Here is a 57,671-nt window from a genome sequence, read left to right as displayed (position 1 = left end):
GTTGAGGATCTTGCCGCGTAGCGGAAGAATGGCCTGGAATTCCTTGTCGCGCGCCTGCTTGGCGCTACCGCCCGCCGAGTCGCCTTCCACCAGGAACAGCTCGGTGCGGCTAAGGTCGGTGGCGGTGCAGTCGGCGAGCTTGCCGGGCAGGGCGGGGCCCTGGGTAATCTTCTTGCGCACCACCTGCTTGGCGGCCTTCAGGCGCGCACTGGCGCGCTCGATCGCGAGCTGGGCGATGCGCTCGCCCAGGTCCACGTGCTGGTTGAGCCACAGGCTGAAGGCATCGTGGATGACGCCTTCGACCATGCCAGCCGCATTGCGGGAGGACAGGCGCTCCTTGGTCTGGCCGGCGAACTGTGGATCTTGCAGCTTGGCCGACAGTACGAAGGCGAGGCGCTCCCACACGTCTTCCGGCGCGAGCTTCACGCCGCGCGGCAGCAGGTTGCGGATGTCGCAGAACTCGCGAATGGCATTGGTGAGGCCCGAGCGCAGGCCGTTCACGTGCGTACCGCCCTGGGCGGTGGGAATGAGGTTGACGTAGCTTTCCTGCACCAGCTCGCCTTCGGGCAGCCAGGCGAGGGCCACGTCGAGACCATCGGCCTCGCGCTGTACGTGGTGCACGAACAGCTCGGCCGGGATGGCCTCGGCGTTGGACAGCTCGTCGCGCAGGTAGTCGCGCAGGCCGTCCTCGTAATACCACTCGTTGACGTCGCCCGTGGCTTCGTCCACCAGCTTCACGTTGAGACCAGCGCAGAGCACGGCCTTGGCGCGCAGCAGATGACGCAGCTTGCCGAGCGAGATCTTCGGCGAGTCGAAATACTTCGGGTCGGCCCAGAAGCGTACGGTGGTGCCGGTCTTTTTCTTCGGCACCGTGCCAATGATCTCGAGCTCACTGGCGCGGTCGCCGTTCTCGAAGGCCATGCGGTATTCGTTGCCGTCGCGGCGGATGGTGACTTCCACACGGTTGGACAGCGCGTTCACCACGGAGACGCCCACGCCGTGCAAGCCGCCGGAGAAGTTGTAGTTCTTGCCGGAGAACTTACCGCCCGCGTGCAGACGCGTGAGGATCAGCTCAACGCCCGGCACGCCTTCTTCCGGGTGGATGTCCACCGGCATGCCGCGGCCGTCGTCGCTTACCTCGACCGAGCCGTCGGTGTGGACGATCACCTCGATGGATTTGGCGTGGCCAGCGAGGGCCTCGTCCACCGAGTTGTCGACCACTTCCTGCACCAAGTGGTTCGGGCGGGAGGTGTCCGTATACATGCCGGGGCGGCGCTTGACCGGGTCAAGGCCAGAGAGGACTTCAATGTCGGCGGCGTTGTAGCGACTGCTCATGCGGGAAAGTGGACAGCGTGGTTAATCGCGGGAGGATGAGTGGCGGGCGCGGGGAGGTCAAGCATTGACACGATCTTGCGGCGCTTTCGGGGCATTGCAGGGTCCGCCGGATGTCCCCGCTATGGCGAGCTGCAAGGCCGTTGGACCACTTATATACATATAGTCAGGGTAGTTAGCGGCCGCCCGTCGTGCCGGAGGCGATCAGTCAGGATAGGTCTTGCCGATCCGATGCCGGGGCGTGAGATAGATCCCGGCGGTGTAGGAGCGCGGCTCGCCATGTGCGCTGAGCTGGCCCCAGGGCAGCTCCCAGGTACCACCGAATGCTGGCGCATGAGCGAACGTGGCGTGATCGGCGGCCCGGCCCAGTGCGGCTTGCGCCATGCGTACCAACAGCTGGACCTCCTGCTTGAGCAGGGCCTCGCTGACCCGGTTCCAGTCGAACGGGCTCAGGGGGCCGTTGGCGAGGTGCATGGACATGCCGGCCCCACGGCCCCGGTAGAACGTCAGAGCTACATGCCATCGGTGCGTTTCGATGGTTTCTTGCCAGCCTTGGAGTGTGAGCAGGTCTGGCACGTGCGGGTTGGGGTGGCTGGTGAGCCGGGCGTAGGCCCGTGTCTGCTCAAAGGCGGCCAGTTCGCCATCGACGGCCAGCGTTTCGCCGTCACCGAAGTCCAGGATGCCGCTGGGCAGGTCAAGCATGCTGGCGTCCGCCCGTCAGAGTGGTGCGCAGTGCCGCTCGAGCCATGCCAGGTCAGCGTCCTCCAGTAGCGGCGACAGCGCGGCGCGGACGGTGGCGTGGTAATCGTCCAGCCAGGCGCGCTCTTCGGGGTTGAGCAGGCTTGGTTCCAGCGCGCGGCGGTCGAACGGGCACAGGGTTAGCGTTTCGAACCCATAGAACTCGCCGAACTCGGTCTTCTCAGCCTCGACCACAACGGCCAGGTTCTCGTGGCGAATACCGTGTCGACCCGGCTTGTAGAGGCCCGGCTCGATCGAAGTGATCATGCCCGGGTCCAGTGGCACCAGTGTGGCGCCGGAGGCGGGCGGGCGGATGCCGTGCGGCCCTTCATGGACATTGAGGAAGTAGCCCACGCCGTGCCCGGTGCCATGGCCATAGTCCATGCCACTGGCCCAGAGCGGTGCGCGCGCCAGCGCGTCGAGCTGCGGGCCGCTCGCCCCTTTCGGAAAGCGGGCGCGACTGAGGGCGATCATGCCCTTCAACACGAGCGTCCCGTCGCGCCGTTGCTCGGCCGTGGTTTCGCCCAGGGCAAGCACACGCGTGATATCGGTGGTGCCACCCAGGTACTGGCCACCGGAATCGACCAGTAGCAGGCCTTGGGCCTTGAGCGTGCTATGCGCCTCCGGCATGGCCCGGTAATGCGGTAGTGCGCCGTTGGCCATATAGCCGGCGATGGTCGAGAAACTCTCGCCAACGAAGTTCGGCTGGGCTGAGCGCTCTTCGCGCAGGAGTGTGTCCACGTCCAGCTCGGTTTGCGTCATGCCGGCGGTGACGCGTTCCTCCAGTCGGCGGAACGCGCGTGCGAGTGCTGCGCCGTCCCGGCGCATCACGTCGCGAATATGTTCCAGCTCGGCTTCCGTCTTGCGCGCCTTGAGTAGTGTCGAAGGGTTGGCCGCTTCGACCAGTCCCGTGGTGCTGGGAATGGCGGCGGCTACGGCGACCACGACGCGATTGCCGTCGAGCAGCAGGCGATCCTGTGCACCGAGCTCGGAAAGCGCGTCTGTCACTGTGCCGTAATCGGCGATGCGAATCTGATCAGTGCCGAGCGCGCTTACGAGCGCGTCGGTGAGCTTGCCGCGATCAACAAACAGCGTGGCGTGACCTTCTGCCTGCACCAGCAGATGTGCGAGGAACACCGGATTGCACTCAACGTCGCTGCCGCGCAGGTTGGTCAGCCACGCGATGTCATCCAGGCTGGACACCAAATGATGCGTCGCGCCCAGTTTGCGCATGGCAGTGCGCAAGCGCCCAAATTTGTCGCTGCGCTGCTGGGTCGCATAACGGATGGCGTGCTCAACCACGGGAGCGGAGGGCAGGGAGGGACGATCCGGCCAGATTAGTCCGGGCAAGTCCAGGTCGGTGCGCAGGCGGGCGCCGATGTGCTCCAGGCGTCGCTCGAGCTGTCGTGCGCCGGCCAGCGGAAAACTGTCGCCGGCCACGGCCAGGGTTTGTCCCTCGGACAGATGGTCCAGCAGCCACTCGATGTGCTCGGGCGCGTGGGCTACGCGCTGCTTCATCAGATCAACGCCGCTACCGGCCAGTTCCGTCGCTGCCTGCGCGAAATAGCGGCTGTCGGTCCACAGTCCGGCATGGTTGGCGGTGACGACGAGCGTGCCGGCCGAGCCACTAAAGCCAGAAAGCCATGCGCGAGCCTGCCAATGGGCGGGCAGGTACTCGGACAGATGTGGATCAGCGCTGGGGACGAGGCAGGCGGCAACGTCGTGCTGCTGCATGGCTTGCCGCAAGGCGACCAGTTTCGCGGGCGTGGTGTGGTCCATCGACGCATGGTAGCAGGGGCGTCGATCCGTCGATTTTCGGGGTTCTGCTACGAAAGTCGGCGTGCGAATGCGGGTGCGCGCACTTGCTTTTTTTAGTCAAGTGGCCGCAGGCGTCTGCGCAAAAAATTACATGTGCGGCATTGTGTCTCAAAGAAGTACCAACGCGAACCTAACATGGCTACCATGCCGCGTCCCCACGCTGCACCCCAGGTAGTCAGTGAACATGCAAGCCCTTTTTTCGCGCCTGCGTTACGCAGGCGTTGGCGTCGCTGTGTTGCTCAGCGGCTGCAACTTGGAAGTCCTCACGCCCAAGGGCGATGTGGGTGCCCATGAGAAGTCCCTCATCCTGATCGCGCTGGGCCTGATGGCCGTGGTGGCGATTCCGGTGATTGCGATGACGCTGTGGTTCCCCTGGCGCTACCGCTCCTCGAACAAGAAAGCTACCTACGCGCCGAACTGGTCGCACTCGAACAAGATCGAGGTGGTGGTGTGGACCATCCCGGCCATCATCGTGGCGATTCTTGCGGTGATCACCTGGACGAGCTCGCATGCGCTTGATCCGTACAAGCCGCTGGAATCGGAAGCCAAGCCGATCACCGTGCAGGTGGTCTCGATGGACTGGAAGTGGTTGTTCGTTTACCCGGAATACGGCGTGGCCTCGGTGAACGAGCTGGCCTTCCCGACCGATCGCCCGGTGAACTTCCAGCTCACCTCCGATTCGGTGATGAACGCCTTCTTCATTCCGCAGCTGGGTAGTCAGATCTACGCCATGGCGGGTATGGAAACCAAGCTGCACCTGATCGCGCGTGAGCCGGGCACCTATGCAGGCCTTTCGACCAACTTCAGTGGCGAAGGCTTCTCGGACATGCACTTCAAGGCCATCGCGACCTCCGAAGACGGCTTCAACGAGTGGATCGCCAAGGCCAAGGCCTCGCAGGCGAATCTTGATGACGCGGGCTACAAGGCGCTGGCGCAGCCCAGCGAGAAGGCTCCGGTCACGTATTACGGCAACGTCACACCCAACCTGTTTGTGGGCGTGATCAACCAGCACATGGGCGGGATGTCGCATGACGCCGCCAAGCACGGCGAGATGCAGATGGAAGGCATGCATCACGACGCGCCGCAGGAAGGCATGCAGATGGACATGCACAACCACGAGGGCGGGGACGCAGTGTCCTCGAACATCACCCCGGCCAAGGCAGAGAAGTAAGCCATGTTTGGAAAGCTCACCCTTGACGCGGTCCCGTATCACGAGCCCATCGTGATGGGCACGCTCGTTGCCGTCATTCTTGGCGGTCTGGCGATGCTCGCCATCATCACCAAGTTCCGTCTATGGGGTTACCTGTGGAAGGAATGGTTCACGTCCGTGGACCACAAGAAAATCGGCATCATGTACATCATCGTGGCGCTGGTCATGCTGCTGCGTGGCTTCTCCGATGCCATCATGATGCGCATGCAGCAGGCCATGGCCGCTGGTGAATCGGCCGGCTATCTGCCGCCGCACCACTTCGATCAGGTGTTCACCGCGCACGGTGTCATCATGATCTTCTTCGTGGCCATGCCGTTCATCACGGGTCTGATGAACATGGTGGTGCCGCTGCAGATCGGCGCGCGCGACGTGGCCTATCCGTTCCTGAACTCGCTCAGCTTCTGGCTGTTCATGTCGGGCGTGGTGCTGGTGATGGTGTCGCTGTTTGTGGGCGACTTTGCCGCCACCGGCTGGCTCGCTTATCCGCCGCTCTCGGGCATCAAGTACAGCCCAACAGTAGGCGTGGATTACTACATCTGGTCACTGCAGCTGTCCGGCCTGGGCACCACGCTGAGCGGTATCAACTTCATCGTCACCATCATGAAGATGCGTGCCCCTGGCATGACGCTGATGAAGATGCCGGTGTTCACGTGGACCGCTCTGGTCACCAACATCCTGATCGTGGCTGCGTTCCCGATCCTGACGGTCACGCTGGCGCTGCTTACGGCTGATCGCTACCTCGACATGCACTTCTTCACGAACGAGCTTGGCGGCAACGCCATGATGTACGTGAACATGATCTGGATCTGGGGTCACCCGGAGGTCTACATCCTGATCCTGCCGTGCTTCGGTGCGTACTCGGAGATCGTCGCGACGTTCTCCAAGAAGCCGTTGTTTGGCTACAAGTCGATGGTCTATGCGACTTCGTGCATCGGCGTGCTCTCGTTCGTTGTGTGGTTGCACCACTTTTTCACCATGGGTTCGGGTGCCAGCGTCAATGCCTTCTTCGGCATCACGACGATGATCATCTCGGTGCCCACGGGTGCAAAGCTGTTCAACTGGCTGTTCACCATGTATCGCGGCCGCGTGGAATACAACGTGCCGATGCTGTGGACGGTGGGCTTCATGGTCACCTTCGTGATCGGCGGCGTCACCGGCGTGCTGATGGCTGTGCCGGGCGCAGACTTTGTGCTGCACAACAGCGTGTTCCTGATCGCGCACTTCCACAACGTGATCATCGGCGGCGTGGTGTTCGGCGTGTTCGCGGCCATCAACTACTGGTTCCCGAAGGCCTTCGGCTTCCGCCTCAATGAGTTCTGGGGCAAGGCGTCCTTCTGGTGCTGGCTGGTCGGCTTCTGGATGGCCTTTGCACCGCTGTACGTGCTCGGCCTGAAGGGCATGACGCGTCGCATGAACCATTACGCCAACCCGGATTGGCAGCCGTTCCTGATCGTCGCCGCCCTCGGCGCCGCGGTCATTGCGGTGGGCATCCTCTGCACCCTTGTGCAGTTCTATGTCTCCATCCGCGACCGCAAGAGCCTCACCGATCCCAGCGGCGACCCGTGGGGTGGCCGCACCCTGGAGTGGGCCATCAGCTCGCCCGCGCCTTTCTACAACTTCGCCATCGTTCCCCAGGTCAAAGAGCTCGACCAATTCTGGGAAGACAAACAAAACGGAGTCGCCTACGTGCAGCCTGCCAAGTACGAAGACATTCACATGCCCCGTAACACCGGCGTCGGTGTGGTCATGGGCGCGTTCGGTACGGTCCTGGGCTTTGCCCTGGTGTGGCACATCTGGTGGCTGGCGGCCGTGGGCCTGCTGGGCATGATCGGTGCCTTCATCGTCCGCGCTTACGACCGTGACATCGATTACTGGGTGCCGGCGGCCGAGGTCGAGAAGATCGAGCGTTCGCGTCATGCGCAGCTCAAACAGTTCCAGACCACGCAGGTGGCTCCGGTGGCCGCGCCGCAGCGTCAGAAGGTGGCGTAACCCATGAGCAGTCCTGCAGTAAGCGCCACGCATGGCGCGCTCGACGGCGTCTCCCATGGTGGAGACGCCCATCACCACGACGATGGATCCAAGACCCTGCTGGGGTTCTGGATCTATCTGATGAGCGACTGCCTGATCTTCTCAGGCCTGTTCGCGACCTTCGCTGTGCTTGGCAACAGCACGGCTGGCGGCCCGACCGCCAAGGAACTGTTCGAGCTGCCGTACGTGCTCGGCGAGACGATGCTGCTGCTCTTCTCGTCGGTCACCTTCGGCATGGCTATGCTCAACATGCATGCCGGCAAGAAGGGCGGCGTGGTGGCTTGGCTGGCGGTGACGTTCCTGTTCGGTGCCGGCTTCATCGGCATGGAAGTTTACGAGTTCGCCAAGCTCATCCATGAAGGCGCGGGCCCGAGCCACAGCGCGTTCCTGTCCAGCTACTTCACGCTAGTGGGCACGCACGGTCTGCACGTCACCTGCGGCCTGATTTGGCTGGTGGTGATGATGGATCAGATCCGTCGCTTCGGCCTGACCGATGCCACCCAGCGTCGCCTGTCGTGCCTGAGCCTGTTCTGGCACTTCCTGGACATCGTCTGGATCTGCGTCTTCACCTTTGTGTACCTGCGGGGGGCCATCTGATGTCCGGCAACCACCATTCCCACGACGCCCACCGCGGCGCCGAGCATGCCGATCACGGCAGCACCAAGTCCTATGTCGTCGGCTTCGTGCTGTCGGTGGTACTGACGCTGGCGTCATTCGGCGTGGTCATGAGCGGCAAGGTTCCGCACGACCTGATGATGCCGGGCATCATCGTGTTCGGCGTGGCCCAGCTCATCGTCCAGCTGAAGTATTTCCTGCATATGGGTCTGTCGCCGTCCCAGCGCAGCAATTTCGCCATCATGCTGTTCACTCTGCTGATCCTGGCCATCGTGGTGGTCGGTTCGCTGTGGGTGATGCACAACATGAATGCGAACATGATGCATCCGACGTCCCAGATGATGCCGGTCGAATAAGCCGGCTCGCCAGGGTTCGCGACGGGGCGCCTTCGGGCGCCCTTGTCGTTTCTGGGGTTGGGTGGGCGGCTTCAATTTTTCGATCCGTCATTCCGGCCTGCGCCGGAATGACGAGCAAAAGCAGCGCCGATGTCGCCCCAGGGTGCCGCCAGCGCCCCTAACTTGAACGCGCCAGTCATTTACACCCCCGCAAACCCTCGCGGCCAGCCCGTTCTTCCTCTAAAATACATATTTCCAGCACGGCTGCATCCCATGACCCCCCTGATTTTCGTCACCGGCGGTGTGGTGTCCTCTCTCGGCAAGGGCATCGCCGCGGCGTCGCTGGCTTCCATTCTGGAAGCGCGTGGCCTTTCGGTCACCATGATGAAGCTCGACCCGTACATCAACGTGGATCCGGGCACCATGAGTCCCTTCCAGCACGGCGAGGTCTACGTGACCGACGACGGCGCGGAGACCGACCTAGACCTGGGCCACTACGAGCGCTTCGTCAACACGCGTCTCACGGGCAAGAACTCCATTACCACGGGCAAGATCTACGAATCGGTGATCCGCAAGGAGCGCCGCGGCGACTACCTGGGCGCCACTGTGCAGGTGATTCCGCATATCACCGATGAGATCAAGCACTGCATCCACGAGGCCACCCGTGGCTACGATGTGGCGATGGTGGAGATCGGCGGCACGGTGGGCGACATCGAATCGCTGCCGTTCCTGGAGGCCATCCGCCAGCTGCGTATCGAGCACGGCCCGGAAAAGGTGATGTTCATGCACCTGACCCTGGTGCCGTACATCAAGGCTGCCGGCGAGATCAAAACCAAGCCGACCCAGCACTCGGTGAAGGAGCTGCGCTCCATCGGTATCCAGCCAGACGTGTTGCTGTGCCGCTGCGAGCAGCCGCTGCCGGACGGCGAGCGCCGCAAGATCGCCCTGTTTACCAACGTTCCCGAGAATGCGGTGATCAGCGCGGCCGACGTGGACATCATCTACAAGCAGCCGCTGTGGCTGCACAAGCAAGGCCTCGATGAGATCGTGGTCAAGCGCTTGGGCCTGCAGGCGGGCCCGGCCGACCTGTCGTCGTGGCAGCGCACGGTCGAGGCCGTGGAGCACCCGAAGGACGAGGTCAACGTCGCCATCGTCGGCAAGTACGTCGAGCACAAGGACGCCTACAAGTCCTTGGGCGAGGCGCTGCGCCACGGCGGCATCAAACAGCTCACCCGCGTCAATCTCAGCTGGGTTGATTCGGAGCAGGTCGAGGCCGAAGGCGCCGCCAAGGTGCTGGGCAATGCCGACGCCATCCTGGTGCCAGGCGGCTTCGGCAAGCGCGGCTTCGAGGGCAAGGTATTGGCCGCCAGGTACGCCCGTGAGAAGGGCGTGCCGTACTTCGGCATCTGCTACGGCATGCACGCCGCAGTGGTGGACTTCGCGCGGAGCGTGGCGGGTCTCACCGAGGCCGATTCCAGTGAGAACGACCGCAACAGCCCGGACCCCGTCATCGGCCTGATCACCGAGTGGACCACAGCCACCGGCGAAGTCGAGACCCGCACCGAGCGTTCGGATCTGGGTGGCACCATGCGCCTGGGTGCGCAGGAATGCCGCCTCAAGGCCGGCACGCTTGCCCGCGAGCTTTACGGCCAGGACGTGGTGCGCGAGCGTCATCGTCACCGTTACGAATTCAACAACCGTTACCGCCAGACGTTCGAAGACCTCGGTCTCGTGATCTCCGGCAAATCGATGGACGATCTGTTGGTCGAGATCGTCGAGCTGCCGCAGCAGAAGCACCCGTGGTTCCTCGGCTGCCAGGCGCATCCGGAATTCACGTCCACTCCGCGCGATGGCCATCCGCTGTTCATCGGCTTCGTGCAGGCCGCCCGCGAGTTCAAGGCGGTGCGCGAAGGTGAGCGTCTTGCCAAGGAGTCTGTCGCATGAAGTTGTGTGGATTCGAAGTCGGGCTGGACAAGCCGCTGTTCCTGATCGCCGGTCCCTGCGTGGTCGAATCCGAACAACTGCAGATGGACACCGCCGGCAAGCTCAAGGAAATCACCGGCAAGCTCGGCATCAACTTCATCTTCAAGTCCAGCTTCGACAAGGCCAACCGCTCCTCCGGCACCAGTTTTCGCGGCCCCGGCATGGAAGCGGGTCTGAAGATCCTGGCCGAAGTGAAGCGCCAGCTTGGCGTGCCGGTGCTTACCGACGTGCACGAATACACACCGATGAACGAAGTGGCTGCGGTTGTCGACGTGCTGCAGACGCCGGCCTTCCTGTGCCGCCAGACGGATTTCATCCAGAACGTGGCGCGCGCCGGCATTCCGGTGAACATCAAGAAAGGCCAGTTCCTGTCGCCGTGGGACATGAAGAACGTCGTCGACAAGGCCAAGGCCGTCGGCAATGACGACATCATGGTCTGCGAGCGTGGCGCCAGCTTCGGCTACAACAACCTGGTGTCCGACATGCGTTCGTTGAGCGTGATGCGCGACACCGGTTGCCCGGTGGTGTTCGACGCCACGCACTCGGTGCAGTTGCCGGGCGGGCAGGGCACCAGTTCGGGCGGCCAGCGAGAGTTCGTGCCCGTGTTGGCGCGTGCTGCCGTGGCGGTGGGTGTGGCGGGCCTATTTGCGGAGACGCATCCGGACCCCTCCAAGGCGCTCAGCGACGGCCCCAATGCGTGGCCGCTGGACAAGATGGAAGCATTGCTGGAAACCCTGCTCGAGCTCGATCAGGTCACCAAGCGACATGGCTTCCTGGAAAACACGGTCACCGGCAGCCAAGCACGCTGATGTCGTCGCAAGAGCCGCTGATCGCGCTACTGACCGAGATCCGTGATCTCCAGCGCGAGCATCTTGAGCTCTACAGGAAACAAAGCGAGCAGGCAGAGGCCAGGGTCCAACAGGCCTTGGCCAAGCAGGAGCAAGCCCTTGCCGGGCAGGGGCGCGCACTGGAATTCATCGAGCGCTTTCGCAAGCGCGGCCGCCTGCTGGCCATCTGTATCGCTGTTATTGTTATTGCATTAGTCGTACTTCGTTTGCTACCTCACTAAATGCCAGCAGGGATTGAGTTAATGACGACCCAGATCACCCATATCCACGCACGTGAAATCCTCGATTCCCGCGGCAACCCCACGCTCGAAGCGGAAGTGACCCTGGCGGGCGGCGGCTTTGGCCGTGCAGCCGTGCCGAGCGGCGCGTCGACGGGCTCGCGTGAGGCAGTCGAACTGCGTGACGGTGACAAGTCGCGTTACCTGGGCAAGGGCGTGAAGAACGCAGTGCTCAACGTCAACAATTCCATTGCCAGCGAGCTGAAGGGTTTCGACGCTGCAAACCAGGGCGGCCTGGATGCCAAGCTGATCAACCTGGATGGCACCCCGAACAAGGGCAAGCTGGGCGCCAACGCCATCCTCGGCGTCTCCATGGCCGCCGCACACGCCGTGGCCGCGCAGAATCGTCAGCCGCTGTGGCAGTACCTCGCCACCATCAACGGCACCACCGGCAAGCCGGGTGCGCTGCCGGTGCCGATGATGAACATCATCAACGGCGGTGCGCATGCGGATAACAACGTGGACGTGCAGGAGTTCATGGTGCTGCCGGTGGGCGCGTCGAGCTTCGCCGAGGCACTGCGCGCCGGCGCGGAAATCTTCCACGCCCTTAAGAGCGTGCTCAAGGGCAAGGGCCTGAACACGGCCGTGGGCGACGAGGGTGGTTTCGCGCCCGATCTGCGCTCGAATATCGAAGCGCTCGACACCATTCTCGAGGCGATCAACAAGGCCGGTTACAAGGCGGGCAGCGATATCCTGCTGGGCCTCGACGCCGCCAGTTCCGAGTTCTACAAGAACGGCAAGTACGACCTGGCCGGCGAAGGCAAGGTCTATAGCTCCGCCGAATTCGTCGACCTGCTGGCCGGCTGGGCGAAGCAGTATCCGATCGTCACCATTGAGGACGGCATGGCCGAAGGCGACTGGGATGGCTGGAAGCTGCTGACCGACAAGATTGGCGACCGCATCCAGATCGTCGGCGACGACTTGTTCGTGACCAACCCGACGATCTTCCAGGAAGGCATCGACAAGCACATCGCCAATTCGATCCTGATCAAGGTGAACCAGATCGGCACGCTGTCCGAGACGCTCGAAGCCATCGCGATGGCCGATGCGGCGAAGTACTCGGCCGTGATCTCGCACCGCTCGGGCGAAACGGAAGACACCACCATTGCCGACATCGCCGTGGCAACCACCGCGACCCAGATCAAGACGGGTTCGCTGTGCCGCACCGATCGCGTGGCGAAGTACAACCAGCTGCTGCGCATCGAAGAGGCACTGGGCTCGGCTGCAGTCTATGCTGGCCGTAACGCCTTCCCGAACCTCGCCAAGCTGCCGGGCTGAGGAGACGCTTAGCCCATGGTGCGTTGGGTCGCCCTGATCCTGATCCTTCTGCTGATCGCCCTACAGGTAAAACTGTGGAACGGTCATGGCGGCGTGCACGAAGTGGAAACACTGCGTGCCGCGGTCAAGAAGCAGGGTGAGGACAACGACAAGCTGACCACGCGAAACCAGGCCCTGGGTGCGGACGTGAGCGACCTCAAGCACGGCGAGCAAGCCGTGGAGGCTCGCGCCCGCGCCGAGCTCGGCCTGATCAAGCCGGGCGAAACGTTCTATCAGGTCGTCGAAAAACCGGGCGCCGCCGAGGTGCCCGCGTCCACCAGTTCGAGCAGCGGCAACCCATGAGCAGGGCGCTCTGGTGCGTGGTGCCGGCGGCGGGGCGTGGCACGCGTGTAGGTGGCACCATTCCCAAACAATACCTGCCGTTGACCGGTAGGCCGCTGATCCTGCATACGCTGGAGCGGCTGGCGATCCATCCCCGCATCGCCGGGCTGATGGTCGTACTTGGTGGCAATGACGGGCACTGGCCCGGCGTCGATAATCTGTACGGAAAGCCCGTACTCACCACCTTGGGCGGAGCCGAGCGCTGCGATTCCGTACTGGCTGGCGTTCGCGCCTTGCCCGGTGACGTAGCAGAAGACGCCTTCGTACTGGTACACGACGCCGCGCGTCCGTGCGTGCGCGAAGCCGACATCACGCGACTCATCGACATCGGTGTTCCCGCCGGCGGCGGCCTGCTTGGCGCACCGTTGCGCGACACGCTCAAGCGTGCGAATGGCGAGGGGCGCAGCGAAGTCACCGAGCCGCGCGACCACCGCTGGCGTGCTTTCACGCCGCAGATGTTCCGTCGTGGCGAACTGGCTGCGGCGCTGCAATCGGCTTATGCAGCCGGCGTGACGGTGAGTGACGAGGCCATGGCGATGGAGCGCGCAGGTTTTGCGCCGTTGCTGGTCGAGGGCGCCGAAGACAATATCAAGGTCACCACGGCAACGGATTTCGCACTGGCCGAATTCCTGTTGTCGCGTATGAAGTGAAAGCCCAAACGGCTGCAAGGAGTTTCCCATGATGCGGATCGGACAGGGCTTCGACGTCCATATCTTCGGCGAAGGCGACCACGTGATGCTTGGCGGTGTACGCGTGCCGCACACACGCGGCATCGTGGCCCACTCCGATGGCGACGTGGTCATCCATGCACTGTGTGACGCCATCTTCGGCGCGCTCGCACTGGGCGACATCGGCCGGCATTTTCCACCCAGCCAAGAACAGTGGCGCAACGCGGACAGCCGGATATTCCTGCGTCACGCGGCCAAGCTGATGCGTGATCAGGGGTATGCGCTGGGTAACGCCGACGTCACCGTCATTTGCGAAGCGCCCAAGATAGGGCCTCACTCGCTCGCCATGCGCGAAGCCGTTGCCGAAGAGTTGGGCTGCGACCTCGACCGTATCAGCGTCAAGGCCACGACCACCGAGAAGCTCGGCTTCACGGGTCGCGGCGAGGGCATCGCGGCACAAGCCTGCGTGTTGCTAGTCCTGGCGTAAGCGAGGCCGGTGGCCGAAGTTCGGCCTCGCGCCTGCATAACCAGCTTGATGAGACCAGCGAAATCACGCTCGCACGTGCGCGGCGTCTGTAGTGCAAGGAGATCGCCGTCACCCTGATCAACGGCTGACTCGGGCGGGTTCTTCACCTTTCTCGGCCTCGCCACACTGTTCCTGATGTAATGCGCTGCTCGCGCGAACTTTCTTTTGTTGCCGGCGCCGCCGGCGGAGTCCTATGTCCGATCTCGAACTGCCTTATGCCTATGGCAACCCACCGCTGACCGCAGTCCTGCGCAGCACGCCCGACGATTTCCAGGTCGAGGAAATCCTCGGTTACGACGCCGACGGCGAGGGTGAACATGCCTTGCTGTGGGTGGAGAAGCGCGGTGCCAACACCGACTGGGTGGCGCGCGAGCTGGCGAAATTCGCGGGCGTCCCGCCGCTGGACGTCGGCTACGCGGGACTCAAGGATCGCCACGCGGTGACCCGCCAGACGTTCTCGGTGCAGCTGGCGGGCAAGCCTCATCCCGACTGGACTGCCTTTCCTGGCGAGGACGTGAAGGTATTGGCCGTTACCCGCCACAAGCGCAAGCTCAAGCGCGGCGCTTTGCGCGGCAACCGTTTCGTGCTGGTGCTTCGCCAGGTTGACGGTGATCGCAGCGTGGCCGAGCAGGTGCTCACGCAGATCGCGCAGCGCGGCGTGCCCAACTATTTTGGCGAGCAGCGTTTCGGACGCGAGGGTGGCAACGTAGCGCAAGCGCGCGCCATGTTCGCCGGTCGTCGAGTGGATCGGGACAAGCGCCACTTCCTGCTGTCTGCAGCGCGTTCGCACATCTTCAACGCCGTGCTCTCGGCGCGCGTTGAGCGCGATGCATGGGATTCTCCGATGGAGGGTGAGATCTGGTCGCTGGCCGGCTCACGCTCATGGTTTGGACCCGAGCCGTTCGACGCGACGTTGTCGCAGCGATTGGCGACGGGCGATATCCATCCGTCAGGTCCGTTGTGGGGGCGTGATGAAACGCCAGCGAAGGACGAAGTCGCGTCGCTAGAGAATGCGATTGCCGCTGAGAATGCGGATCTGGCTGATGGGTTGGTGGCGGCGAAGATGGATCAGGAGCGTCGGGCGCTGCGGATGATTCCTAAGGACCTGAAGTGGCGCTGGTTGGATGACGCTGCGTTGGAGTTGAGTTTTGAATTGCCGGCGGGGGCTTATGCGACGACGGTGGTTCGGGAATTGGCGCGGGCGGGTTGAGTTTCTGCTCCCTCTCCCCTTTGGGGAGGGGGTTGGGGTGAGGGGTGGGTGCTCGCCTTACCGTTTCGATGAAACCGTCATTCCTGCGAAGGCAGGAGGCGCTTTTCAACAGACGAAGGGCTGGTCATCCAGTGACTTTGCGTTTGGTTGTCGCGCGACAGCGATCTGGCTCGCCTCCGGCAGGAGGTCGAAACGCCCGCTGCGTAAGCGGCCAAATCCCGGTAACGCACGAGGCGACAGCCAACCACCGACGACACCTTGATGACTCACGCGCACTCCACATGCGCAGCAAGAAACGACAAACAGAACACCCCACCCAATCACCGTTACCCCTTCAACAGCACCACCACCGCCCCCGTCCCCCCTTGCATCGGCCGCGCCGAAGCAAACGCCACCACATCGTCCCGCCGGCGAAGCATGCGATCCGTCAGTGCTTTCAACACAGGGCCAGCCGCCCGTGACCGCAAGCCCTTGCCATGCACGATGCGCACGCAACGAATGCCCTGGTGCTTCGCTTCCGCCAGGAAATCCACAATGCAGGCTTGCGCGGTGGCTGCGTTCATCTGGTGCAGGTCGATCTCGTCCTGGACGCTGTATTGGCCGCGCTTGAGCTGGCGCAGCAGCTTGGGTGAATAGCCGTCCCTGAGGTAGCTGAGTTCCTCGCCCACCTCGATCAGCGTCGGATCGAATGCCATGTCGAGCAGTTCGCCAGGCACGGCAGCTTCATCCGCTTCCAGCATGTACGGATGTGGCTCAGGCTTGGGGGCGGCCGGCGCGGGCGCGACCGGGTCGAACGGTTTGACGTCGCCGATGGCCTCGCGGAACAGGCGGGTGTCGTCGTCTGAAACCGGGGTGGGCGGACGATGTTTCATGTCCTGAATCCTAATGCACCCGGGGTGCTGGCGCGTCGCGTCGCGGTTGAGTCGCTGCTTGAGTTGGGATGCATCGGAAACGTGAGCCGGCGTGATGTGAAACCGCTGCGCCGGTCCGGTAGACTTCAGGCTTGACCCGGCGAGCGCTGCCTACGCAGCGTTGCCGCGACTGGCCTTGAACGGATCATCATGCGAGTTCTGGTTTCAAACGACGACGGGGTGGATGCACCGGGCATCCGCGTGCTCGCCGAGCGCCTTGGCGCGATCGGCCAGGTGACGGTGGTGGCGCCTGATCGCGATCGCTCCGGCGCCAGCAATTCCCTCACGCTGGATGCGCCTATCCGTGCGTTGCGCATGGACAACGGTTACTACCGTGTTGCCGGCACGCCGACCGACTGCGTGCACTTGGCGCTGGCGGGTATGCTCGACCATGAGCCCGACATGGTGGTATCTGGCATCAACAATTCCGCCAACCTTGGCGATGACGTCATCTATTCGGGCACGGTGTCGGCCGCGATGGAGGGGCGTTTCCTCGGCTTGCCGGCCATAGCGGTGTCGCTGGTCAGCAAGGATCACAAGGGCGAGCACTACGACTCGGCCGCCAACGCCGTGCTGCTGCTCATGCAGCGCCTGCGGGTCGATCCGCTTCCGGCGGACACCATCCTCAACGTCAACGTGCCCGACCTGCCATGGGATCATATCCGCGGTTTTGAGGTGACGCGCCTGGGCAAGCGCCATCGTGCGGAGCCGTGCATCAAGCAGACCGATCCGCGTGGCAAGGAAATCTGGTGGATCGGCCCAGCCGGTGACGTGGATGATGCAGGCCCCGGTACGGACTTCAACGCTGTGCGTCGCGGTTACGTATCGGTCACGCCCATCCATGTCGACCTGACGCGCTTCCAGGCATTGGAGAAGGTCAGTAGTTGGGTGGGTGCATTGAACCAGGGCGTGGCAGCCGGCAAGCCCGCCGACGAGGCAGCATGAGGGCATGAACGTGCATCCGTTGCCGCCATCTGCATTGAAAGGCGAGGGCATGACCTCGCAACGCGCGCGCGATCGCCTTGTCGTGAAGCTGAAGGACGAAGGCATCCGCGATCAGCGTGTGATCGATGTGATCCGCAACACGCCGCGCCATCATTTCATCGATCAGGCGCTGCACTCGCGCGCCTATGAGAACACTGCGCTACCGATCGGTCATGGTCAGACCATTTCCCAGCCGTGGGTGGTAGCGCGCATGACCGAGGCGCTGCTCGAGTTTGGAGTGCCGCAGAAGGTGCTGGAGATCGGCACCGGTTCGGGTTACCAGGCTGTGGTGCTGGCGCAGATCGTGCCCCAGGTCTTTACGGTCGAGCGTATTGAGGAACTGCTGCGCCAGGCGCGTCGTCGTTTCCGCCAGCTCGGTCTTAACAACATCCGCTCGCGCCATGACGACGGCAAGTTGGGTTGGGCGGATGAAGCACCGTTCGACGCCATCATTCTGACGGCAGCCGGCGATGCGATTCCGCATGCCGTGCTGGACCAGCTCAGCCCGACCGGTGTGCTCGTGGCGCCGGTGGGTTCACCCAGCAACCAGACGCTGATCCGCATGCGTGGCGACGGGCAGGGCGATTTCGTCCAAGAGGAGCTGGCCGCGGTCAGTTTCGTGCCCCTGCTCGGCGGCATCGGCTGATGTCACAAGGAAGCTACTAAGCATGCGTCTGTTTGGACCGTTGTATGTGCGCGCACTGACGTGGGCGCGCCACCCCCGGGCTTTGTATTACCTGTGCGGCCTGAGCTTCGTCGAGGCCTTCATCTTCCCGATCATGCCGGAAGTGATGCTTGCGCCGATGATGCTGGGCAAGCGCCATAAGGCGTTTTTCTACGCCAACATCAGCCTGCTGTTCTCGCTGCTTGGTTCGCTGGTGGGCTATGCGCTGGGCCATTGGGCTTTCAATGCCTTGTCGCCGTTGCTCGACAGCCTGCACTTGCTCGCGCCCATTGAGAAGGGCGTGGGCAACCTGCGCATGCAGATGAACCAGCATTGGCTGGGTCTGATGGTGGTGCTGGCGCTGGCTGCGCTGCAGCCGGTGGTGCCGATGAAGTTCGTCACCTGGGCGGCGGGTATCGTCGGCGTGCCGATCGTCCCGTTCCTGGTGTGCATGGCGGTGGGGCGTGGCAAGCGCGTGTGGTTGCTGGCACTGCTTATTCGTCTTTTCGGCGAGCGTGCCGAGCGCATCCTGCACAAGCACATCGAGCGCATTGGCTGGGCGGCGTTGATCATTCTGGCGGCGTTGGCGGCATGGTGGTTCCTGTCGCGCTGAACGCTGGGCGGCAGGTCCACGTGCCGGTCAGCAGCGTACGCATGAAAATACCGTCTCGCCTCGTTATGCTGACCACCATGAATGGATATCTCCGGTCGCTGACCCTCACCTCCGCCATCCTGCTGGTTGCCTGTGGCACCCAGCGGTCCGTCGTCGTGGAGCCGGCAGCCAATAGCTCGTCGCGCGTCGTCGCCCCTTCAGCCCGATCCGCACCGGGCGGAACCTACAAGGTGATGAAGGGCGATACGCTTTATTCGATTGCCTTCCGCAATGGCGTGGACTTCCGCGACTTGGCCGGCTGGAATCACATCGATTCGCCCTACACGATCTGGCCGGGGCAGGAGCTGCAACTGGCTCCCGCCAACGGCAGGCCAGCCGCCGCGGCAGCCATGCATACCGCTGCTGTCGTGACGACCGCCAAGCCGGTGGCATCCGCTGGCCATGTCGTCTCGTCGACCCAGGACACTCAGCAGGGCGGGCAGCCGGCAGCAACGGTGGCAGCCGATGTGGCGTCGGCCGCAGCTCCCGCAGCGGCTGCCAGCACAGCGGCTCCTGCACATTCGGCAACCACGCCAGCGGCTGCGACCACCCCGGTGGTTCCGGTGGCTGGCGCGCCTGCTGCCACCGCCAGCAATACACCCCCGCCGGCACCGCCTGTGCCAGCAGCGCCCGGGGCAACCCGCAGTAATGGCGGCGTGACCTGGCGCTGGCCGGCGGACGGCACGCTCATTAAGCGCTTCCAGTCGGGTGATGCCATTCCTGGCATCGAGATCGGCGGCAAGACGGGCGACCCTGTGCGGGCAGCGGCCGATGGCGTGGTCGTGTACAGCGGCAACGGTCTGGTGGGCTATGGCGAGTTGGTCATCGTCAAGCACAACGACAGCTACCTGTCGGCTTATGGCCACAACAGCAAGCGACTGGTGAAGGAAGGCCAGCGCGTCACGGCGGGTCAGCAGATCGCTGAAATGGGTTCCACAGGCGCGTCGCGCGACGAGCTCCAGTTCCAGATCCGTAAGGACGGCAACCCGGTCGACCCGATGGGCTATCTGCCATCGCGGTGATGGCGTGTGTGCTTACTGCGGGAGCGCACTCCATGCGCTCTCGTCGTTCAGAGCACGGGTTATTGGGCCGGCAGAATAAAGGCCACAACCACCCGCCGGCTCTCGCCGGCCAGCAGGTCATAAGTTCGGGCCGCAGCCGCGTTGTCCATTACTTCGATGCCTACGCCCTTGCGCAGTAGGCCGGCCATGAAGGCGTGAGCGGGAAAGACCTGTCGTTCGCCCGTGCCTAGAAGCACCACTTCGGGCTTCAGTTCGAGGATCGCGTCGACATGGCTGGCCTCGAGTTCGCTCGCGGCCGTTACCGGCCAATTCTCGATGGCGCGCTCAGGCGAAAGAAGAAAGCTCGTGGTGAGCTCGCGATCGACAACGAAGATCGAACGGGGGCCGACCCGCCGAACGAACAGGTAATTGCCGGGACGATCGAGCGACAGGTCCATCAGCCAACCCCTGCTTAGCGGGGCAGGGCGAGCTTGGGCTCGTCCTCGTTGCGGCGGAACAGCACCACGATGTGGCCGATCTGCTGCACATTCTCTGCGCGGGTACCTTCGGTGAAGAAGTCGATCTGGGCCTGGCGCTCTTCCTTGTCACCGCCTGACAGCTTCACCTTGACCAGCTCGTGGTGAGACAGCGCCAGGTCCAGCTCCTTGAGCACGGCTTCAGTCGCACCCTTGGCGCCCAGCAGGATGACGGGGTTGAGATCATGCGCAAGGCTGCGCAAGTAACGGCGCTGCGAGGGGGAAAGTGCCATGCGTTCAGTCTCGGATTCGCTGCGATAGGACCGCTAAGGGTATCATGCGCCATCTCCTCGTATCTGTGGCTGTTGCCAACCCATGTCTCGCAGCAAAAGTAGTTCCCGCTGGCTGCGGGAACATTTCGATGATGTCTATGTGAAGAAAGCCCAGGCCGAAGGCCTGCGCTCGCGCGCGGTCTTCAAGCTGGAAGAGCTGATCGATAAGGATCGCCTGCTCAAACCTGGCATGCGGGTGGTGGACCTGGGCGCCGCCCCGGGCGGATGGTCGCAGCTGGTGCGTCAGCGCCTGGGTGACACCGGGCATGTGGTGGCTATGGATATTCTGCCCATGCAGGGCATCGGCGGAGTAGATTTCCTGCAGGGTGATTTCCGCGAAGAATCGGTCCTGCGGGAGCTGGAAAGCCGTCTGCTTGGCCAGCAAGTCGATCTTGTGCTGTCTGATATGGCCCCCAATATGAGTGGTGTGGCCTTGGCCGACCAGATCCGGGCTATGGGTCTGGCTGAGTTGGCGCTCGATTTCAGCCGGCAGTGGCTGAAGCCGGGCGGGTCGTTCCTGATCAAGTTGTTCCAGGGGACCGGCTTTGACGAATACATACGCAGCTTGCGCGCAGACTTCACCCGCGTAACGATGCGTAAACCTAAGGCCTCCCGCGCGCGTTCGCGGGAGGTGTATGCATTAGCCGTGGGGCGAAGGGTCCACGGCGGGCAATCGGGCGAGAACCGTGCATGAATGAAATGGCGAAAAACCTCCTGCTCTGGCTGATCATCGCAGTCGTACTGCTGACGGTATTCCAGAGCTTCAATCCGCACGGTGGGGCCTCTTCGGATATGCCCTACAGCAGCTTCGTGCAGAGCGTGGACAACGGCAACGTGGCTTCGGCCAATATCAGTGCCGACCAGCCAGCCGCCATCAGCGGCAAGCTGAAGGACGGCAGCACGTTCCGCACCGTCGCGCCGGTCCTGGGCTGGTCCACCAACTCGGTGGTCAAGCAGATGCAGGATAAGGGCGTGGAGGTTCGCCAGGAGCCTTCCAATAACGGCTTCTCGCTATTGGGCCTGCTGCTCAACTGGCTGCCCATCATCCTGATCGTCGGCGTGTTCATCTGGTTCATGCGCCAGATGCAGGCGGGTGCCGGCGGACGAGGTGCCATGAGCTTTGGCCGCTCGCGCGCCAAGCTGCAGGGTGAGGACCAGATCAAGGTCAACTTCAGCGACGTCGCCGGTTGCGACGAAGCCAAGGAAGAAGTGGGCGAGCTGGTCGAGTTCCTGCGCGACCCGGGCAAGTTCCAGAAGCTGGGCGGCAAGATTCCCCGCGGCGTGCTCATGGTGGGCCCGCCGGGCACCGGTAAGACCCTGCTCGCCAAGGCCATCGCAGGCGAAGCCAAGGTGCCGTTCTTCTCGATCTCCGGTTCGGATTTCGTGGAAATGTTCGTGGGCGTCGGCGCCAGCCGCGTGCGCGACATGTTCGAGCAGGCCAAGAAGCATGCGCCGTGCATCATCTTCATTGACGAAATCGACGCCGTCGGTCGCCATCGTGGCGCCGGGCTCGGTGGCGGTCATGACGAGCGCGAGCAGACGCTGAACCAGCTGCTGGTGGAAATGGACGGTTTCGAAGGCACCGAGGGTGTCATCGTCATCGCCGCCACCAACCGCCCCGATGTGCTCGACCCTGCGTTGCTCCGTCCGGGTCGCTTCGATCGCCAGGTGGTGGTCGGGCTGCCGGATGTGAGAGGGCGCGAACAGATCCTCAAGGTGCATATGCGCCGAGTGCCGACCGCAGCTGATGTCGACCCCATGACGATTGCGCGTGGTACGCCCGGGTTTTCCGGTGCCGATCTCGCCAACCTCGTCAACGAGGCGGCGCTGTTCGCAGCGCGTGAGAATGCCCGTGACGTGCGCATGATCCATCTGGACAAGGCGCGCGACAAAATCCTGATGGGTACCGAGCGTCGCTCCATGGCGATGAGCGAGGACGAGAAGAAGCTCACCGCCTATCACGAGGCCGGTCATGCCATCGTCGGTCGCCTCGTGCCAGAGCACGATCCGGTCTACAAGGTCACCATCATTCCGCGCGGTCGCGCGCTGGGTGTGACCATGTACCTCCCGGAAGGCGACAAGTACAGCATGAACCGCGTGGCCATCGAGTCGCAGCTGTGCTCGCTGTATGGCGGTCGCGTGGCCGAGGCGCTGATCTTCGGTGAGGACAAGGTCACCACCGGTGCGTCGAACGACATTGAGCGCGCCACCAAAATGGCCCGCAACATGGCCACTAAGTGGGGCCTGTCCGACACGCTTGGTCCGATGACCTATGGCGAGGAAGAGGACGAGGTGTTTCTGGGTCGTGCCGTAACCCAGCACAAAAACGTCTCCAACGAAACCGCGCGCAAGATCGACGAAGAAGTGCGCGCCATCCTGGATCGCGCCTATTCGCGCACCAAGGATCTGCTCACCGGCAACATCGACAAGCTGCATGCGATGGCCGATGCGCTGCTGCAGTACGAGACCATCGACGCGCATCAAATCGAAGACATCATGGCTGGCCGCGTTCCGGGCCCGCCAGCGGATTGGTCGAAGAACTCCAATACGGGCTCCACGCCGCCACCACCGCCGCCGCGTGGCGATAGCGGCGCAAAGGTCGGTGATCCAGCAACGCAGAGTCGCATTGCCGATCGCTGATCAGCTTGGTGCGGCAACGTGAGAAAAGGCGGCCATGTGCCGCCTTTTTTCTTTGTAGGGTAAGGCGTGCGCCTTGTGCGCTCAGAACGTACGTCCGCTTGACGATAGGCGGCATCATTGGAAGATGCCGACAGAGCACAGGCATGAATACCGCCTGTAGCCTCTGTTTCACATATGTGAAAAAATCAGTCAAAGGTCTAGCCGAATGTGAAACAGATGGCTAAACTAAGCGGCTCGAGTGAAGTGCTTTCACCGCCGAACGTGAAGATTCTCAGACGGCGATGAAAAAAATCTGAAAAAAAGTATTGGCGCACGACTCTCGAATCTGAATAATTCCGCTTCTGGCTTCGGCGCTTTCCACTCCGGTGGTTAAGCGACAAAGCAAAAGTTTAAAAACGCGCCCGTAGCTCAGTTGGATAGAGTACCAGGCTACGAACTTGGTGGTCGGGAGTTCGAATCTCTCCGGGCGCGCCATTTAATAGCAAGGTGTGATGTTCGCATCACCACTTGCGCCGCAAGGCAGTGAATCGCCAAACGGGCCGGACATAAGATATAAGGTTCGGTGTGCTTTGATACGGATTGACTAGACTAGGCGTCACCCGTAGCATTTCAAGGCTTCAGTCCGCGAAAGTGGTTGAGGGTTCGAAATCGGGGTATAGCTCAGCCTGGTAGAGCGCCAGCTTTGGGAGCTGGATGTCGGGGGTTCGAATCCCTCTGCCCCGACCATGCAGATGCTATGCACAACGTGCACGAGCGCCTGTAGCTCAACCGGATAGAGCATCGGCCTTCTAAGCCGACGGTTGCAGGTTCGATTCCTGTCGGGCGCGCCAGTTCAAGGTTTGCGGTGGATGTAGCTCAGCTGGTTAGAGCATCGGATTGTGATTCCGAGGGTCGTGGGTTCGAGTCCCATCTTCCACCCCAGTTGATGTTGCAAGTACAAAGGTTTCAGGGCCGTTAGCTCAGTTGGTAGAGCAGTTGACTCTTAATCAATTGGTCGTAAGTTCGAATCTTACACGGCCCACCAACTAAGAAAGGGACTTAGCGAAAGCTAAGTCCCTTTTCTTTTGCCTATCGAAAAAATGCCCGGGAAATTCGGTCATCCATCGCTTCCAGCATCGATGAATGCATGGCTGGTTCCGACACCGCGGGGCAGACGGGGTAAGCTCCGCTGCAGGTCAGCTCTCGGCTGCACTGCGCTCCTGGCATTGCAGCCTATCGGGTATGAGCGCTTAAGCACTCGCGCGGCTTTTTGATCCGGCCAACCCATTCGCGTCCTCGTTGCGTTGTATAGGAAGGGCTGCCAACGGAGTGATATCGGTGAAGGATGTTCGGCGTTCTACGCGTGTGCATGCCATGGTCTCGGCTGGACTTCTGGCCTGCAGTTTCCCGCCTGCATGGGCTCAGGTGGGTGCCGTGCCGCATGTGCATTCGCAGGACGTGGGCGCTGCTGTGCTCAAGGCCTCGTTGCCATCGTCAGTAGAGCGCGAAAAGTTGCTCGCTGAAAAATTCATCGAGCTTCATGACGTCGCCGCGTTCCCTGCAAGCTGCAAGCGTGGATTTGCGAACTTAGCGCACACGCCCGATTTCGAATGATACTTGCGCCTGAAACCTTCTCAATTGCTGCTTGACCGACTGAGATCACAATCGATGGCGGACACTGAGGTTTGCTTTCGGGCGGAAGATCGCACACTGGCACGGATGTCGATTTGCGAGTCCGTGGTTCGTCGTTTAGAGGCAGGGTTCTTAGATGCAGCCACCGACGGCTTGCTCGGTACGCCCCGATAACCTCGATTGGCGAACGGCATAAAGGAGCGAAAGATGAAGAGTGAAGTCCATGGCTTCCGCTGTCTGATCGCGATTTGCATGCTCTCTGCGCTTGTTTTCAGCACCGTCGCGGCAGCTCAGTCGCATTCTAATTACCCGCGCATGGCGCCGTTGCCGCAATACCTGATGAACGACCGTGCCGCGGAAATAGCGTTGGCGCGAAGTGCGGCGCCTGCGGCGATCTCTGACGGCGCCGCCATCCTAGTCCTCGAGCCGCATGGCTACGTCACGGCAGCCGAGGGCAAAAACGGCTTTGTGTGCGTGGTCGAGCGGGGGTGGATGTCCCCATTCGACGCTCCCCAGTTCTGGAACCCCAAGTTGCGTGGGCCTGTCTGTTTCAATCCAGAGGCGGCCAGATCGATCCTGCCCATGACCTATAGAAGGACAGCCCTGGTGCTGGCTGGGCAATCAAGGGAGGAGATCAAAAAGAGCATCCAGGCCGCGCTTGCCGCCAAGCAACTGCCGCCACTGGAGCCGGGTGCCATGTCCTACATGATGTCCAAGCAAGGATATCTGGACGATCAGGCCGGTCACTGGATTCCCCACCTGATGTTCTACACGGCCACTGGCGTGAACTGGGGTGCCGACCAAACGGGGTCCCCGGTCATGCTGAATCCACAGTTTCATGGCGCCCCTGAGCCGATAAACGTGTTCATGATGCCCGCCGGCAAATGGTCTGACGGCACCGCTGCGCCGAGCATGTAGGTGGGAGGGCGTGCTCGCAGCACGAGCGTAACGCTGGGTAGCCCCGCGGTTGGTTCACATGACCCCGGAATGCTGTTCAGTCACAACGGAATCCACACCTAGGCTCTACCCGGGCTTGCGACAGATTTGGTGTAACCTGAACGGGACCAAGGGCGGTAACGGAGGTCGAACCGATGGCTGTAGAGTCCGCCTCTGCTGCGTGGATGGCGTTCGGCACGATCGAGATCGACACCCTAGGCCATCGTCTGTTTGTCGATGGCGAGGAAGTCGGGCTCGAGCGCAAGGCGTTCGCCGTACTTGTCCTATTGGCGCGCGACCCCGGCCGCGTGTTGAGCCGTGATGAGATTCTCGACGAGGTGTGGGGGCATAGCCATGTCACGCCTTCCTCCCTCAGTCGCATCATCGCGTTGCTGCGCCATGCGCTTGGCGAGAGCGGTGAAGAAAACCACTATCTGCATACCGTGCATGGCGTTGGCTTTCGCCTCGATGCCGAGGTGCAATTTGCCTCGTCGCGCGAGGGGTTGAGCACAAACAAGGTACTGGTCGCCCCCGAACCGGTGTTCGTGCCGGTCCTCACCCATGACGTTGTCGTGCCTGAAGCGGCAACGGCTGCGAGCCCGGCAATACCTCTGCGACCAGATAAGACACGCAGGTTTGGAAAGCTTCTCGTCGCGGTGATCGCAGGTCTGCTCGTGGTGGTTGCCGTATTGCTCGGTCGTCACCAGCTTGTACATCACTCCGCGGACGCAGCGTCAGTGGTCGATCTCAAGTCGATCGCGGTGCTGCCATTCGAGAATCTCAGTACAGACAAGGGCAACGCGTATTTCGCCAGCGGCATGCAGGACATGATCCTGACCCAATTGGTGGGCATTGGCGGCCTCAAGGTGATCTCTCGCACCTCGACAGAGAAGTACCCCAGCCATCCGGAAGACATCAAAACTATAGCGCGACAGTTGGGTGTGGCTACGCTACTTGAGGGCACGGTACAAAAGGTCGGCAATCAGGTGCTGATCAATGTGCAGTTGATCGATGTAAGCAGTGGCAATCACCTTTGGGCGAAAGCCTACACACGAACGCTGGACAACGTTTTCAATGTGGAGGGCGAGGTTGCGCAGAACGTCGCGGAGGCGCTGAAGGTACAGCTGACGTCCGCTGAGACCGCGCGTATCGACACCGTGCCAACCCGCAACGCTGGCGCCTACGATCTGTACCTGCGAGCCGGCGTGCACGCGAACCGCGCCTATGATGATCCCACGCTGTCATCGTCCGAGTTGCCCACGGCGATCTCGATGTATCAACAGGCGCTGACCATGGATCCGGACTTCGCGCTCGCCTCGGCAGCGCTGGCGCGGGCTCACATGCAGATGTACTTCTTCGCGCCTGATCGCACGAACGCGAGATTGGCCGAGGCGAAGACTGCCGCCGATCGTGCGCTGGCGCTGCAGCCGAACCTGGGCCAGGGACACTATGCACTCGGCTTGTATGACTACTGGGGGCACCGGGACTACGCCGGTGCCACTACCCAACTCGAGTTGGCACGGCAGACGCTACCGAACAGTGCCACGGTCGAGCTGCTTATCGCCGCGATCGCGCGGCGCCAGGGGCGCTGGGATGAAGCGTTGACGCGCTTTCGCGCAGCCACCGTGCTTGATCCACATAGCGAATATGCATACAACCAACTCGGCGTGACCTATCAGAGCATGCGCCGCTACGCAGAAGCGGATCAGGCTTATGCCGCTGCTTTCGCGTTGAGCAAAAATCCTGTCGGCGAACGTATGGCTCAGGTCTTTAATGAGCTGGTGTGGAAGGGCGACCCAGCACCGATGCATACCGCACTTGCGGCACTCAAGCCGGGCAGCGATGCCTATGCTGCCAATATCATGTCCATGTATTTCGAGCGCGAGTTGGCTCGCGACTATGCAGGCGCCGTCAAAGTGGCTGAGGCGGACAAGGCTGAGAACTGGGACGATCCGGACAACGTTGTTTTACCTCGGCGCTTGTATCTAGCGTGGGCCTTGCAGGCCGCTGGAGACACGGCCAAGGCGGCAGAGGTGTATGACGATGTAGCCACGCATGCTCAAGCTGCCCTGGCTGAGCGGCCGGACGACGCGGACCTGCACCTCACCCTGGGATTTGCCTACGCCGGGCTTGGACGAAAGCCTGAAGCCGTTGCTGAAGGCGAGCGTGCTGTTGCCTTGATGCCGGTCGCCGAAGATGCCCTCACCGGCGCGGACATGCTCGCGTACCAGGCGCAGCTTTACATGCGGGTCGGTCAGCCCGATCAAGCCATTCCCCTGATCGATCACGTGCTGTCCATGCCGGCTGGAGCCATCCTGTCGAGCGCAATACTCCAGCTCGATCCCCTATGGGATCCGCTGCGTGACGACCCACGCTTCAAGGCGCTGCTGCGGAAGTATCCCGTCGGTAGCTAATCTGCCGTTCGCATGGCTGGCTTAGCTGGGTATTAAAAGGGGCTATGGCGCGTCGACGCCGTTGCTACAGGGATGCTCAGTCGACTTTGTCTACAAGGCGCCGGCGCGTTTTCGCCGGCGCCCCCGTTGAGATTCAGCGCTTGCCAGTAGTCGACTTAATGGTGATCGTGGTCACGATCGTCCGAGTCCTGATCCGGTGTAAACGAGATGCCACGGAGCACTTCTGCAAAGTTAGCGGTGCGCAGTGTCACGAACTTCTCTTGCGCGGCGACAGTGGCATTGCTGTTCTTCAATGTGTCGCGAATGGCCACGAGCTGATTCGGGTCGGCACCTATATCGCCATTGCCACTGACGGTAGATGTTGTGGCCCAGATCGTCACGCGACCATCGCGATCGACGCGACCCACGAGGTTACGCAGTCCGTCGGTGGCCGGCGACCAAGGCAGCTCGGTGGCGGCGTTGATGCCGGTTGGATAGCCATCCACCGTATAGGCGTGGCCAAGATTGAGTCCCGCCTGCAAGGTATAAGCCAGTACCCACGTCTTGCTGCTGCTGTCGTACGTCCATTTCTGCAGACCCGCCGTCGTCTGTGCGGCAGCGTGTGTGTACAGATCGGCGCTTCCCACATAGCCGTCTCCTTCGTCCGCCACATAAAGCGTATTGGCGTCGGCGAACCACAGCGAGAACGGGTAAGCCAGCGTCTTCGCGGTCTTCGCGGGCGTGGTGGGGAATCCGGCAAGGATGCACATATTGGTCGGTAGTCCATCGCTCAGCACGGTGCTCGCGTTATAGGCCAGCGGTGCACTGGGTAACGCGGCGCCGGGCACCGGTACGCCGAAACCGTTGGGGCATGCCATGCCCGTGGTATCGACGAAATACACCGTATTCACGCCGTTGCTTCCGCTGCCCTTGGTGAAGTACACAACGTCGTCGTGCACGGTCATGCCGCGAAAATTATCATCCTTGCCAATCTTGTCGGCCTTCAGGCCAAGCGCAGCGATAGAGAAGCTCGCCAGTGGGGTAGTGGCGACGGGGTGCTGTGCAATCTCCGGCAAGTGTGTCGGCGTGATGAACTGCGCGCCTGCCCCAAGAACGACCCCGGCTGGTTGCGGATTGCTGCCATTGCCGGCATTGCCGGCGGTGAAGAAGTAGTCGGCACCGTCGCGGTTGAGCAGGATGGCAGCACGGCCGTTGTTGCCGCTGTAGGCATTGGTTTCCGTGAAGTTGAAATGGCCCTTGCGATCAACCGTGGCCACTGCCCGGTAGATGCTTTGACCATCCGGATTCGTCAGATCAACCGCGCCGGGTGTATTTGAATTGGAGACGTCGATGGCATTCACCGGTGCGACGTAACCCATGAAACTGAGGTACCTGTGATCCTGCGACAGATGCAGCGCAAGCTCGGATTTTGAACTAAAGCTGGTCACCAGCTCGCCTTCGGGCGCAGTCGGCAGCAGGCTATTGGGAACTTGCAACGAATCGATCAAATGACCGTCTAGTGTGAGCTGGTCGAGGTAGATACGTGCCGTGACGCCAAAGCTGCCATCGTACAGATCGTTGTTCCACACATAGGGGTAAGTGCCATCGAATGGAGCGCCGCTGGCAGCGCCGCAGCCACCTGTTGTGCTGGCGCAATTCACGGGAAGGACGGTGCCGACCTGTACGTTGCTTGCCTTGTTGTCGTACACACTGCGGCTCAGCACAAGATTGCCTGGCCAAAAGTGGAAGTCACGCCGATTCCATGAATCATCGGCATGGGCAACCATGCCGGTGCCGAACAAAACGAGCGCAACGGTCGCGCCAATACGCTGCCGAGCAAAACGATTTGTCATGGTGGTCTCCAGAGGGTCTGGCCCGCCCAGGGTTGGGCGAGCAGGGCCACGCTAGTGACCACCCATGAAGGATTCTTGACAGGTTTCTTCGGATTAAATTAGCAAGCAGGACTTCTATACGTCCGCATCACAAAGCGAATTTTGCACATCGAAAAAGCCTGCGTCGCATGGGCTTTCGAAAACGGTGGCGAGTTTGAAATTTGTTGGCTGAATCGATCAAAGCCTCGTCAGCACACTGCTAAACCCAATGATGTCATCATGGGGCATGGCGAAACTTTTTGCGTCGCGAAGCTCATTTCCGGATGACCCGTTCACGCGGTGGATGCGGTCTCGACGGGATGTCATGTTTGCACCGACCCGCGACGTTCATGTTTCTCCAGCAGCACTTTCTCGAGCCACGACGCTCGCTCTTATCCGGTGATGGCCATGAAAACGCGGCGTGATTTTCTAAAGCAATGCTCCATGGCGGCGGGCGCCTTATATCTGGGCTCGGTGGGTGAGGAACTTGTCGGTGGCGCCTTTGCCTCGGAGTCCAAACCGTGGTTCATGCCGGATGAAGGTGAGCACCACAAGGCAACGTGGATGGCCTTTGGCCCCAGCGAAGAAGTCTGGGGAAGAGATCTTCTTAGCGGCGCTCAACATGCGCTGGGTGCTATCGCGAAGGCTATTGCGGCCCATGAGCCGGTCAACATGCTGGTGCGTGAGGATGACTACGACCTCGCACAGGAGCTGTGTGGGTCGAGCGTCCATCTTGTCGTCCAGAATATTGATGATCTTTGGATGCGCGATACGGGCCCAGTCTTTGTGAAGAATGGTCAGGGCGAATTAGCGGGCATTGAATTCAACTTCAATGGTTGGGGTGGTAAGCAAGAGCATGATGCCGATGCCTTGGTGGCAAGCGCCGTCAATCGTCTGGCCGGAGCGCAGTCACTGACGACGCGACTGGTACTGGAAGGCGGCGCCATCGAAGTGGATGGCGCGGGAACGGCCATCTTGACCGAAAGCTGCATACTTAACCGTAACCGCAATCCTGGTTTGACCAAGGCGGCATGCGAGGCCGAGCTAAAGCGACTTTTGGGATTGGACAAGATCATCTGGATCCCCGGCATTGCCGGCAAGGACATTACCGATGGTCATACGGATTTCTACGCACGCTTCGCTAAGCCAGGTGTCGTGGTGGTCGGATTGGATACCGATACATCGTCATACGACCATGCCGTAACCAAGCGTCATCTCGACATTCTTCGTAGTGCAGAGGATGCGAAAGGACGCAAGTTAGAGGTTGTCGTCTTACCTGCGCCATCATCCATTCGACCGAAGTATGAGACGAAGGACTTCGCGGCCGGCTACGTCAATTTCTATGTGTGCAACGGCGCGGTGATTGGCCCCGAGTTTGGAGATGGCAAGGCTGATAGGGATGCCAGGGCCATGCTTCGCGAGCTATTTCCCTCTCGCGAGGTGATACAGCTTAATATCGACGCCATTGCCGCTGGCGGTGGTGGTATTCATTGCACAACGCAGCAGCAACCTGCTTGAGCGTAAGGCTCAGCGTTATGCACGCTCGCTCTTGAACTAAGTCAGGCATGGTCAATTGGCTCCGTGAGGGCCGCCGATAGGTGTTTCTCTCGCTTGATCACTGGCTATAGCTTCATACATTTAGGTGACTCATGTTGAACAAGTACATTTGGACAGTTCCTCTTTGCCTCTTCGCATCCTTCGGTGTGATAGCTGCAGAGGCCGGGCAGGGCGGTAACGCACCAAAGGTCATCACTCCCGGTGAACTGCCTTTTGTGCAAGTGTCCGAGGGTGTACGGCTGAAGGAGCTAACGGGTCGCGCGGCCCCTGATGGCGCCAAATCGAAACTGGGCAGCGTCGCGCTATTTGAACTCGATCCGGGTCATGCAAGCGCGCGGAGCCACAACAAGGCTGGCGAAGAATCCTTCTTCATTCTGGAGGGGCACGGTGAAGTTTGGACGGGCGGCGTGGCGCATCCGGTAGGACCTGGCGACTACATCTTGATTCCACCTGCGGTGGTCCGCTCTATTCGTGCCAGTAAAGGCGAGGTTCTTAAGTTCTATGCCATCACGACCCCTGCGTGGAGTAAGGATGACGATGTGCTCGTGCCTGCGCCCAAGGGAGCGCCCGGTTCATAAGGGCTATTTGGCGACGGGTGCCGATGGCATGGTGCATTTGTCCGCGTAGCGCAGCGGTGCGCCTTCTCGCCAGGGGTGATAGTCATTGGCCATCGTGATCCGTTCGGCGATGGACGGATGCGTATAGAAGAAGGCGCGGGCGAACGCATCGGGTTGCACCCAGTCCGTGCCATCGTGCGCCCACGATGCAAACAGAAGAGCGGCAGCGTTGTTTTCGTGCGAAAGCTCCAAGCCAAAGCGATCAGCTTCTCGCTCGATATGCCGATCGAAGGCGAGGAATGCCGGTGTCACCGCCAGCCACAACGCAGTGATGCAGAGGATGAGCAATGGCAGTGATGCCGGGTCCTCAAGGCTTGAAAAGCCCATGCGCTGCTGAAAGCGCCGTGTCGCCCAGTGGCCTACCTGGTAGGTGATCCAGAACCCGAGCAGCGCCAGCGCGACGGCGACAGGCAACAGCTTCCAGTTGTCGCCCAGAACGTAATGCTTGAGTTCGTGGGCAATGGCGAAGCGAATTTGGTCCGGCGTTTCCTTCTTGGCTATGTCGCTTTCGAGAAAGATGCGTACGGTGGGGCCGACCCCATAGACCGCCGTGTCGTTGCCGCCCACCACCACGGCCACATGTGCGAGGCCGCACCGTGATGCGAGATCGTCGATGGATGCGCGCAAGCTCGTGTCCGCTAGCGCCACGTAGGGCGTTGTCAGCGGTTTTATCCATACCGGTTGTGCGATCAGAAAGAACACGGTGATGGGGGCGGTGGCTACCGTTGCCCAAAGCCACCAGCGTTTCGGACTCCGGCGCATCAACGCATAGGGAATCCACAAAAGGAGCATGGCCGCCACGATCCATGGAATCAGGCCCAGCGCCTGCGCCCACAGCCATTGCCCGATAGTTTCGCCGTGCAGCCACCCTAATGACATCGGAAGCCGGTAATGACGTGCGTAGTCCAATGGAAGGCTGAGCAACGTGTACAGCACCATATAGACGCTGCCGAACACGCCGATGGTGAGAAAGTGCGAGCCGCCAACCCGCCCGGCCAGCCAGCGACATAGACGTGCGCCATATCCGCTGTAAAGCAACACCCATGGCAGCACTAGCTGTAACGCCTTACTGCCCAACCAATACGCATCCAGCAGCCGATTGACGCTCGCCTCATGGAGCGGCGCCGGAGGAATGGGAACCTGGGCGTGCACCGTCGCGGCAACGCCGGCCAGTCCCAGGACAGCCGCTATGCCAGAGGTCCGCCAGTACACGTTCGTCTTCTTCGCCATGCTTCGCTCTCGTGGACATCACTGGCCAAGCCTACGATTTGGCTTGGCTTGTACCTAGACCGGCTCGCCACGATTTCGGCACGACTCGGCACAAATCCGGTCGAGTGCCCCCAGGGATGGACGGTGTGCATGGCTCGCGGCAGACTGCGCGCATGGATGCCACCCGGGCGATGATTCACCCCGTGCCTCCCCCGTGGTTGCGCCAGGGGGCGTATGGCTTCATCTACTGGCTGGCCTTTCTGCTGGTGCTGGAGCCGGGCAACCTTATGCGCGCGTCGGAGATGGGCGCCCATCTGGTTCTGTCACATGAGACAACCAGGATGCTTGGGGCCGCCCTGATTGGCGCGATGACGACACCGGCCATGCTGTTGCTGGGTGATCGTTTTCCAATCAGGGGGCAGCATCGCCTGCGCAACCTGCTTTTTCATGGCCTGGGCGTCGCTGGATTTGCGTTGGGCCTGATCCTGCTTTCCTGCGTATTGGCGGCCTGGGCGTTTTCCCACACGTGGCTGCCCACCCTGGGGGAGATCTATTGGCAGGTGGCAGACAACGGGCTGCTGCTGGTTTATGCCTTGATCGGCCAGGCCGCCGTGGCCCGCTTGTTGAGAGGGTCGCGGACGACGGACGACGACGCACCTTCGACTTTAGCTTCAACGGCGACTCGCCCCTTGTCGCATGTCACGACCAAGGTCCGTGGACGCCAGATGCAGGTGGCGCTGGATCAAGTGGATTGGCTGGAAACCCAGGGCAACTACCTTGCCCTGCATGTGGGAGATGCCACGTATCTCATCAGGCAAACCATCACAGCTTTCGAAGTGCAGCTTGACCCTCGACAGTTCGCTCGCGTGCATCGTCGGGCCATGGTGTGCCTGCATGGCATCCAGGATTTGAAGCCGCTAACCAACGGGGACGCGGAACTGCGTCTTCGCACGGGTCAAGTCGTGCGCGTCAGCCGGAGCTATAGGAAGCAGCTCGCGGCAAGCATCGAGCAGATAAAGGTCATGGCGGATAGTTCGCGCTCGCTCTAACTCAAGGGCTGGACTGTTCGGGAGCAGCCTTGTGACAAGATGTGCGCCGGGGAACCGAACCTGAAGCGGGGGAGGATTCATGAGCGGCGCGATGAAGACGCTGGCACTTGGACTATCTACGCTGGCCTTGAGCCTGTCGGCACACGGGCAGGGGCAGCCGGTCGCAAAAGATACGCAGGCCAGAATCACTGCCATCGAATCCTGCCTGCCTGATGCCGTCGTCATACATGGCGAGAAGCATCCCTGTGAAACGCTTTCACACCGCATGCAAGCTTGGCGCATACCCGGCGTAAGCGTCGTGGTGATTCACCATGGCGCCATTGAATGGGCGAAAGGCTATGGCGTTGCCAGCGTGGGCGGCGATGCCGTTACGGCACAGACACTTTTCCAGGCAGGCTCCATCAGCAAGCCGGTTGCGGCGATGGCAGCACTACGGCTCGTACAGCAAGGCAGGCTATCGCTCGATACGGATATCAACAGCACGCTACAGCGTTGGAAAGTACCCGCAAGCCCGCTTGCGCCCGGTGCGGTCGTGACCTTGCGTGAATTGCTGAATCACACTTCGGGACTGAGCGTCCATGGCTTCCCGGGCTATGCGGCCGGGAAGCCAGTACCGTCTTTGGTCCAGGTACTGAACGGAGAGCCACCTGCCAACACCGCGGCCGTCCAGTTGGAAAGCATGCCGGGAAGCCGATGGAACTACTCAGGAGGTGGTTACACCGTTATGCAACTGCTCATGGAAGACGTGACCCACCAAGCCTTTGCACAGTTGTTGTACGACACCGTGATAGCACCATTAGGCATGCGCCATAGCACCTATGAACAGCCTTTGCCTGTGTCGATGCGCGTTGATGTGGCGACGCCGTACGATGCGGACGGTCAGCCGATTCCCGGCGGAGCACATACCTATCCGGAGATGGCCGCGGCGGGGCTCTGGAGTACACCATCAGATCTCGCGCTCTATGTGCTGGAGCTGCAGCGGTCGATAAAGGACGGTGTGGGCCATGTGCTGGACAAGAGCACCACGGAACAGATGCTTACGGCGGGCAAGGGAAAATGGGGGTTGGGTATCGGGATCGGTGGTTCTGTTGGGCATCCTTACTTTCAGCACTTCGGCGTGAACGAAGGTTTTGAGGGTGTCCTGTTCGGCTATCGCGATAGCGGGGAAGGCGCCGTCATCATGACTAACGCGGCAGGAGGGGCAGAGCTTGCACGGGACCTGTTGAGAAGCATTGCGGTTGCCTACGCGTGGCCGGATTACCAGCCGGTGAAGCGCATCGCCATCACGCTCGATCGACCCGTGCTTGAGCGATACGTCGGCACCTATCAGGTCGCTCCCGACCTTGGCATACGTATCACGCTCGAGGGCGGCCAATTAATGAGTCAGCTTACCGACCAGCGCAAGCTTCCCATGTTTCCTGCGTCACGCTCGAGGTTCTTCACGCGGACAAATATGGAATTCGAATTTGTCACGGACTCTCGTGGTCGAATCGAAGAAGTTGTACTTCATCAGAACAATCAGAATCTCAACGGTAGAAAGCGCTGATTCTTCCAGGCGGATGTGGTATCTGCGGTGTTCTTCGCAAGCGTGTACTGATGCAGCCCAAAATGCGGGTCAGCGATCATGTCCTTGGTTGCTTCTTCGCACATAGCCAACCGATCGCGTCAGAACCAGCAAGAACAGAAGCAGGATGAAGGCAGCATACGCATACTGGCCTCTCGCCACTCCCGTTCCATAAGGAAACCAGATGCCTGGTATTCCCAGGGTATTGAGCTCCGTCGCGAACAGGCCGATGCCGACAAGAATCGCGCAAAGCGACGCTAGATAAGCAGATGGCTTCGCGGATCGGATCAGGCCTAGACCCATGATCCCCAGATAGAGTGCGACATAGGCTAGACGAACGGCCTCGACAATGTCGTCGGCGGTAACCTTAATGCCGAGGTTTGCTTCAGGTGCAAACCACGGACGGCCAATGAGTGCGAAGACCATATAGGTTAGGGTGAGAGCACTGATTGCGTAGCGTAGCCATGGATCTCTTTTCAAGCGGAACCAATCCCGCCATGCCAACGTCCATGCTGCCAGGTTGAGGGGCCTGAGCATCACCGTGGTCGCGACGTCGTAGCTGCGCAAACTCAGAACATCCGTCCAGTAAAACATCACCTGGTTGACGCGAAGAAGTGCAAGAAGAAGCAGCGCTGCGATCAGCCAGCGATAGCGGTCATCAGTTCGGCATGCGATCAACGCGAACACCATAAGCGCGAGCATGACGAATGCCATCGGTTCGACCGCGTCCACGACGTAACCCTTGAACGTTTGTAGCCATTGGGCTTGATGCAGTCGATCAATGCCGTCTGTATCGCCGATCGTCGGCGCGACATGAATGCCGCCACTGTCGTCGCCCGCGTCGAGAGGGTCCATCCATACGCGGAACGCAACAAGGTAGGTGCGCATGTTCGTCGATGACGCTGGCAGCGAGAACACGCTCGGCCGTACCCCGAATACCCTTGGCGTCTTACCCGAGAAATCACCCACTTCACCGAGAAGTTTGCCCTCTACATAAAGTTGATAAGTCGAGTCGACCAAGGTTGGTCCCGCCATGGAGAGCGCGGTGTCCTTTTTGCCGTCGACGGTCACTCTGATCCGATACCACGCATAGCCCGTGTACCCGGCATGGCCGCGTCGGCTCCATCCGGAAACGTAGCCGGGCAGTCCAACATCGCCGTCGTGCGCACCCGGTGCCGGGGTGAGGTCGACGGTCTCCCAGGAACTGTCATCGAAGTCCGGTGAGGCCCAGTGGCGATCATCGCCGACGTGAAATCGCCATGGTCCATTCAAGGGAATGGTGGAATGACCAAGAGTGACATGTGCGTTCACGGCCGGCTCTGCCGAAGCAAGGCGGCTGCCGACCATCAGAGCCATAAGCATGTAAAGGGAGAACAGAAGCCTTGAACGTCGCATCCAGCCACTCTCCATGGTTTCTCAGCGGAGTCTAAGCGACGGAGTAGAGGCCGCGTCCACTCAGAGGTAAGACTCAGTATCACCTGCCTTAGAACGTCCCTTCTGGCTGTAGCTGGAATACCCGTGGCGCGTCGCTTGTAAGGTCGCCGTAAGAACCTGGTTCGCTGGCCCTTTATGCTGCGCGTTCAAGCAAGCTGTGTGCAGAACGGTCGCATTCTTCTAACCATAGGGAGCATGGTATGCGCAGCAGTCTGATGGGGTTGTTTGGTTTGGTGGCGGCCGTTTCCATCAACGTTGTCCATGGCACTGATGCCATCGAGCACAAGATACAGGTCCCCATTGATGATGCCTCCGGTCATCATTGGGCGATGCAGGGTCGTCTTTGCATGCCTTCGGGCGTAGACAAGCCGAGACTTGTCGTCATTAACCATGGCTCCCCTGCCAATGCGTCCGATCGCCCCGGCATGACGCTAGCCGGCTGTGACAGCGAAGCGGTTCGATGGTTTGTGGACCGACAATACGCCGTCGCCCTGGTGCTCAGGCTTGGCTACGGAGCCACCGGCGGCCCTTGGACGGAAAACTACGACGGCTGCAACGACGCGGACTACTTCAAGGCGGGATTGGAAACGGCACGGCAAATCGGTGTCATCGTCGACTACGTCGTCACGTTGCCAAATATCAGTACCAGTGGCGTGATTGTGGTGGGTCAGTCTGCGGGTGGCTGGGGAACCATTGCCTATGACAGCGTTCCGCATGAACATGTCACCGCGTTTATCAATATGGCCGGCGGTCGCGGCGGCCACTATCACGACAAACCCAACAGCAACTGCAAGAGCGATAGGCTTGTGGACGCTGCTGGCAAGTACGCCGCGACGTCAGCCACACCCATGCTTTGGATCTATGCCGGCAACGATAGTTTCTTCGGCCCCGCACTTGTCGACGAGATGGCAAAAGCCTATGTGGGAGCCGGAGGAAAACTCAGCGCCTACCGGCCCGAAAGTTACGGAACAGACGGCCATAAACTGTTCTTTGGACGCAATGGAACGCAGATCTGGGGCCCTCTTGTTGAGGCCTATCTGAAGTCCCGGGACACGCCAAGCTCAGCGCAGCAGTAGTCCATCGCTCGACCAAGCTACTTCCAGGCGCGGGCTGACCGTGCAGCACTTGTCGGGTCTGTATGCCATCGGATTTGGCGCCTACACGCGGATTGGAAAGGTTCGCTAGCACCTGCTTCCGATCCGACGCGGACAGTTGCTTTACGGCCAGTCGAGGGGGACGGGCCACTGGTAGCTACAGCTCTTGTCTTCCGGCGCATGCGCGAGGATGCGATCGTAAAGGCCGGTCTGGGCATCGACGACTCTGGCTTCATCCTCGGCGAGCAGAAGATGTTCTGCCACGGCTTGCTTAGCCGCCGCCCGCGTCTTTTCAATGAAGTCCGCGCGTGATGCGTAACGCGCTTCCAGCGAAGGGCGCGTGTCTCCGCTGACCTTGCGTTCTACTTCGGTGCGCGCAAACGGTTGGAACGACCCCTCAAAGCGATCCAATGCCCAGCCAAAGCCGGTGGATGCCTCGCGCTGGTTCCAGCCGGTGTAGGTGCCAAGCGGTATGCGGACTTCGACAGGGCGTAGGCCGCCCGCGTCCGTGCCATCGGCATCCGGTGCGGGGACTTTTACACCATAGGGCCTGCCGGCGACCGGTGGTAATTGATCGACGACGCCCGCGGAAGCGAAACGAGCACCGAAATCGAGGCGCCGGGGAGTAAAGGCCTCGCTGGGCGGCGTCAGCTCCGTGCCTTTGGGAAACAGCTCGCCATAGCGGGTGATGGAGACTAGCGTGCCGCTCTTCACGGTCGGATAGGCGTTGGCGGGCGGCAAGGTGTCATCACGCACCCAACGATTCATATCCAGCAGCAGTGCACGCAGGGTGGAAAGGTCGTCGATGGGGCTGGAGCAGTGAACGGCGTTTCCTCGTGTGGGGGAGGGCGTGAGCAGGTGTTGCATGCCCGTGAGCAGATAGAGGCGCGTGTGCGGCTCAACGGTTACGTCGCTTCGCCCGTCGGGTGTTGTCTGTAATAAGGAGGCGGAACGCCCCCAAAACTCGGTGGACTTGTCGACGAAGAAGAGCTTTGGCGTTTTGCCTTCCGTGTCGCGTGCCCTGGCGAGCACGGAGCCAGACTGCCCAGTCGTGTCATCTCGCTCGGTTGCAGTCGTAAATGGAAATATGTCCGTGGGATAGCCTCGGTCAACGATCAGGCTTGCGGCGCGCGTCGGAAAGGCGAAGCGGTGGTTGAAGCTACCGCGGCCGCTACCACCGACAAGCGCCATTGCCCCATCAAAGACAAGCTTGCCGTGCTCGTCCACATCAAACCCGTCGTAAAGCATCTGCTGGATCAGTCGGCCCGTCTGGCTGGCACCAAACATAAGTACGTACTTGGGTGCCGGCGAACCCTCGAATGGGTGGGCGCGAAACCAAGACACCAAATCGCGTATACCCGCTAGCCCGGTGCCCACAACGTAAGGATCTCTAGCCACGTAGGTCAGCTCATAGATGCGCCCGGGCTTGAACCCGGTTTGCATGCGGATGGAGCTCGCCGGCTGATCGTTGGTAGCGGGAACGAACGACCACAGGCTGCGTTCAATAACCACGCGAGGGTCATCCGGAAGGTTTCTTGCCGTCAACGTGGCGGAGGGGGCATTGACGATGGCTGCAGGATATGCACGCCCAACGATACCCACGAAGGACGCGATCTCCGCGGGCTTATCGACGATGAACTCGTTCGCCACTTTGCCTGTGATTTGTTGCCCACCGTCAGTGGCCACTGGCGGCTTGAACACTAGAGCCGCTGCATCGCCTTGCTCTGGTGTCACGTCCCACTGCCAGGCAGAGGCGAGTACCGTGAATCCGTTGCGTTGAAGAAAGCCGGCATCGACAAAGGCAGGTTTCTTCGTCGGATCGATCACATAGTTCAGCATGTCTGTGATGGCGCCGCCGCGATTGGCAACGTCGTAGATCAACGTGGAATCGACCGGGTGAATGGGTCTGATGAGCACGAAGTCCGACGAAAATTCGACGAGGCCGTTGCCGTTCTTTGGCGCCAGTTTCAGATCCGCGATTCGAACATTCGCCTTGTCTTGCGGGTCTAGTGTGAACCACGCACGCCCATGAATGACCTCATACGCCCCCACGCCAGGAAAGACCTTGCCGTTTTGATAAGGCTTTCGGTCAAGGACTTCCACGTGATCAACCGCAGCGAAAGCGCGTGGTGAGTTGGCGACTGCAAGCGCCATCAATAGCATCGAGGGTATGAATGACCAGCGAGACGAGCGTCCTTTGCGACTCATGGCGATCTCCTGATTGGCGTGGTCTGCCATGGGCAAAGTATCTTCATTCCGAAACCATGCCCAGTCCCACGATGGGGGTTTGGCCAACCAGCCTTCCTTCTTGCCTAAGGATCCCCATGCACGCCCACGACGATAACCTTCAGCGGTTCGAAGCACAGGGTGCGGCCGCGCTTCCGCCGGAACTTGCATCGGCTTACATCGATCACGACGGCGCCCGGATCTGGTACGCAACTTATGGCGAAGGCCCTCCGGTCATTCTGCTCCACGGTGGCTTAGGTCATAGTGGCAACTGGGGTTATCAGATTCCGACTTTGGTCGAGGCAGGTCACCGTGTCGTGCTCATCGACAGTCGCGGGCATGGTCGGAGCACGCGCGATTCGCGGCCTTACTCGTACGAGTTGATGGCTTCCGATGTCCTAGCTGTGATGGACGTCCTGCGACTTGAGAAAGCAGCCCTCATCGGCTGGAGCGATGGTGCGTGTATCGCGCTCATCGTTGGCATGCAAGCGCCTGAGCGCGTGGCGGGGGTCTTTTTCTTCGGCTGCAATATGGACCCGAGCGGCACGAAAGAGTTTGTGTCCACGCCGCTCATTGAACGCTGTTTCAGTCGTCATGCTAACGATTCCGCACAACTCTCCAGCACGCCGAATGACTTCAATGCTTTCGTTGGAGCTATCACTGAAATGATGAAAACGCAGCCCAACTACAGTGCTGACCGCCTCGCAACGATCCGTGTACCGGTCGCGGTGGTGCAGAGCGAGCACGATGAATTCATCAAGCCTGAGTATGCCGAGTATCTAGCGCAGAGCATTCCCGGCGCAGAGTTGATCATTTTGCGAGGTGTGAGCCACTTTGCGCCGCTGCAAAGGCCGGACGAGTTCAATCGCGTTGTGCTCGCCTTTCTCGCGAAGGTGCTTCCCTAGTACGCGCATCCGCGACTCGCAAAATCCTTCGGTCGACGTGACGGCGCGTCGCTGGAACAGCGGTCTGACATCGCTGCGCGTTTCTTATCCGTGTGTCCTAAACCTGAGACGCACAGACATGTCCCTCCCTCTGCCTATCCCATAGCATCCCCGCAAGCCCAGTTGGCGTGATCAATTTCACATAAATGAACGGCGCGATGCGGCGGGGGCTGGTCGTGTCCGGGGTTTTTTGCCAGAGCTTTCAGGGGAGCTAATGGATCGCCGGTTTCACTTTATTTCGGGCCTGCCCAGGTCCGGGTCAACGTTGCTGTCAGCCATTCTGAGCCAGAACCCGCGCTTCCATGCGGGCATGAGTGGCCCCATCGGCGGCGCCTTCACCACGATGCTGGGCGAACTGAGCGGCCGCAACGAGTACTCCGTATTCGTTTCCGACGAACAGCGTCGCCGCATGCTCAAAGGCCTGTTCGACAACTACTACGGTCCCGAGTACAGCGCCGAAGTCGTGTTCGACACCAATCGCGCCTGGTGCAGCAAGCTGCCTCAGCTCAAGCAGCTGTTCCCGCAGGGCAAGGTGATTGCCTGTGTGCGGCATGTGTCGTGGATCATCGACAGCATCGAGCAACTGGTACGCAAGAACGCTTTCCAGCCTTCGTCCATTTTCAATTACCAAGCCGGCGGCACCGTTTATACGCGCGCTGAAGGTCTGGCCAATGGCGACGGCATGGTGGGTTACGCCTACAACGCGTTGAAAGAAGCGTTCTACGGTGACGACACCACCAACCTGATGCTGTTGCGCTACGAGACGCTGACCAGCGATCCGGCGCGTGCGATCGCTGCCGTGTACGACTTTCTCGGCGAACCCGCGTTCGCGCACGACATCAACAACCTTCGCTACGACGCCAGCGAGTTCGACGTCAAGGCCGGCACGCCCGGGCTGCACGCTGTGCGGCCGCGCGTGAAAGCCAACGAGCGCAACACGATCCTGCCACCGGATGTGTTCAACCGCTTCGCCAACGACGCCTTTTGGTTGGATCCGAATCTCAATCCGCGCGGCGTACGCGTGGTCTGACGCTTGTTTTTCATTCCTTGGTTTCTGCACTGCCTGACTTGAAGTCGCCCGATCCCCGCGCTTGCCGGAACAGCGAGCGAGAAAACGAACGTCAACAACGACACCGCAATATCACAGGGGCTACACCATGAACCGCATCTACCGCATCGTTTTCAATCGCACGCTTGGCGTGCCGCAAGTGGTATCCGAGTTGGCGAGCGCACCCGGTGGTGTGGTTGTCGGTGGCGTGGATACGTTGCCTAGGCTGGGCCTGAAGTCGCGCCTGCTGGCGGCTGCGGTGGGTCTGGCACTCGCTACGGTGACGTTGCCGACCTTGGCGCAGACCTGCACCCAGACGTCGGGCACGTTGACGGGCTCCTGCACCGGTTCGACCAGTTCCATTGGTGGCGCGGGTGGCTCCGGGGCGGCTGGCTACGGGGCGGGCGGAAGTCCGCTGGCAGTCGGAAGCGGCACGGGTGCGATTTTTTCGAGCCCGGGCGTGGGCGGTGCTTTCGGTGGAAATGGTGGATTTGGTGCCAGTGCCGGATTCAACCGTGTTGGCAATGGCGGTGGTGGTGGGGTTTATGGCGGTGGCGGTAGCGGCGCTGGCGGCGGCAGCGGTAATACCGGCGGTGGCGGCGGCAATCCAGGCATCGTCGCCACGGGTAGCACCACCCTTGGCAGCGGAGTGATGGTCATTGGCGGTGCCGGTGGCGATGCTCCCGCGATGGGGGCTGGTCAAGGAAGCGGCGCCGCATGGGTCGTAGGTGGTGGTGGCGGTGGTGGTGGCGCCGGCATCAGCGTTGCTATCGCCAATGCGTCCGTGACGAACGCAGGAGCGATCACGGGTGGTAAGGGCGGCGCTGGCGCCTACAGTGCCTATACCGGCGGCGGTGGCGGTGGTGGCATGGGGCTCAGTCTCGGTGGTGCCGGTAATCAGCTGTCCAATAGCGGCAGCATTGTTGGCGGCCAAGGTGGCGATGCGGGTGTTGCCAAAGCTGGCGGACACATCGGTAGCGGTGGCGCAGGTGGCGCCGGCTTGAGCATCACGGGCAACAGTAACTCGGTAAGCAACACCGGCACCATTGCCGCCGGTGTGGGCGGTGGTGGCTCCGTCGTTGGGCCTGGTGGTGTTGGCGTTGGCATTTCAGGCAGCAACAACACGCTGGCTACCAGCGGCATTATCAGCGGCGGTACCGGCGGCCTGGATTCCTCGGGCAACTACCAGAACGATGCCGTGGATATCACCGGCACCAACAACACGCTGGAGCTCGACCACGGTTATAGCTTCACCGGTACGGTGGTTTCCGTATCCGGCAACGGCAACACGCTCGCACTGGGTGGCAGCACCAACGGAAGCTTCGATGTGTCCAGCATCGGTAGTGCAGGCAATCCGTTCACGGGTTTCGACAGCTACGCAAAAACCGGCACCAGCACCTGGACCCTGACCAATGTCACCGCCGCGGTAACACCTTGGACGATCTCCGGCGGCACGTTGTCGGTGTCCTCCGACGCCAACCTCGGTGACCATGGCGGCAGCCTTACGTTCGATGGCGGCACGCTGCAATTCGGCAGCAGCTTCAACCTTGCCAGCACGCGCGTGATCACGCTCGATGCGGGTGGCGGCACCATCGACACCAACGGCAACGCCACCACGATTTCTCAGTCGATTGCTGGCGTGGGCGGCCTGACCGTGGCAGACAGCACGGGCGGCGGCAAGCTGACGCTGGCGGGCGCCAACGCGTACACCGGCGGCACCGCGATCAACGGTGGCACGTTATCGGTGTCCTCCGATGCCGCCCTCGGTAATCCCAACGGTAGTTTTGCGTTCAACGGTGGCACGCTGCAATTGGGCAGCAGCTTCAATCTCGCCAGCACGCGTGCGATCACGCTCGATGCCGGCGGCGGCACCATCGACGCCAACGGCAACGACACGGGGATCTTGCAAGCGATGGGGGGCACTGGCGGCCTGACCGTGATGGATAGCGCGGGCGGCGGCGCCGTGGCGCTGGCGGGCGCCAACACTTACACCGGCGCCACCACCATCAACAGCGGCACGTTGCAGTTGCTGTCTGGCGGCAGCATCGCTGCGTCGTCTGGCGTGTACGTCGCCAATGGCGCCACCTTCGACATTTCCCAGGGCCATTCGACCTCGATCGGATCACTCGACGGTGCCGGCACCGTGAGCCTGGGCAGTTATGGACTCACGCTCCACCCGGTCAATGGTTTGTTCAACGGCGTCATCAGCGGCACGAACGGCTACCTTTCCCTTGCTGGCGGCATTGAAACCCTCAATGGCGTCAATACCTATACCGGCCCGACCGGCGTGGGGACCGGCGCTACCTTGCAGGTGGGTGATGCCTCGCACACAGGCGCCACGTTGGCCGGCACCGTGCTAGTGAATAGCGGCGGTACGCTGGGTGGTCATGGCGGCGTCGGTAGCGTGACGCTGGAAGGCGGCAGCTACCTAACCCTGGGCGGCGCCGGCATCGCTGGCGACACCTCGCTGGGCAGGTTCACCGTCAACGGCTCCCTCGTCGCCAACGCAGGCAGCGCCTTCAACCTTGCATTTGGCGCACCGGGCAGCAGCTTCCAGAGCGCAGGCATCGGTGACAGCATCCAGGTAAACGGTGGCCTCACCCTGACGGGCGCCACGCTCAATGTGATCAATGCCGGCAACATGGGGCCGGGCATCTATAACGTATTCACGTACACAGGCGGCCTCTCGCAAAGTGGCTCCGGCCTCACGCTGGGCAATACGCCAGTGGGGCAAAGCCTGGCCCTGCAAGTGCTTACCGGGCAGAACCAGGTCAACCTGATCGACTCCACCGGTTACAAGCTCAACTACTGGAACGCCAATGGTCAGGCGAGCGCCACGCAAATGGGTGGCGGCAGCGGTACGTGGGGTATCTCCGGCGCCAACACGGGTAATTGGACGAACGCCACCGCTGGCATCCCCAACGGCCCGTGGACACAAGACAGCTTCGCCGTTTTCGGCGGCACGGCGGGCACGGTAAGCGTCAACACCCTCAGCGTGGATGCCACCGGCATGCAGTTCGCCGTGGACGGCTACACACTGTCCGGTGGCGCGATCCAGCTGGATCCCACGACCAGCAACGGCACCAGCGTCGCGCCGATCATCCGCGTGGGTAACGGCAGCAGCGCCAGTGCGGGCATGACCGCCGTCGTACAGACCCAGCTCAGCGGCAACGACGGCTTCACCAAGACCGACGCGGGCACCTTGGTGCTCGCCAATTACGAACCGTTGCAGGGTGTCATCACCGTGCAGGGCGGTACTTTGCAGATCGGTAACGCCCAGTACCAAGGCCAGCTGGCCAACCTCTCCATCGCCATGGCGGCCGGCACCAACCTAGTGGTCAACAACGGCTGGTTGTTCGGCAGCAACGGCAACGCGGGCGTTTCAGGCGCAGGCTTTACCGCCACTGTCGCCACCGCCGGTTCACTTCAGGGTGGTAATGCCGTATCGAACGGCGCCGGTAGTGCAGGCGTCCATTTCGGGGCTAGCAGCACGGGCAACACGCTGAACAACAGCGGCCTGGTCGAAGGTGGTGGGGGCGGTTACTCCTCCAGTAGCACGGGCAGCGCGGGCGCGGGTGGCGCGGGCGTGACCGGCACCGGGTTTACTGTGACCAATGCCAACCGCATCGAGGGAGGTAATGGTGGCAGCAGCCTGAACACCAGCGGTGCTGGGGGTGGCGCGGGCGTTAGCGGCACTGGCTTCACCTTGACTAATGCCGTGCGGGCGCGCGTTACCGGTGGCGGTGGCGGTTACACCTATGGGCAGGGTATCGGCGCCGCGAGCGGTGGTGCGGGCGGTGCCGGCGTGCAAGGCAGTGGCTTCACCGTGAACAACGCCGGTTATCTGATGGGCGGCAGCGGCAACTATACGCAAGGCGCCGGTGGTGTGAGCGGCGCGGGCGGTGTCGGGGGTGCCGGTGTCGACGGCAGCGCCTTCAGTTTGACCAATGCCAGTACTGGCGGTATCGACGGCAGTAATGGCGGAGAGAACCTCGCCTACGGTGACGCAGGCGTTGGCGGCGCAGGTGTCATGGTGGAAGCCAGCAGCACTCAGTCCACCATTACCAATGCGGGCAAAATTTTTGGTGGTGCGGGTGGCGCCGGTGACACCGGCACCAACGGAGCGGCTGGCAACGTCGGCAGCACCGGTGCTGCTGGCGTGCTGGGCGGACTCTTTAGCGGAAGCGCCGGCACCAATGGTGGCATCGGCGGCAATGGCACGGCTGGCACCCATGGCGGAAACGGCGGCAATGGTGCCACGGGCGGTGCCGGCGTCAGCGGCAGCAACTTCGCCCTGGTCAACACCGGCAGCATCGCCGGCCGGATCGGCGGCTATGGCGGCAGTGGCGGTAACGGTGGCAACGGCGGCAATGGTGGTTTCGGTGGCAGTGGCGGTGCAGGCGGCTCGGGCACCATGGGCAGCGTTGGTACTCCCGGCTTTCTCGGCCCCGGTGGAATCCCATTCCCGGGCACGCCAGGCGGTAACGGTGGCGCGGGTGGCAATGGTGGCGATGGCGGCGTCGGCGGTAACGGCGGCGTCGGTGGCAATGGCGGCAATGGTGGCAACGGCGGCACCGGTGGTGTCGGCGTCGCCGGCAGCAACTTCACCCTTACCAATACAGGCAAGATCTGGGGTGGCGATGGTGGCGGGGCCGGTGTGGGGGGACAAGGCGGTGCCGGTGGCGGAGCCGGTACCGGCGGTACGGCGGGTATAGGTGGTGCTGGCGGCCCCGGTGGCGCGCTTGGCTTTCCCCCTGGCGCCACGGGCCCCAGTGGCAGCAATGGTTATGGCGGTGCGTATGGTGCTGCCGGCACAACAGGTGCCAACGGCGCCAGCGGCAGCGCGGGCCTTGGCGGTGTGGGCGTGGTCTCCACCGGCGGCAGCACGGTGATCAACGCCGGCATCATCGAAGGTGGTGTTGCCAACGGCGGCAAGGGCGCGCAGGCCGATGCGGTGAACTTCTCTGGCGGCGGCAACACGTTGGTGCTGGAAAGCGGCTACAGCTTTATCGGCAATGTGATTTCCACCAGCGGCAGCACAAAGGGTGGCGATACGCTTGCTTTCGGCGGCAACACGAATGCCACGTTCAACGCGTCGCAGATCGTTGTCAGTGCACCGACTGGCTACAACGGCAGCACCAGCCAGTACTACGGCTTCAACACCTACGAGAAAACCGGCAGCAGCACCTGGTCTCTCACCGGTACGTTGGTGAGCGGTCTTGCCTGGAACGTGCAGCAGGGCACGCTGGATCTCTCGGGAATCACCAATAACGTGGAGCTGGGGTCTTTGACCGGCACAGGCACCGTCACCACCGGCAGCCATGCACTGACGTTGAGCACGGCTGGCAGCAGTACGTTTACCGGTACGGTTATCGCCAGCACGCTCGCCGTGCAGGGTGGCGACACGCAGATCTTGAATGGTGTCGACACCATCGCTGGCGCCACCACGCTCACCAAGGGCACGCTGGAAGTTGGCGACGCCAATTCCGGCAGCACCGCCAAACTCACCACCACGCAAGTGAACGTGGGAAGCGGCGGCACCCTGCGCGGCCACGGCACTGTCGATGGCAATGTGATCAACGATGGCATCGTGTGGCCGGGCGGCTCCGTTGGTGTGCTCACCATCAATGGCAATTACACGCAGAACAGCGATGGTGCATTGCAGATCGATGTAACGCCGACGGCGGCTTCGCAGTTGCTGGTGAACGGCAACGCCAGCCTCGCCGGCACGTTGAACCTGATCTATGCGCCGGGCACCTACAACAGCACGACGTACGCGCTGGTGCAGGCCAAGGCAGTGAGCGGGCAATTTGCTTCGGCCAACGCCAGCGGTTCGGTGCCGACAGCGCTTGATCCCAAGGTGAGCTACAGCGCGACACAGGTGGATTTGACGTTGGCAGGCGGTGCAACGACGCCTCCGACCACCACGCCTCCGGCGACAACGGTCAAGGTGATCGCACCGGCTGACGGCGGTCTGTATGCCAACCTGATGCGCAGCATCAACCTGGTGGGTCAGCAATCGCTGACCAGTGTGCTCGATGCGACGCTGCGCTCCACCGAAGTGGCATGCGGCTCCGCGAATGCCGCGCACGGCAATACCGTTACCTCCGCATGCAACAGCGGTTTGTGGGTGCAGTACAGCGGCAGCAGCGATTCGCTTACCGGCAACAACGGCTTGAACAGCACCGTATTTGGTTTGCAGGGTGGCTGGGATCATGCGGTAGCGGACGTCGCGCACATCGGTGTGGAAGCAGGCTTTAATCGCATCAACGGCAATGACCGCAACGGCGGCAACGGCTCCGTCGACAGCGTGCACGGCGGCTTGTACGCGTTCGGCAACGTCGGGCCGGTGGTGTTGTCAGGCACGCTCGACGCAGCGCGCGACAGCTACCGCGTGAATCGCCAGACCGGCTTGGGCCACGGCGTGGCCTCGCCCGATGGCGACACCACATCGGCTGCGGTGCAGGCAGCATGGCCGCTGGCGGCGGCACAGTGGCAGATCACGCCGGCCGTGGGCGCGCTGTATCAGCACCAGACACTGGACGCGTTTAGCGAAACTGTGACGAGCAGCAGTCCGCTGGCCTCCGCGTTTGGGGTGAAGGGTGCGCACACCACCTACAACACCATGCAGCCCTACGCAAAGGTGTCGTTCGCCACGGCGTTCGTGGCGCAAGGCGTCAGCTACGTACCGCAGTTCGACGTGGGCTATCGCTACGACACGCGCAACGGCAACACCCCGGTGGTGCGGGAAACCGCGCAGGACGGCACCGTGTTCGCGATGCCGGGTGATTCCCTGGGCCGTGGCGCAGCCACCGTGGGCGCACGCATCAGCGCCAAGGCTGGCGCATCGTGGAGCCTGTATCTGGATTACCAGGGCCAGTTCGCCAGCCACCTCAGCGACAACGCATTGAGCGTGGGCTTTACCAAGGCGTTCTAAGCCGTTTCCCCGCAGCCGCGGCACAAGGATGTGTCGCGGACTTTGCCAGGGCGATTCCGCGCTTCACAGAAGGCGGCGGATAGGGCCTCAGCACGCGACGTTTTATGAGGTAGCGGGAAGCTCCACCTGTTGGTGCAAGGTGCGTGCGCGCAGGCGCGGGGTTACGAAGTCGAAAAAAGCGCGCAGCTTTAGTGGCAGCGGCACTTGCCCTCGGTGTACCAGATGGATCGGTTGGGGCGCCGACTCGAAGGAGTCGAGCACCACGGAAAGCGCGTTGTCACGTACGGCGTCGGCTACCTGGTAGGACAGCACGCGTATCAAGCCGACACCAAGGATGGCGGCGGCGATGGCGGCCTCTGCCGTGTTCACGGCAAGTCGTGAATGCACCGGCACCGACAACTCTGCCTTGTCCGAATGGAATGTCCACGCGCGCTTGGATTCGAGCACCTCGAAACTGATGCACTGGTGTCCGGCGAGGTCGTGCGGACGAGTCGGCACGCCATGGGTCGCCAAATAGGCGGGGCTCCCACAGATCACCCGGCGAACCGAGCCGACACCGGTTGCCATCAGCGTGCTATCGGGCATGTCGCCGATGCGCACCGCGACGTCGATGTTCTCCTCCATCAGATGCATGACACGATCCGTCAAGATCAGGCGGATGTCGATCTGCGGATAGTGCGAGAGAAAGTCGGCCACAACAGGCACAAGGTGCAGGCGCCCGAAAACAATGGGGGCCGTGACCACCAGCTCGCCCTTTGGCGACGCGTACTCTCCCGTCGCCGCGCGCTCGGCCTCGCCGATCTCCTCGAGGATGCGCCGACAAGCAGCCACGTAGGACGCTCCCGCTTCAGTCAACGAGAGTTGACGTGTTGTGCGATGGAGCAGGCGAATTTTCAGATGCGATTCCAGTTGGCCCACCTTTCGGCTGACCGTTGCCAGCGGCAGGTCCAGGCGCCGCGCGGCGGCCGACAGGCTGCCTGAGTCGACCACGGTGACAAGGATGGACATGGACTCAAGAAGGTTCACGCACCCTCTCACTTTCTGGAAGGATCATTCTTGATTTTGGCAGATTATCTTGCTGGGTGTGGGCAGTTACCGTTGGCCGGTAGTTCCTGCGCTGCGGCTAGTCGCTCCAGTGGCGGGAAGACCCCACCGACAGGAGAGCGCCATGAGCGACCTAGCCAGCACATCTGAAAGCCTGTCCCCGCCAGCGACCGTGTCACGCGGGAAGATCTTGATGATGGCGATCATCGCCGGCGCGGTGATCACCAACATTTACTGCACCCAGCCCATTCTGCCGCTGATCGCGACAGGTCTGGGCGTGGACCTGACAGCCGTCGACTTGGTCGCGGGCGCGGCACTACTCGGATTCTCGACGGGCCTGGGTTTGCTGCTACCGCTTGGCGATCGATTTGACCGACGCAAGCTCGTGCTGGGGCAGATCGCACTGGCGTTTGTTCTGGCGGGTGCGGCGGCCGTGGCGCCCGGCATCTGGGCGTTGATTGCGGCATCGTTCGGTCTTGGCATCGTCAGTTGTGTACCGCAGCAACTCGTGCCCTTCGCCGCGACCATGTCAGAACCTAGCGAGCGCGGTCGTTCGGTGGGGACTGTCGTCAGCGGCATCATGGTGGGCATCCTCACGGGGCGCACCGTGGCGGGTCTGGTCGGCGCCGCATGGGGCTGGCGTGCGGTGTACGGGGTGGAAGCGGCCTTCATGATTCCCGTGTGGATCGCGGCTGCCTTGATGTTGCCGCGTGGGGTACCGTCCACCAGCCTTTCTTACGGACGCTTGCTCGCGTCGCTGTGGCCGCTGGTGCGGGATCATCGCCCGATTCGTGAATCCATGATGGTGCAGGCATTGCTGTGGGCCTGCTTCAACGCCTTCTGGGTGAACCTTGCCGCGCTGCTCGCGAATGGCCCGTGGCATTTGGGTAGTGCATGGGCAGGTGGGTTCGGCATCATCGGCGCCGCCGGAGCACTTGCCGCCTCGCTTGGCGGGCGTGCTTCAGATCGACGCGGGCCGCGTAGCGTAGTGGGCGCAAGCATCGGCATCGTTACGCTCGCCTACGTGCTACTTGCGGGTGCGAACAGCTCGCTCGTGCTTCTTGTGATGGGTGTCGTTGTGCTGGACATCGGCGTACAGGCCGGACTGGTATCCAATCAGACGCGCGCGTTCGCCGTCGACCCGAAAGCGCAGGGTCGCATCAACAGCCTTTATATGACGGCCACGTTCTTCGGCGGCGCGGTAGGCACCATCGCAAGCGGCTGGCTGATGACGCGATTCGGCTGGAGTGGCGTCGTTGGTTTTGGTATCGCGCTCGGGGGCATCGCCTTCGGCTTTTACCGTCTCTCCGCACCACGCAGCGTGAACGGCGCGCACGATGCGACCGCAGTGAAAGCGGTGCAGACATCGACAAGTGCTTCTTGAGGCAAGCCCATGCAACGCCGATCAGGTGCGCCGCGTGAGGATGCCGACAGCCGTGTTTCAACCCGTGGCGTTTGCACGAGCCCTGCCATGAAACAAGCATTGCCAGACATCATCAGCACGAACCTCGATGTGTTGTTCTGCGGCATCAACCCAGGGCTGATGGCGGCAATGACAGGACATCATTTCGTGGGAAGGAGTAATCGCTTCTGGAAGGTTCTGCATCAAGCAGGCTTCACTCCAGAAGAGTTATCGCCTCAGGATGATCATGGCTTACTCAAGTACGGATACGGCATAACCTCGGTCATACAACGGCCCACGGCGAACGCATCTGAGCTCTCCCCAAGGGAATTCACCTTGGCCGCGCGTGGCTTCGAGCAGAAAATTGCACACTATCAGCCGCACTTTGTTGCCTTCCTGGGCAAAGCTGCGTATGCGGGGATGGGACGCTTGCGCAGCGTCGATTGGGGGCTTCAACGGGATCGCATGCACGGCGCCGCGGTTTGGGCATTGCCCAATCCCAGCGGAAGAAACCGGTCATTCTCGCTAGACCGTCTGGCGGAGGCGTACCGCGAACTCTATCTGGAAGTGCTCGCTACGCGCGACGGGAGCGGGGCACCGCATCGACCAACGCCTAAGGCGCGGAGTTAGGGCGCACGAGCATGCATGCTCAGGGTAGGAGCTGTGTACGTCGACTGGCCGATATTGAACTCCGCCCTGTCGTTCCGCAGGGCGGTACAAGATTCCGTGTGTAGCGGCTCAGACGTGAGATGGAATCAGGCTTCGGTGGTGATCCTCTCAGATCACCACTGATAGCGCGCTGTTGCCATCACTGTGAGCTTGGCTCCGTAGTAACAGAACATGTAGCTGGAGCAATAAGAGACGTAAGTCTTGTTGAACAGATTGTTGGCGTTCAAGCCAAGCATCCATTGGCCAACGGAATAGTGCGCAGCAGCATCTACAAGGGTATGTTGCGGCACGGTCAGCGTGTTGTCCGCACTTCCGTAGCTCTTCCCGACGTAACGCACGCCCATGCCGAATCCGAGCTTGTCCCATGTGCCACCGTCAATGGTGTAGTCGCCCCATGCAGAAGCCATTTGCGTTGGCTGCGAGGTCGGGTGTTTGCCCTGGTCGCCATCGTTGGAGCGAAGCACGGTCTGGTAAAGGTGCGAGTACGACGCCAGTACACTGAAGTTTTTTGTGATCTCCGCGTGTCCTTCAAGCTCAATGCCACGCGAACGCACTTCGCCCGTCTGCGCCTGGTAGTTGACGTGCAGGGGATCGGAAGTCAGGACATTTGTTTGCCGCAGGTCGTACACCGCAGCGGTGATATACGCACGCATGCCGGTCGGCTGGTACTTCACGCCGAGCTCGTACTGCTTACCCAGCGTGGGAGCGAATGAGCTGCCCGTCCAGCTGTTGCCGGTCTGCGGCTGGAACGACGTCGAGTAGCTGAGGTAGGGCGCGACGCCGCTATCGAACTTGTAGTTCAGGGCCGTTCTCCACGTGAACGCGTGGTCGCGCTGATCGGTGGATGAGGATACCGCGCCGGTGGTCGCGCTTTGCTGCGTGTCCAGGGTGCGGGCCCAGTCGAATCGGCCGCCCAGGGTGAGTAACCAGCGATCAAGGCGTACCTGGTCCTGAAAGTAGCCGCCCAGTTGAGTAAGACGGGTGGACTGGTTTAGCGAAACGGGCACGCTAGCGATCTCGCTGAAGTCCGGATCGTAGATGTCGATCGCGTTCGCACCGAAGTACGCACCGCCTCGATGAATATGGTTGTAGAGGTATTGATAGTCGACGCCGGCCAGCAACGTATGTTGCAGGTTGCCGGTACTGAAATCGACCTGCACCTGGTTGTCCAGCGTGAACTGGCCCATGTGCTCCTTGTTGATGTTGCCCCAGTAGTAGCCAGTGCGATTATCGGCATTCAACAAGCTGGACAACGACGTCTGGTAGTAGTCGATATCGTCGTGCAGGTAACGAAGGTTTTGACGTACCTGCACGGAGTCGTTGAAGCGATGTTCGAACAGATAACCGATGGAGTACTGAGTGCGCGTGAAGTGGTCGCGCTGGGGATCGCCCAGATAGTGATCTGGGTTGATCTTGCCATTGGGGTTGTAGAGCACCGTGCCGTACGCCGGTAGGGGATTGAAAAGCCCGCCCTGCGGATCACGCTGAAAGTTGCTGAGCAACGTCAGGCTGGTGGCTTCACTGGGCCGCCAGGTGAGTGCCGGAGCGATGCCGAAGCGTTCGTCGCCGATGTGATCGGTCTGCGTATTGGCATCGCGGGCCAAGCCGGTGATGCGATAGAGCCACTGGCCACTCGCATCCAGGGGGCCGCCAAAGTCCACGCCCAACTGGCGACGATCGTAGTTGCCGATGCTGAGCAGTACCGAATGGAAGGGATCGTCGGTGGGCCGCTTGCTCACCATGTCGACGACGCCACCCGGGCTGGCCTGTCCGTAGAGCACGGACGCGGGTCCCCGCAACACGTCGATACGCTCAAGGAAGTAAGGATCGATGCGCGGGTTGGCAAACCAGGTAGTGCGATTCAACTTCATGCCATCGAGATACGAGTCCGCGTCGAAGCCCCGGATGCTGAGCTGATCAAAGCGCAGGTCGTTGTCCTGGCTGGATGCAGCCGGCACGTAGCGGAGGGCTTGGTCCAGCGTCTGCACACCCTGTGCATCCATTTGTTCGCGCGTGATCACCGTGATCGACTGTGGGTTGTCGATCAGTGCGGTATCCGTCTTGCTGCCTGCGCTGCTTCGCGTGGCGACGTAGCCGGTCACCGGCTTATCGGCCTTTTCCTTGTCAGTCTTGCCGGTGACATGGATGGTGGCCAACTGTTGTGGGTCGGCCTGCTGGGCTGATGCAGAAGTGGTCCAGCAAGCCAGCAGGGCAAGGGTGAGGGCGGATGTCGTGAACGTGCGGCCGGTCGTCAAGCAAGACGGCATGTAGGGTACCCCTGGAAGAAAGCGAAATAAGAATCTTTCTTATTTAACTTGATGCTTCCAAAGCCGTGTGGCCAAATAACGATGACAACTCGCCAAACATTGGCGTGTTCACATCCTTTCTTTGAAACGGCTGCACATGGACAACCTCTGGCGGCAACGCTTCGCGGCGGACTACCAACGGCAGAAGTGGCCGGTGATGGCCTGGGCCAACACCTATCAAGGTGGCGAGCGCCAGATCTGGCACAGCCACGAGCAGGGACAGTTGGTTGCCCCGACCCAAGGGGTGGTGCGCGTGCTGACGTCGGTGGGGGCGTGGGCAGTCACTCCCTTGCACGCGTTGTGGATTGCGCCAGGCGTCGACCATGAATTGCATATGGTCGGCTCAGTCACGCTGAGCACTTTGCGTGTGGAACCCGATGCTGCGCCGTGGTTATGGCGCGAGTGCAGTCTGATCGTGGTCACTCCGCTATTGCGCGAGCTACTGCTGAGCATGGCGCGCGACCCCTTTGAATACGAGGCGCACAACGATGCCGCCTTGATGGCTCCCTTGGCATTGCGTTGTCTCGAAACGGCACAACCCGTCGAGCATGGGCGGCTTCCTTTGCCACGCGACAAACGCTTGCTACAGGTATGCGAACTGCTGATTCAAAGCCCCGGCAGCGAAAACACGCTGGAGCAAATCAGCGCACAAGTGGGTGCGAGTACGCGGACAATGACGCGGCTGTTCAAGCAGGAGACCGGATTGACCTTTGGTCAATGGCGGCAACAGGCGATGCTGTCGGAAGCTGTCTGCCAGCTATCGCTCGGTTCAACGGTTTCCAGGGTCGCCCGCCACCTTGGCTACACCAATGCCAACGCGTTCAGCGCCATGTTCCGTCGCGTACTGGGCGTGCCGCCGCTTCGCTACATGCGGGGAGCGACATAGATCGCCCCCGAAGCAAAGTGCTGGGAAGAAGCATCACGGGGTGATGGCGGCCGTACAAGGTCAGCCGGACGTCTTCAAAAGGTGCGTGACACCGGGCGTTGTACTTCTTTGCGGGGCCGGGCCAGCCACAGTCCTGCGGCGACCGGTACGGTTAGCGACAGCCACCCCATAGTTTTCCAGACAACATGCTCCCCAAGTAGCGCAGAGAGCAGGCCGATGAGTGTGAGCGCGGACAGCAGCAGGGGGGCGCCCCAAACCTTGCGAAAGGATGGCGTGCTCTTCATGCGGCTGATTCTTTCGCTTCGTGGGACTCGTGCACGGCGATCAAATGGGCGATGCGTTCGGCATGCGTCTTCCGACGAGCGAACCACAAATACAATCCACTCCCGAGCACGACAATGGTGATCAGATCCAGCAGCGCCCAAAGGATCTTGAGGGGCAGGCCGCCATAGTCGCCGAAGTGCAGGGGCCGCGACACCTCAAGCGCGCGCAGGTACCACGGCATCTTCACCACACCGCTCAGTTCGCCCGTATGCGCGTTGACAAGGACAGGACTGAACAGGCGCGATGTTAGCGTGCGATCACCTTTGGCCCATAAAACATAATGGTATGGACTTCCAAACGGGTTGCCGGGGTAGGCGATGCTTGTGATGGTCATGCCAGGCACCGCGCGTTGGGCCGTTTCCAGCGCAGCCTGTACGGAGGGAAGGGCGTCCCCTGGTGGGATGGCCTGACCCTCGTAGGAGGCCAGCAGTTGCCTGACGTCGGTCTGCTGCCACAGGCCGAAGAGCGGCGTCGACAGCTCGTTCAGCACGCCGGTGGCGCCCACCACCAACGCCCAGGCCATAGTCACGATACCCAGCAGGTTGTGCAGATCCAGCCACTTCAGGCGAGTGGCGCGTCCGCGGCGCACCGTCCCGAAATCGAGCTTCTTCATAAACGGCCCGTACAGCACGATGCCCGACACGATGGCAATGACAAACAGCAACGCCATCACACCCAGAAACAGTTCGCCGGGCAGGCCGACAAACAGGTCGGTGTGAAGCGCAAGCATAATCTCCATAAACCTCTTGGGCTTTTCGGTCCCCGGTTGGGACGTCTCCAGCACCTCTGCTGTGCGCGCATCGAAACGGATGGAGTACATCACATGCGGGTTCGCCTTCATGGCATCGAACGACGGCACCATCCACACGTAAACGGCGGGCTCGTCGTCATCCGCAAACATCGAGGCGATGACGTCGTTGGGATGAAGATGGTGCGCGGCTTCGGCGAAGCGGTCGAAGCTGGCGTTGGGTGTGCCTTCCGGCAGTGACGCATAGTGGTGCGGCTCAAGCCAACCGTCGATCTCCTCGTGAAACACAAGAGGCAGGCCGGTCAGGCAGACGAGCAACAGAAATGCCGTGCAGATCAGGCTGGTCCACTTGTGGACGCTGTACCAGCGTTTGAGTGAGCGGGCCGCCGTCATGGCCATTTACCCGTGGCAAGTGGCGCTAACGCATATCGGGCGACGCACGCCGCGTAAAGAACTGCCCTGCGCCACGCGTCTCCGTCGCCAACCACTGCCATGCTGGTCCCTTAGTCGATATTGAGAATAATTCTCATTATTGACTGATCTGATCGGGCCTGGAAAGCCCCTCTGGCGCGAAAGGCCTCGTGTTCGTTGCCCTTCTGGGCACACACCCATCAGCATGGGCAGGCTGAATCGCCCCGGTTTTCGCGGAGGCTATTTGGTTTAAGTGATCATGCGGCCTGCACCAAGTCGGAAGCCAGCTGACGGTAGTAGTTAGCTTCGGCCTCGGCGGGTGGAATATACCCGATGGGTTCGAGTAAGCGTTGGTGGTTGAACCATGACACCCATTCGAGCGTGGCCAGTTCCACCGCTTCTCTGGTTTTCCATGGTGCTCGGCGGTGAATCAGCTCGGCCTTGTAGAGCCCGTTGATGGTCTCGGCCAACGCGTTGTCATAG

45 protein-coding genes and 5 tRNA genes (1 of these 50 running past the window's edge) are annotated in these 57,671 nt (G+C 61.5%); 36 read left to right on the top strand and 14 right to left on the bottom strand.

The window, feature by feature from the left end:
- The 3 genes from parE to DyAD56_RS18995 all read right to left on the bottom strand — a co-directional run.
- Window positions 1-1,335, bottom strand: partial view of a DNA topoisomerase IV subunit B gene (gene parE, locus DyAD56_RS19005; protein ID WP_102304408.1) — the 5' portion only. 555 nt of this gene lie to the left of the window's left edge; only the first 1,335 of its 1,890 coding nucleotides appear in the window; its start codon is at window positions 1,333-1,335; the stop codon falls past the left edge of the window.
- 201 nt (window positions 1,336-1,536) lie between these two features.
- Window positions 1,537-2,034: a hypothetical protein gene (locus DyAD56_RS19000; protein ID WP_102304407.1), complete on the bottom strand. Its 498-nt coding sequence runs from the start codon at window positions 2,032-2,034 to the stop codon at window positions 1,537-1,539.
- Between the two features lie 15 nt (window positions 2,035-2,049).
- Window positions 2,050-3,849: an aminopeptidase P family protein gene (locus tag DyAD56_RS18995; protein ID WP_102304406.1), complete on the bottom strand. Its 1,800-nt coding sequence runs from the start codon at window positions 3,847-3,849 to the stop codon at window positions 2,050-2,052.
- A gap of 223 nt (window positions 3,850-4,072) precedes the next feature.
- Between DyAD56_RS18995 and cyoA the strand changes: the two genes are divergently transcribed.
- The 12 genes from cyoA (at window position 4,073) to truD (ending at window position 15,248) form a co-directional block, all read left to right on the top strand.
- Window positions 4,073-5,059 carry a ubiquinol oxidase subunit II gene (gene cyoA / locus DyAD56_RS18990; protein WP_102304405.1) on the top strand — a complete coding sequence of 329 codons (987 nt, stop codon included), beginning with the start codon at window positions 4,073-4,075 and terminating at the stop codon, window positions 5,057-5,059.
- 3 nt (window positions 5,060-5,062) lie between these two features.
- A complete protein-coding gene (cyoB, locus tag DyAD56_RS18985; protein ID WP_102304404.1) occupies window positions 5,063-7,087 on the top strand; it encodes a cytochrome o ubiquinol oxidase subunit I in 2,025 nt (674 codons plus the stop codon).
- 3 nt (window positions 7,088-7,090) lie between these two features.
- Window positions 7,091-7,723, top strand: a complete 633-nt coding sequence (gene cyoC / locus DyAD56_RS18980; RefSeq protein ID WP_102304403.1) for a cytochrome o ubiquinol oxidase subunit III — start codon at window positions 7,091-7,093, stop codon at window positions 7,721-7,723.
- Window positions 7,723-8,097 carry a cytochrome o ubiquinol oxidase subunit IV gene (gene cyoD / locus DyAD56_RS18975; protein WP_102304402.1) on the top strand — a complete coding sequence of 125 codons (375 nt, stop codon included), beginning with the start codon at window positions 7,723-7,725 and terminating at the stop codon, window positions 8,095-8,097. Before cyoC ends, cyoD begins: the two co-directional genes overlap by 1 nt.
- A 252-nt stretch (window positions 8,098-8,349) precedes the next feature.
- Window positions 8,350-10,020: a CTP synthase gene (locus DyAD56_RS18970; RefSeq protein ID WP_102304401.1), complete on the top strand. Its 1,671-nt coding sequence runs from the start codon at window positions 8,350-8,352 to the stop codon at window positions 10,018-10,020.
- Complete coding sequence (gene kdsA, locus DyAD56_RS18965; protein WP_102304400.1) at window positions 10,017-10,868, top strand: 3-deoxy-8-phosphooctulonate synthase; 852 nt, start codon at window positions 10,017-10,019, stop codon at window positions 10,866-10,868. The genes DyAD56_RS18970 and kdsA overlap by 4 nt, the downstream gene beginning before the upstream one ends.
- Window positions 10,868-11,128, top strand: coding sequence for a hypothetical protein (locus tag DyAD56_RS18960; RefSeq protein WP_102304399.1), 261 nt, complete (start codon window positions 10,868-10,870; stop codon window positions 11,126-11,128). The genes kdsA and DyAD56_RS18960 overlap by 1 nt, the downstream gene beginning before the upstream one ends.
- A 21-nt stretch (window positions 11,129-11,149) precedes the next feature.
- Window positions 11,150-12,463: a phosphopyruvate hydratase gene (gene eno, locus DyAD56_RS18955; protein ID WP_102304398.1), complete on the top strand. Its 1,314-nt coding sequence runs from the start codon at window positions 11,150-11,152 to the stop codon at window positions 12,461-12,463.
- Window positions 12,464-12,478: 15 nt separating this feature from the next.
- Window positions 12,479-12,805 (top strand): cell division protein FtsB, encoded by a 327-nt coding sequence (ftsB, locus tag DyAD56_RS18950; protein WP_102304397.1) that lies wholly within the window; start codon window positions 12,479-12,481, stop codon window positions 12,803-12,805.
- Complete coding sequence (gene ispD / locus DyAD56_RS18945) at window positions 12,802-13,494, top strand: 2-C-methyl-D-erythritol 4-phosphate cytidylyltransferase (protein ID WP_102304396.1); 693 nt, start codon at window positions 12,802-12,804, stop codon at window positions 13,492-13,494. Before ftsB ends, ispD begins: the two co-directional genes overlap by 4 nt.
- 31 nt (window positions 13,495-13,525) lie before the next feature.
- Window positions 13,526-13,999: a 2-C-methyl-D-erythritol 2,4-cyclodiphosphate synthase gene (ispF, locus tag DyAD56_RS18940; protein ID WP_102304526.1), complete on the top strand. Its 474-nt coding sequence runs from the start codon at window positions 13,526-13,528 to the stop codon at window positions 13,997-13,999.
- Window positions 14,000-14,231: 232 nt separating this feature from the next.
- A complete protein-coding gene (gene truD / locus DyAD56_RS18935; RefSeq protein WP_102304395.1) occupies window positions 14,232-15,248 on the top strand; it encodes a tRNA pseudouridine(13) synthase TruD in 1,017 nt (338 codons plus the stop codon).
- Window positions 15,249-15,574: 326 nt separating this feature from the next.
- On the opposite strand, the gene DyAD56_RS18930 is transcribed toward truD, so the two are convergent.
- Complete coding sequence (locus DyAD56_RS18930) at window positions 15,575-16,120, bottom strand: Smr/MutS family protein (protein ID WP_102304394.1); 546 nt, start codon at window positions 16,118-16,120, stop codon at window positions 15,575-15,577.
- Between the two features lie 189 nt (window positions 16,121-16,309).
- Here DyAD56_RS18930 and surE point away from each other — a divergent pair, with 189 nt between their 5' ends.
- The 4 genes from surE (at window position 16,310) to DyAD56_RS18910 (ending at window position 19,481) form a co-directional block, all read left to right on the top strand.
- Window positions 16,310-17,104 (top strand): 5'/3'-nucleotidase SurE, encoded by a 795-nt coding sequence (surE, locus tag DyAD56_RS18925; RefSeq protein ID WP_102304393.1) that lies wholly within the window; start codon window positions 16,310-16,312, stop codon window positions 17,102-17,104.
- 4 nt (window positions 17,105-17,108) lie between these two features.
- Window positions 17,109-17,789 carry a protein-L-isoaspartate(D-aspartate) O-methyltransferase gene (locus tag DyAD56_RS18920; protein ID WP_102304392.1) on the top strand — a complete coding sequence of 227 codons (681 nt, stop codon included), beginning with the start codon at window positions 17,109-17,111 and terminating at the stop codon, window positions 17,787-17,789.
- 22 nt (window positions 17,790-17,811) lie between these two features.
- Window positions 17,812-18,420 (top strand): VTT domain-containing protein, encoded by a 609-nt coding sequence (locus DyAD56_RS18915; protein WP_102304391.1) that lies wholly within the window; start codon window positions 17,812-17,814, stop codon window positions 18,418-18,420.
- A 65-nt stretch (window positions 18,421-18,485) separates the two neighbouring features.
- On the top strand, window positions 18,486-19,481 hold the full coding sequence (locus DyAD56_RS18910) for a peptidoglycan DD-metalloendopeptidase family protein (RefSeq protein ID WP_102304390.1): 996 nt from the start codon (window positions 18,486-18,488) through the stop codon (window positions 19,479-19,481).
- 59 nt (window positions 19,482-19,540) lie between these two features.
- On the opposite strand, the gene DyAD56_RS18905 is transcribed toward DyAD56_RS18910, so the two are convergent.
- Window positions 19,541-19,918, bottom strand: a complete 378-nt coding sequence (locus DyAD56_RS18905; protein ID WP_102304389.1) for an Mth938-like domain-containing protein — start codon at window positions 19,916-19,918, stop codon at window positions 19,541-19,543.
- Between the two features lie 14 nt (window positions 19,919-19,932).
- Entirely contained in the window at window positions 19,933-20,229 is a 297-nt protein-coding gene (gene yhbY, locus DyAD56_RS18900) for a ribosome assembly RNA-binding protein YhbY (protein WP_102304388.1), read from the bottom strand.
- Between the two features lie 82 nt (window positions 20,230-20,311).
- Between yhbY and rlmE the strand changes: the two genes are divergently transcribed.
- From rlmE to DyAD56_RS18850, 9 genes are all read left to right on the top strand, one after another.
- Window positions 20,312-20,962 (top strand): 23S rRNA (uridine(2552)-2'-O)-methyltransferase RlmE, encoded by a 651-nt coding sequence (gene rlmE / locus DyAD56_RS18895; RefSeq protein WP_102304387.1) that lies wholly within the window; start codon window positions 20,312-20,314, stop codon window positions 20,960-20,962.
- Window positions 20,959-22,908, top strand: coding sequence for an ATP-dependent zinc metalloprotease FtsH (gene ftsH / locus DyAD56_RS18890; RefSeq protein ID WP_199179043.1), 1,950 nt, complete (start codon window positions 20,959-20,961; stop codon window positions 22,906-22,908). The genes rlmE and ftsH overlap by 4 nt, the downstream gene beginning before the upstream one ends.
- Window positions 22,909-23,305: 397 nt before the next feature.
- Window positions 23,306-23,382: transfer RNA gene (locus tag DyAD56_RS18885), tRNA-Arg, on the top strand.
- 175 nt (window positions 23,383-23,557) lie between these two features.
- Window positions 23,558-23,634 (top strand) — tRNA-Pro (locus DyAD56_RS18880).
- 27 nt (window positions 23,635-23,661) lie between these two features.
- A tRNA-Arg gene (locus DyAD56_RS18875) sits at window positions 23,662-23,738 on the top strand.
- Window positions 23,739-23,752: 14 nt separating this feature from the next.
- Window positions 23,753-23,829 (top strand) — tRNA-His (locus DyAD56_RS18870).
- Between the two features lie 27 nt (window positions 23,830-23,856).
- Window positions 23,857-23,932: transfer RNA gene (locus DyAD56_RS18865), tRNA-Lys, on the top strand.
- Window positions 23,933-24,726: 794 nt separating this feature from the next.
- A complete protein-coding gene (locus tag DyAD56_RS18855; RefSeq protein ID WP_233202655.1) occupies window positions 24,727-25,437 on the top strand; it encodes a hypothetical protein in 711 nt (236 codons plus the stop codon).
- A gap of 173 nt (window positions 25,438-25,610) precedes the next feature.
- On the top strand, window positions 25,611-27,869 hold the full coding sequence (locus tag DyAD56_RS18850; protein WP_102304385.1) for a winged helix-turn-helix domain-containing protein: 2,259 nt from the start codon (window positions 25,611-25,613) through the stop codon (window positions 27,867-27,869).
- Window positions 27,870-28,024: 155 nt separating this feature from the next.
- Here the strand turns inward: DyAD56_RS18850 and DyAD56_RS18845 are convergent, their stop codons facing one another.
- The gene (locus DyAD56_RS18845; RefSeq protein ID WP_102304384.1) at window positions 28,025-29,701 is read right to left on the bottom strand and encodes a hypothetical protein; all 1,677 of its coding nucleotides are present in this window, start codon (window positions 29,699-29,701) and stop codon (window positions 28,025-28,027) included.
- 426 nt (window positions 29,702-30,127) lie between these two features.
- Here DyAD56_RS18845 and DyAD56_RS18840 point away from each other — a divergent pair, with 426 nt between their 5' ends.
- Both DyAD56_RS18840 and DyAD56_RS18835 read left to right on the top strand, forming a co-directional pair.
- On the top strand, window positions 30,128-31,237 hold the full coding sequence (locus DyAD56_RS18840; RefSeq protein WP_102304523.1) for an agmatine deiminase family protein: 1,110 nt from the start codon (window positions 30,128-30,130) through the stop codon (window positions 31,235-31,237).
- A 131-nt stretch (window positions 31,238-31,368) separates the two neighbouring features.
- Window positions 31,369-31,854, top strand: a complete 486-nt coding sequence (locus DyAD56_RS18835; RefSeq protein ID WP_102304383.1) for a cupin domain-containing protein — start codon at window positions 31,369-31,371, stop codon at window positions 31,852-31,854.
- A gap of 3 nt (window positions 31,855-31,857) precedes the next feature.
- On the opposite strand, the gene DyAD56_RS18830 is transcribed toward DyAD56_RS18835, so the two are convergent.
- A complete protein-coding gene (locus tag DyAD56_RS18830; protein ID WP_102304382.1) occupies window positions 31,858-33,123 on the bottom strand; it encodes a M48 family metalloprotease in 1,266 nt (421 codons plus the stop codon).
- A 152-nt stretch (window positions 33,124-33,275) separates the two neighbouring features.
- Between DyAD56_RS18830 and DyAD56_RS18825 the strand changes: the two genes are divergently transcribed.
- Complete coding sequence (locus tag DyAD56_RS18825; RefSeq protein ID WP_158241390.1) at window positions 33,276-34,151, top strand: LytTR family DNA-binding domain-containing protein; 876 nt, start codon at window positions 33,276-33,278, stop codon at window positions 34,149-34,151.
- 79 nt (window positions 34,152-34,230) lie between these two features.
- Window positions 34,231-35,697, top strand: a complete 1,467-nt coding sequence (locus DyAD56_RS18820; protein ID WP_102304380.1) for a serine hydrolase — start codon at window positions 34,231-34,233, stop codon at window positions 35,695-35,697.
- A gap of 69 nt (window positions 35,698-35,766) precedes the next feature.
- Here DyAD56_RS18820 and DyAD56_RS18815 read toward each other — a convergent pair whose 3' ends face one another.
- Window positions 35,767-37,110, bottom strand: coding sequence for a glycoside hydrolase (locus DyAD56_RS18815; RefSeq protein WP_146010569.1), 1,344 nt, complete (start codon window positions 37,108-37,110; stop codon window positions 35,767-35,769).
- 239 nt (window positions 37,111-37,349) lie between these two features.
- Between DyAD56_RS18815 and DyAD56_RS18810 the strand changes: the two genes are divergently transcribed.
- Window positions 37,350-38,225, top strand: a complete 876-nt coding sequence (locus tag DyAD56_RS18810; RefSeq protein ID WP_233202648.1) for a hypothetical protein — start codon at window positions 37,350-37,352, stop codon at window positions 38,223-38,225.
- 141 nt (window positions 38,226-38,366) lie between these two features.
- Here DyAD56_RS18810 and DyAD56_RS18805 read toward each other — a convergent pair whose 3' ends face one another.
- Window positions 38,367-40,451, bottom strand: coding sequence for an alpha/beta hydrolase domain-containing protein (locus DyAD56_RS18805; protein ID WP_146010568.1), 2,085 nt, complete (start codon window positions 40,449-40,451; stop codon window positions 38,367-38,369).
- A 116-nt stretch (window positions 40,452-40,567) separates the two neighbouring features.
- On the opposite strand from DyAD56_RS18805, the gene DyAD56_RS18800 reads away from it, so the two are divergent.
- The 3 genes from DyAD56_RS18800 (at window position 40,568) to DyAD56_RS24450 (ending at window position 49,398) form a co-directional block, all read left to right on the top strand.
- Window positions 40,568-41,374, top strand: coding sequence for an alpha/beta hydrolase (locus tag DyAD56_RS18800; protein WP_102304377.1), 807 nt, complete (start codon window positions 40,568-40,570; stop codon window positions 41,372-41,374).
- A gap of 253 nt (window positions 41,375-41,627) precedes the next feature.
- Window positions 41,628-42,443, top strand: coding sequence for a sulfotransferase (locus tag DyAD56_RS18795; RefSeq protein WP_102304376.1), 816 nt, complete (start codon window positions 41,628-41,630; stop codon window positions 42,441-42,443).
- Window positions 42,444-42,570: 127 nt separating this feature from the next.
- On the top strand, window positions 42,571-49,398 hold the full coding sequence (locus DyAD56_RS24450; RefSeq protein WP_102304375.1) for an ESPR-type extended signal peptide-containing protein: 6,828 nt from the start codon (window positions 42,571-42,573) through the stop codon (window positions 49,396-49,398).
- Window positions 49,399-49,500: 102 nt separating this feature from the next.
- Here DyAD56_RS24450 and DyAD56_RS18785 read toward each other — a convergent pair whose 3' ends face one another.
- On the bottom strand, window positions 49,501-50,424 hold the full coding sequence (locus DyAD56_RS18785) for a LysR family transcriptional regulator (protein WP_233202646.1): 924 nt from the start codon (window positions 50,422-50,424) through the stop codon (window positions 49,501-49,503).
- A 142-nt stretch (window positions 50,425-50,566) separates the two neighbouring features.
- On the opposite strand from DyAD56_RS18785, the gene DyAD56_RS18780 reads away from it, so the two are divergent.
- Window positions 50,567-51,826 (top strand): MFS transporter, encoded by a 1,260-nt coding sequence (locus DyAD56_RS18780; protein WP_102304373.1) that lies wholly within the window; start codon window positions 50,567-50,569, stop codon window positions 51,824-51,826.
- 87 nt (window positions 51,827-51,913) lie between these two features.
- Entirely contained in the window at window positions 51,914-52,474 is a 561-nt protein-coding gene (gene mug / locus DyAD56_RS18775) for a G/U mismatch-specific DNA glycosylase (RefSeq protein ID WP_102304372.1), read from the top strand.
- Window positions 52,475-52,626: 152 nt separating this feature from the next.
- Here mug and DyAD56_RS18770 read toward each other — a convergent pair whose 3' ends face one another.
- Window positions 52,627-54,780 (bottom strand): TonB-dependent siderophore receptor, encoded by a 2,154-nt coding sequence (locus DyAD56_RS18770; protein ID WP_102304371.1) that lies wholly within the window; start codon window positions 54,778-54,780, stop codon window positions 52,627-52,629.
- Between the two features lie 136 nt (window positions 54,781-54,916).
- Between DyAD56_RS18770 and DyAD56_RS18765 the strand changes: the two genes are divergently transcribed.
- Entirely contained in the window at window positions 54,917-55,705 is a 789-nt protein-coding gene (locus DyAD56_RS18765; protein ID WP_102304370.1) for a helix-turn-helix transcriptional regulator, read from the top strand.
- 280 nt (window positions 55,706-55,985) lie between these two features.
- On the opposite strand, the gene DyAD56_RS18755 is transcribed toward DyAD56_RS18765, so the two are convergent.
- Window positions 55,986-57,170, bottom strand: a complete 1,185-nt coding sequence (locus DyAD56_RS18755; RefSeq protein WP_102304521.1) for a PepSY-associated TM helix domain-containing protein — start codon at window positions 57,168-57,170, stop codon at window positions 55,986-55,988.
- A 275-nt stretch (window positions 57,171-57,445) separates the two neighbouring features.
- Window positions 57,446-57,671, bottom strand: a 226-nt coding sequence (locus tag DyAD56_RS18750; protein WP_146010446.1) for an integrase core domain-containing protein, incomplete at its 5' end; no start/stop codon positions are given.

It is taken from the genome of Dyella sp. AD56 (assembly GCF_002878475.1).
Lineage (GTDB): Bacteria > Pseudomonadota > Gammaproteobacteria > Xanthomonadales > Rhodanobacteraceae > Dyella.
Note: the sequence above shows the minus strand (reverse complement) of the source record. Positions and strands in the feature narration are given on the sequence as shown.

Coding starts and splice junctions, on each gene's coding strand:
- DyAD56_RS19000 (WP_102304407.1), bottom strand. CDS start 2,034: ATGCTTGACCTGCCCAGCGGCATCCTGGACTTCGGTGACGGCGAAACG.
- DyAD56_RS18995 (WP_102304406.1), bottom strand. CDS start 3,849: ATGGACCACACCACGCCCGCGAAACTGGTCGCCTTGCGGCAAGCCATG.
- cyoA (WP_102304405.1), top strand. CDS start 4,073: ATGCAAGCCCTTTTTTCGCGCCTGCGTTACGCAGGCGTTGGCGTCGCT.
- cyoB (WP_102304404.1), top strand. CDS start 5,063: ATGTTTGGAAAGCTCACCCTTGACGCGGTCCCGTATCACGAGCCCATC.
- cyoC (WP_102304403.1), top strand. CDS start 7,091: ATGAGCAGTCCTGCAGTAAGCGCCACGCATGGCGCGCTCGACGGCGTC.
- cyoD (WP_102304402.1), top strand. CDS start 7,723: ATGTCCGGCAACCACCATTCCCACGACGCCCACCGCGGCGCCGAGCAT.
- DyAD56_RS18970 (WP_102304401.1), top strand. CDS start 8,350: ATGACCCCCCTGATTTTCGTCACCGGCGGTGTGGTGTCCTCTCTCGGC.
- kdsA (WP_102304400.1), top strand. CDS start 10,017: ATGAAGTTGTGTGGATTCGAAGTCGGGCTGGACAAGCCGCTGTTCCTG.
- DyAD56_RS18960 (WP_102304399.1), top strand. CDS start 10,868: ATGTCGTCGCAAGAGCCGCTGATCGCGCTACTGACCGAGATCCGTGAT.
- eno (WP_102304398.1), top strand. CDS start 11,150: ATGACGACCCAGATCACCCATATCCACGCACGTGAAATCCTCGATTCC.
- ftsB (WP_102304397.1), top strand. CDS start 12,479: ATGGTGCGTTGGGTCGCCCTGATCCTGATCCTTCTGCTGATCGCCCTA.
- ispD (WP_102304396.1), top strand. CDS start 12,802: ATGAGCAGGGCGCTCTGGTGCGTGGTGCCGGCGGCGGGGCGTGGCACG.
- ispF (WP_102304526.1), top strand. CDS start 13,526: ATGCGGATCGGACAGGGCTTCGACGTCCATATCTTCGGCGAAGGCGAC.
- truD (WP_102304395.1), top strand. CDS start 14,232: ATGTCCGATCTCGAACTGCCTTATGCCTATGGCAACCCACCGCTGACC.
- DyAD56_RS18930 (WP_102304394.1), bottom strand. CDS start 16,120: ATGAAACATCGTCCGCCCACCCCGGTTTCAGACGACGACACCCGCCTG.
- surE (WP_102304393.1), top strand. CDS start 16,310: ATGCGAGTTCTGGTTTCAAACGACGACGGGGTGGATGCACCGGGCATC.
- DyAD56_RS18920 (WP_102304392.1), top strand. CDS start 17,109: ATGAACGTGCATCCGTTGCCGCCATCTGCATTGAAAGGCGAGGGCATG.
- DyAD56_RS18915 (WP_102304391.1), top strand. CDS start 17,812: ATGCGTCTGTTTGGACCGTTGTATGTGCGCGCACTGACGTGGGCGCGC.
- DyAD56_RS18910 (WP_102304390.1), top strand. CDS start 18,486: ATGCTGACCACCATGAATGGATATCTCCGGTCGCTGACCCTCACCTCC.
- DyAD56_RS18905 (WP_102304389.1), bottom strand. CDS start 19,918: ATGGACCTGTCGCTCGATCGTCCCGGCAATTACCTGTTCGTTCGGCGG.
- yhbY (WP_102304388.1), bottom strand. CDS start 20,229: ATGGCACTTTCCCCCTCGCAGCGCCGTTACTTGCGCAGCCTTGCGCAT.
- rlmE (WP_102304387.1), top strand. CDS start 20,312: ATGTCTCGCAGCAAAAGTAGTTCCCGCTGGCTGCGGGAACATTTCGAT.
- ftsH (WP_199179043.1), top strand. CDS start 20,959: ATGAATGAAATGGCGAAAAACCTCCTGCTCTGGCTGATCATCGCAGTC.
- DyAD56_RS18855 (WP_233202655.1), top strand. CDS start 24,727: ATGAAGAGTGAAGTCCATGGCTTCCGCTGTCTGATCGCGATTTGCATG.
- DyAD56_RS18850 (WP_102304385.1), top strand. CDS start 25,611: ATGGCTGTAGAGTCCGCCTCTGCTGCGTGGATGGCGTTCGGCACGATC.
- DyAD56_RS18845 (WP_102304384.1), bottom strand. CDS start 29,701: ATGACAAATCGTTTTGCTCGGCAGCGTATTGGCGCGACCGTTGCGCTC.
- DyAD56_RS18840 (WP_102304523.1), top strand. CDS start 30,128: ATGAAAACGCGGCGTGATTTTCTAAAGCAATGCTCCATGGCGGCGGGC.
- DyAD56_RS18835 (WP_102304383.1), top strand. CDS start 31,369: ATGTTGAACAAGTACATTTGGACAGTTCCTCTTTGCCTCTTCGCATCC.
- DyAD56_RS18830 (WP_102304382.1), bottom strand. CDS start 33,123: ATGGCGAAGAAGACGAACGTGTACTGGCGGACCTCTGGCATAGCGGCT.
- DyAD56_RS18825 (WP_158241390.1), top strand. CDS start 33,276: ATGGATGCCACCCGGGCGATGATTCACCCCGTGCCTCCCCCGTGGTTG.
- DyAD56_RS18820 (WP_102304380.1), top strand. CDS start 34,231: ATGAGCGGCGCGATGAAGACGCTGGCACTTGGACTATCTACGCTGGCC.
- DyAD56_RS18815 (WP_146010569.1), bottom strand. CDS start 37,110: ATGCGACGTTCAAGGCTTCTGTTCTCCCTTTACATGCTTATGGCTCTG.
- DyAD56_RS18810 (WP_233202648.1), top strand. CDS start 37,350: ATGCGCAGCAGTCTGATGGGGTTGTTTGGTTTGGTGGCGGCCGTTTCC.
- DyAD56_RS18805 (WP_146010568.1), bottom strand. CDS start 40,451: ATGAGTCGCAAAGGACGCTCGTCTCGCTGGTCATTCATACCCTCGATG.
- DyAD56_RS18800 (WP_102304377.1), top strand. CDS start 40,568: ATGCACGCCCACGACGATAACCTTCAGCGGTTCGAAGCACAGGGTGCG.
- DyAD56_RS18795 (WP_102304376.1), top strand. CDS start 41,628: ATGGATCGCCGGTTTCACTTTATTTCGGGCCTGCCCAGGTCCGGGTCA.
- DyAD56_RS24450 (WP_102304375.1), top strand. CDS start 42,571: ATGAACCGCATCTACCGCATCGTTTTCAATCGCACGCTTGGCGTGCCG.
- DyAD56_RS18780 (WP_102304373.1), top strand. CDS start 50,567: ATGAGCGACCTAGCCAGCACATCTGAAAGCCTGTCCCCGCCAGCGACC.
- mug (WP_102304372.1), top strand. CDS start 51,914: ATGAAACAAGCATTGCCAGACATCATCAGCACGAACCTCGATGTGTTG.
- DyAD56_RS18770 (WP_102304371.1), bottom strand. CDS start 54,780: ATGCCGTCTTGCTTGACGACCGGCCGCACGTTCACGACATCCGCCCTC.
- DyAD56_RS18765 (WP_102304370.1), top strand. CDS start 54,917: ATGGACAACCTCTGGCGGCAACGCTTCGCGGCGGACTACCAACGGCAG.
- DyAD56_RS18755 (WP_102304521.1), bottom strand. CDS start 57,170: ATGACGGCGGCCCGCTCACTCAAACGCTGGTACAGCGTCCACAAGTGG.